The organism is Tritonibacter scottomollicae (genome assembly GCF_003003215.1).
In the GTDB taxonomy this organism is placed as follows: domain Bacteria; phylum Pseudomonadota; class Alphaproteobacteria; order Rhodobacterales; family Rhodobacteraceae; genus Epibacterium; species Epibacterium scottomollicae.
Window position 1 is genome coordinate 1 of the sequence record NZ_PVUF01000001.1, and the last position, 55595, is coordinate 55595.

55 protein-coding genes, 1 tRNA gene and 1 riboswitch (1 of these 57 running past the window's edge) are annotated in these 55595 nt (G+C 61.3%); of the genes, 36 read left to right on the forward strand and 20 right to left on the reverse strand.

Translation table 11 applies throughout. From position 1 onward, the window contains the following. Together CLV89_RS22525 and CLV89_RS00010 are read left to right on the forward strand one after the other, a co-directional pair. On the forward strand, nt 1-791 hold a 791-nt coding region (locus CLV89_RS22525), incomplete at its 5' end, for a bacteriophage T4 gp5 trimerisation domain-containing protein (RefSeq protein ID WP_423837286.1). Nucleotides 792-799: 8 nt separating this feature from the next. Beyond that, nucleotides 800-1450 (forward strand): hypothetical protein, encoded by a 651-nt coding sequence (locus CLV89_RS00010; RefSeq protein ID WP_133166692.1) that lies wholly within the window; start codon nt 800-802, stop codon nt 1448-1450. 222 nt (nt 1451-1672) lie between these two features. Here the strand turns inward: CLV89_RS00010 and CLV89_RS00015 are convergent, their stop codons facing one another. Beyond that, complete coding sequence (locus CLV89_RS00015) at nt 1673-2608, reverse strand: LysR family transcriptional regulator (protein WP_106161296.1); 936 nt, start codon at nt 2606-2608, stop codon at nt 1673-1675. A 110-nt stretch (nt 2609-2718) separates the two neighbouring features. Between CLV89_RS00015 and CLV89_RS00020 the strand changes: the two genes are divergently transcribed. The 8 genes from CLV89_RS00020 (at nt 2719) to CLV89_RS00055 (ending at nt 9499) form a co-directional block, all read left to right on the forward strand. Next, on the forward strand, nt 2719-3189 hold the full coding sequence (locus tag CLV89_RS00020; RefSeq protein WP_106161298.1) for a TRAP transporter small permease: 471 nt from the start codon (nt 2719-2721) through the stop codon (nt 3187-3189). Then, nucleotides 3186-4496, forward strand: coding sequence for a TRAP transporter large permease (locus CLV89_RS00025; RefSeq protein WP_106161300.1), 1311 nt, complete (start codon nt 3186-3188; stop codon nt 4494-4496). Before CLV89_RS00020 ends, CLV89_RS00025 begins: the two co-directional genes overlap by 4 nt. A 53-nt stretch (nt 4497-4549) precedes the next feature. Continuing rightward, complete coding sequence (gene dctP, locus CLV89_RS00030) at nt 4550-5548, forward strand: TRAP transporter substrate-binding protein DctP (RefSeq protein WP_106161302.1); 999 nt, start codon at nt 4550-4552, stop codon at nt 5546-5548. Between the two features lie 116 nt (nt 5549-5664). Then, on the forward strand, nt 5665-6765 hold the full coding sequence (locus CLV89_RS00035) for an NAD(P)/FAD-dependent oxidoreductase (protein ID WP_106161304.1): 1101 nt from the start codon (nt 5665-5667) through the stop codon (nt 6763-6765). After that, nucleotides 6740-7054 (forward strand): (2Fe-2S)-binding protein, encoded by a 315-nt coding sequence (locus tag CLV89_RS00040; protein WP_243394894.1) that lies wholly within the window; start codon nt 6740-6742, stop codon nt 7052-7054. The genes CLV89_RS00035 and CLV89_RS00040 overlap by 26 nt, the downstream gene beginning before the upstream one ends. Next, on the forward strand, nt 7041-8435 hold the full coding sequence (locus CLV89_RS00045) for an FAD/NAD(P)-dependent oxidoreductase (protein ID WP_106161307.1): 1395 nt from the start codon (nt 7041-7043) through the stop codon (nt 8433-8435). The genes CLV89_RS00040 and CLV89_RS00045 overlap by 14 nt, the downstream gene beginning before the upstream one ends. 10 nt (nt 8436-8445) lie before the next feature. Then, nucleotides 8446-8784 carry a RidA family protein gene (locus CLV89_RS00050; protein ID WP_106161309.1) on the forward strand — a complete coding sequence of 113 codons (339 nt, stop codon included), beginning with the start codon at nt 8446-8448 and terminating at the stop codon, nt 8782-8784. 130 nt (nt 8785-8914) lie between these two features. Then, nucleotides 8915-9499: an SH3 domain-containing protein gene (locus CLV89_RS00055; protein WP_106161311.1), complete on the forward strand. Its 585-nt coding sequence runs from the start codon at nt 8915-8917 to the stop codon at nt 9497-9499. A 249-nt stretch (nt 9500-9748) separates the two neighbouring features. Here the strand turns inward: CLV89_RS00055 and tmpB are convergent, their stop codons facing one another. Both tmpB and tmpA read right to left on the reverse strand, forming a co-directional pair. After that, on the reverse strand, nt 9749-10342 hold the full coding sequence (gene tmpB, locus CLV89_RS00060; RefSeq protein WP_106161313.1) for a (R)-1-hydroxy-2-trimethylaminoethylphosphonate oxygenase: 594 nt from the start codon (nt 10340-10342) through the stop codon (nt 9749-9751). Further along, complete coding sequence (tmpA, locus tag CLV89_RS00065) at nt 10339-11484, reverse strand: 2-trimethylaminoethylphosphonate dioxygenase (protein ID WP_106161315.1); 1146 nt, start codon at nt 11482-11484, stop codon at nt 10339-10341. Before tmpA ends, tmpB begins: the two co-directional genes overlap by 4 nt. Nucleotides 11485-11582: 98 nt before the next feature. On the opposite strand from tmpA, the gene CLV89_RS00070 reads away from it, so the two are divergent. After that, complete coding sequence (locus CLV89_RS00070) at nt 11583-12437, forward strand: LysR family transcriptional regulator (protein ID WP_106161317.1); 855 nt, start codon at nt 11583-11585, stop codon at nt 12435-12437. A gap of 352 nt (nt 12438-12789) precedes the next feature. Here CLV89_RS00070 and CLV89_RS00075 read toward each other — a convergent pair. The 7 genes from CLV89_RS00075 to leuC form a co-directional block, all read right to left on the reverse strand. Further along, nucleotides 12790-12866, reverse strand: a tRNA-Pro gene (locus CLV89_RS00075). Between the two features lie 44 nt (nt 12867-12910). After that, nucleotides 12911-13867, reverse strand: coding sequence for a DMT family transporter (locus CLV89_RS00080; protein WP_106161319.1), 957 nt, complete (start codon nt 13865-13867; stop codon nt 12911-12913). Nucleotides 13868-14038: 171 nt separating this feature from the next. Then, nucleotides 14039-15142, reverse strand: a complete 1104-nt coding sequence (leuB, locus tag CLV89_RS00085; RefSeq protein WP_106161321.1) for a 3-isopropylmalate dehydrogenase — start codon at nt 15140-15142, stop codon at nt 14039-14041. 94 nt (nt 15143-15236) lie between these two features. Beyond that, on the reverse strand, nt 15237-16253 hold the full coding sequence (locus tag CLV89_RS00090) for an endonuclease/exonuclease/phosphatase family protein (protein ID WP_106161323.1): 1017 nt from the start codon (nt 16251-16253) through the stop codon (nt 15237-15239). Next, nucleotides 16250-17080 (reverse strand): hypothetical protein, encoded by an 831-nt coding sequence (locus CLV89_RS00095; RefSeq protein WP_106161325.1) that lies wholly within the window; start codon nt 17078-17080, stop codon nt 16250-16252. Before CLV89_RS00095 ends, CLV89_RS00090 begins: the two co-directional genes overlap by 4 nt. A gap of 391 nt (nt 17081-17471) precedes the next feature. Further along, a complete protein-coding gene (leuD, locus tag CLV89_RS00100; RefSeq protein WP_106161327.1) occupies nt 17472-18077 on the reverse strand; it encodes a 3-isopropylmalate dehydratase small subunit in 606 nt (201 codons plus the stop codon). A gap of 12 nt (nt 18078-18089) precedes the next feature. Next, complete coding sequence (leuC, locus tag CLV89_RS00105) at nt 18090-19493, reverse strand: 3-isopropylmalate dehydratase large subunit (RefSeq protein ID WP_106161329.1); 1404 nt, start codon at nt 19491-19493, stop codon at nt 18090-18092. Nucleotides 19494-19779: 286 nt separating this feature from the next. Between leuC and CLV89_RS00115 the strand changes: the two genes are divergently transcribed. The 3 genes from CLV89_RS00115 (at nt 19780) to rlmH (ending at nt 22325) form a co-directional block, all read left to right on the forward strand. Beyond that, nucleotides 19780-21183: a mechanosensitive ion channel family protein gene (locus CLV89_RS00115; RefSeq protein WP_106161331.1), complete on the forward strand. Its 1404-nt coding sequence runs from the start codon at nt 19780-19782 to the stop codon at nt 21181-21183. Nucleotides 21184-21313: 130 nt separating this feature from the next. Next, nucleotides 21314-21673: a ribosome silencing factor gene (rsfS, locus tag CLV89_RS00120; protein WP_106161333.1), complete on the forward strand. Its 360-nt coding sequence runs from the start codon at nt 21314-21316 to the stop codon at nt 21671-21673. A 181-nt stretch (nt 21674-21854) separates the two neighbouring features. After that, nucleotides 21855-22325: a 23S rRNA (pseudouridine(1915)-N(3))-methyltransferase RlmH gene (gene rlmH / locus CLV89_RS00125; protein ID WP_106161335.1), complete on the forward strand. Its 471-nt coding sequence runs from the start codon at nt 21855-21857 to the stop codon at nt 22323-22325. Between the two features lie 25 nt (nt 22326-22350). Here rlmH and CLV89_RS00130 read toward each other — a convergent pair whose 3' ends face one another. Next, nucleotides 22351-22710 (reverse strand): hypothetical protein, encoded by a 360-nt coding sequence (locus CLV89_RS00130; protein ID WP_106161337.1) that lies wholly within the window; start codon nt 22708-22710, stop codon nt 22351-22353. Nucleotides 22711-22745: 35 nt separating this feature from the next. Beyond that, a complete protein-coding gene (locus CLV89_RS00135; RefSeq protein WP_106161339.1) occupies nt 22746-23468 on the reverse strand; it encodes a DUF599 domain-containing protein in 723 nt (240 codons plus the stop codon). 81 nt (nt 23469-23549) lie between these two features. Here CLV89_RS00135 and CLV89_RS00140 point away from each other — a divergent pair, with 81 nt between their 5' ends. The 7 genes from CLV89_RS00140 to CLV89_RS00170 all read left to right on the forward strand — a co-directional run bounded on the left by CLV89_RS00140 (nt 23550) and on the right by CLV89_RS00170 (nt 30134). Then, nucleotides 23550-24998 (forward strand): FAD-linked oxidase C-terminal domain-containing protein, encoded by a 1449-nt coding sequence (locus tag CLV89_RS00140; protein WP_106161341.1) that lies wholly within the window; start codon nt 23550-23552, stop codon nt 24996-24998. A 56-nt stretch (nt 24999-25054) separates the two neighbouring features. After that, nucleotides 25055-26146, forward strand: a complete 1092-nt coding sequence (locus CLV89_RS00145; RefSeq protein ID WP_207796873.1) for an FAD-binding protein — start codon at nt 25055-25057, stop codon at nt 26144-26146. 2 nt (nt 26147-26148) lie between these two features. Continuing rightward, nucleotides 26149-26517: a hypothetical protein gene (locus tag CLV89_RS00150; RefSeq protein ID WP_106161345.1), complete on the forward strand. Its 369-nt coding sequence runs from the start codon at nt 26149-26151 to the stop codon at nt 26515-26517. Between the two features lie 4 nt (nt 26518-26521). Continuing rightward, on the forward strand, nt 26522-27841 hold the full coding sequence (glcF, locus tag CLV89_RS00155) for a glycolate oxidase subunit GlcF (RefSeq protein ID WP_106161347.1): 1320 nt from the start codon (nt 26522-26524) through the stop codon (nt 27839-27841). Nucleotides 27842-27993: 152 nt separating this feature from the next. Beyond that, nucleotides 27994-28788, forward strand: a complete 795-nt coding sequence (locus tag CLV89_RS00160; RefSeq protein ID WP_165798068.1) for a trypsin-like serine peptidase — start codon at nt 27994-27996, stop codon at nt 28786-28788. 142 nt (nt 28789-28930) lie between these two features. Continuing rightward, complete coding sequence (locus CLV89_RS00165; protein WP_106161349.1) at nt 28931-29395, forward strand: Hsp20 family protein; 465 nt, start codon at nt 28931-28933, stop codon at nt 29393-29395. A gap of 133 nt (nt 29396-29528) precedes the next feature. Further along, nucleotides 29529-30134: a TetR/AcrR family transcriptional regulator gene (locus CLV89_RS00170; RefSeq protein ID WP_106161351.1), complete on the forward strand. Its 606-nt coding sequence runs from the start codon at nt 29529-29531 to the stop codon at nt 30132-30134. Here the strand turns inward: CLV89_RS00170 and CLV89_RS00175 are convergent. Next, nucleotides 30114-31007, reverse strand: coding sequence for a DMT family transporter (locus CLV89_RS00175; protein ID WP_106161353.1), 894 nt, complete (start codon nt 31005-31007; stop codon nt 30114-30116). The two genes, CLV89_RS00170 and CLV89_RS00175, sit on opposite strands and share 21 nt — an antisense overlap. A 90-nt stretch (nt 31008-31097) precedes the next feature. Then, nucleotides 31098-31233: riboswitch (FMN riboswitch) on the reverse strand. Nucleotides 31234-31433: 200 nt separating this feature from the next. Continuing rightward, nucleotides 31434-33605 (reverse strand): esterase-like activity of phytase family protein, encoded by a 2172-nt coding sequence (locus CLV89_RS00180; protein ID WP_106161355.1) that lies wholly within the window; start codon nt 33603-33605, stop codon nt 31434-31436. On the opposite strand from CLV89_RS00180, the gene CLV89_RS00185 reads away from it, so the two are divergent. Then, nucleotides 33598-34212, forward strand: a complete 615-nt coding sequence (locus tag CLV89_RS00185) for a globin (protein WP_243394895.1) — start codon at nt 33598-33600, stop codon at nt 34210-34212. The genes CLV89_RS00180 and CLV89_RS00185 overlap by 8 nt on opposite strands. Before the next feature lie 10 nt (nt 34213-34222). On the opposite strand, the gene CLV89_RS00190 is transcribed toward CLV89_RS00185, so the two are convergent. Further along, nucleotides 34223-35695 carry an NAD-dependent succinate-semialdehyde dehydrogenase gene (locus tag CLV89_RS00190; protein ID WP_106161359.1) on the reverse strand — a complete coding sequence of 491 codons (1473 nt, stop codon included), beginning with the start codon at nt 35693-35695 and terminating at the stop codon, nt 34223-34225. A gap of 103 nt (nt 35696-35798) precedes the next feature. Between CLV89_RS00190 and CLV89_RS00195 the strand changes: the two genes are divergently transcribed. The 4 genes from CLV89_RS00195 to CLV89_RS00210 all read left to right on the forward strand — a co-directional run bounded on the left by CLV89_RS00195 (nt 35799) and on the right by CLV89_RS00210 (nt 39718). Next, nucleotides 35799-36584 (forward strand): alpha/beta hydrolase, encoded by a 786-nt coding sequence (locus tag CLV89_RS00195; RefSeq protein ID WP_106161361.1) that lies wholly within the window; start codon nt 35799-35801, stop codon nt 36582-36584. A 191-nt stretch (nt 36585-36775) separates the two neighbouring features. Further along, nucleotides 36776-37984, forward strand: a complete 1209-nt coding sequence (locus CLV89_RS00200; RefSeq protein ID WP_106161363.1) for an aminopeptidase P family protein — start codon at nt 36776-36778, stop codon at nt 37982-37984. Between the two features lie 175 nt (nt 37985-38159). Then, nucleotides 38160-38798, forward strand: a complete 639-nt coding sequence (locus CLV89_RS00205; RefSeq protein WP_106161365.1) for a DUF1523 family protein — start codon at nt 38160-38162, stop codon at nt 38796-38798. A gap of 182 nt (nt 38799-38980) precedes the next feature. Further along, nucleotides 38981-39718 carry a substrate-binding periplasmic protein gene (locus CLV89_RS00210; protein WP_106161367.1) on the forward strand — a complete coding sequence of 246 codons (738 nt, stop codon included), beginning with the start codon at nt 38981-38983 and terminating at the stop codon, nt 39716-39718. 66 nt (nt 39719-39784) lie between these two features. Here CLV89_RS00210 and CLV89_RS00215 read toward each other — a convergent pair whose 3' ends face one another. Further along, nucleotides 39785-41362 (reverse strand): DUF5928 domain-containing protein, encoded by a 1578-nt coding sequence (locus tag CLV89_RS00215; RefSeq protein WP_106161369.1) that lies wholly within the window; start codon nt 41360-41362, stop codon nt 39785-39787. Nucleotides 41363-41499: 137 nt separating this feature from the next. Between CLV89_RS00215 and CLV89_RS00220 the strand changes: the two genes are divergently transcribed. After that, nucleotides 41500-42318, forward strand: coding sequence for a sulfotransferase family protein (locus tag CLV89_RS00220; RefSeq protein WP_106161371.1), 819 nt, complete (start codon nt 41500-41502; stop codon nt 42316-42318). Between the two features lie 311 nt (nt 42319-42629). Here CLV89_RS00220 and ilvD read toward each other — a convergent pair whose 3' ends face one another. Further along, nucleotides 42630-44474 carry a dihydroxy-acid dehydratase gene (gene ilvD / locus CLV89_RS00225; protein ID WP_106161373.1) on the reverse strand — a complete coding sequence of 615 codons (1845 nt, stop codon included), beginning with the start codon at nt 44472-44474 and terminating at the stop codon, nt 42630-42632. A gap of 110 nt (nt 44475-44584) precedes the next feature. Continuing rightward, a complete protein-coding gene (locus CLV89_RS00230) occupies nt 44585-45784 on the reverse strand; it encodes a benzoate/H(+) symporter BenE family transporter (protein ID WP_106161375.1) in 1200 nt (399 codons plus the stop codon). Between the two features lie 141 nt (nt 45785-45925). Here CLV89_RS00230 and CLV89_RS00235 point away from each other — a divergent pair, with 141 nt between their 5' ends. The 3 genes from CLV89_RS00235 (at nt 45926) to smpB (ending at nt 48002) form a co-directional block, all read left to right on the forward strand. Next, nucleotides 45926-46489, forward strand: coding sequence for a helix-turn-helix domain-containing protein (locus CLV89_RS00235; protein ID WP_106161377.1), 564 nt, complete (start codon nt 45926-45928; stop codon nt 46487-46489). Between the two features lie 76 nt (nt 46490-46565). Continuing rightward, entirely contained in the window at nt 46566-47429 is an 864-nt protein-coding gene (locus tag CLV89_RS00240; RefSeq protein WP_106161379.1) for a DMT family transporter, read from the forward strand. Nucleotides 47430-47525: 96 nt separating this feature from the next. Next, complete coding sequence (gene smpB, locus CLV89_RS00245) at nt 47526-48002, forward strand: SsrA-binding protein SmpB (protein ID WP_106161381.1); 477 nt, start codon at nt 47526-47528, stop codon at nt 48000-48002. Nucleotides 48003-48099: 97 nt separating this feature from the next. Here smpB and CLV89_RS00250 read toward each other — a convergent pair whose 3' ends face one another. Together CLV89_RS00250 and CLV89_RS00255 are read right to left on the reverse strand one after the other, a co-directional pair. Continuing rightward, nucleotides 48100-48690 carry an MlaC/ttg2D family ABC transporter substrate-binding protein gene (locus tag CLV89_RS00250; RefSeq protein ID WP_106161383.1) on the reverse strand — a complete coding sequence of 197 codons (591 nt, stop codon included), beginning with the start codon at nt 48688-48690 and terminating at the stop codon, nt 48100-48102. A gap of 3 nt (nt 48691-48693) precedes the next feature. Beyond that, on the reverse strand, nt 48694-49455 hold the full coding sequence (locus tag CLV89_RS00255; protein ID WP_106161385.1) for an MlaA family lipoprotein: 762 nt from the start codon (nt 49453-49455) through the stop codon (nt 48694-48696). A gap of 197 nt (nt 49456-49652) precedes the next feature. Here CLV89_RS00255 and CLV89_RS00260 point away from each other — a divergent pair, with 197 nt between their 5' ends. The 6 genes from CLV89_RS00260 to CLV89_RS00285 all read left to right on the forward strand — a co-directional run. Next, the gene (locus CLV89_RS00260) at nt 49653-51416 is read left to right on the forward strand and encodes a type I secretion system permease/ATPase (protein ID WP_106161387.1); all 1764 of its coding nucleotides are present in this window, start codon (nt 49653-49655) and stop codon (nt 51414-51416) included. Beyond that, nucleotides 51413-52723, forward strand: a complete 1311-nt coding sequence (locus CLV89_RS00265) for an HlyD family type I secretion periplasmic adaptor subunit (protein WP_106161389.1) — start codon at nt 51413-51415, stop codon at nt 52721-52723. The genes CLV89_RS00260 and CLV89_RS00265 overlap by 4 nt, the downstream gene beginning before the upstream one ends. Nucleotides 52724-52834: 111 nt before the next feature. Further along, entirely contained in the window at nt 52835-53296 is a 462-nt protein-coding gene (locus CLV89_RS00270) for a RidA family protein (RefSeq protein ID WP_106161391.1), read from the forward strand. A gap of 4 nt (nt 53297-53300) precedes the next feature. Next, on the forward strand, nt 53301-54077 hold the full coding sequence (locus CLV89_RS00275) for a glycerophosphodiester phosphodiesterase family protein (protein WP_106161393.1): 777 nt from the start codon (nt 53301-53303) through the stop codon (nt 54075-54077). 47 nt (nt 54078-54124) lie between these two features. After that, the gene (locus CLV89_RS00280; RefSeq protein ID WP_106161395.1) at nt 54125-55312 is read left to right on the forward strand and encodes a GNAT family N-acetyltransferase; all 1188 of its coding nucleotides are present in this window, start codon (nt 54125-54127) and stop codon (nt 55310-55312) included. Continuing rightward, nucleotides 55309-55595, forward strand: partial view of a 4a-hydroxytetrahydrobiopterin dehydratase gene (locus CLV89_RS00285; RefSeq protein ID WP_106161397.1) — the 5' portion only. 7 nt of this gene lie beyond the right edge of the window; the window shows 287 of its 294 coding nt (coding positions 1-287); it begins with the start codon at nt 55309-55311; its stop codon lies beyond the right edge, outside the window. Before CLV89_RS00280 ends, CLV89_RS00285 begins: the two co-directional genes overlap by 4 nt.

A 55595-nucleotide genomic window follows, 5' to 3' on the forward strand; every position in this document is an offset into this window, starting at 1 on the left:
AGCACCTTCGCGGCGACCCCGACAAGCCCATTGTCACTGGATGCGTCTATAACGGCAAAAACAAACCGCCTTACGAGCTCCCGGAGCACAAGACACGCTCGACTTTCAAGACGGGTACACACAAAGGAGAAGGTTACAATGTGCTGAGGTTTGAGGACGAAAAGGGGCGGGAAGAGATTCACCTTCACGCACAGCTCGACCACAGCTTAAAAGTTCTGAACCATCAGACGAAACGCGTGGATCGAACCAAGGTTGAAAGTATTGGCGCGGCTAGTCTGCGAGAGGTCAGGTTGGTTGATGTCCACAATATCGGCATGGGCATGACAGTAAGTGTTGGCACCGGGTCGCACGGCGGATTCGTGCGAAAGCCGCTCACAGATAATCCTCAAGGATTCAGGGTAGCGGCTTACAACTTCGAACAGTCTTTCCCGGAAATGACAGGTCGAGGAACATATTCGCTGACGGCTGCCTCTGCTATTGCGCCCACCGAAGGCACCACATTCTACAAGAGCGTGGGAACATCTGCGACGCTGACCTATGGCGTAAAGCTATCACAAACGGTGCAACAAACTGTCCGGGAAACGACGGGTAAGAACCACTCTCAGGTCATAGGAGAGAAGTACCGCCTTGATGCACAAAAAGAAATTCCCCTGCGCTGCGGCGCGTCTGAGTTGATCATGAAAGCGGACGGCACACTCCTGATCAACGGGAAGGATATGACTACAACGCTGACGGGGAATTTGACGAACAAGGCTGCCGGAAGCATAAAAATGAACGCTTCAAAGATTTAGCTGAACTGATGTTTTTCAAACGGAACCGAATAATTTTTGTCCTGCTGCTTCTTGCTCTAGGTGTAGCGGCTTTGTGGTCTTTGGCCGCTAGGTCAGCTGATACAAGGGAAGAAAAGTTGAAAAGCCATGTAACGCTTTATATGGGCGAACCCTTACTCAGCAAAGGCGGCACTGTCATTGTCGGTTCTGTTCCCATACCAGAAGAAGAGTGGCGCGTGCTGGATGGCCTTAATCTGGCTGACGCGGATGATGGCAACGCAAAGCGCAGACAGCTTGGGCCGCAGGACCGGCTTTTCGGGGCCTACGTCTCTGGTCCGGTTTCCTATGTTGAGATGTATTATCCCGAGGGCGGCACCTTCGGCTTCAATCTGGTGCCCGGCCCCAAGATAGAAAACCCTGCACGCCTAAGCACAGAACGTATTTTGGTGGGAAGCGGCGGGTGGATGGACCGCAGCACAGGCGAGCGTCACGTGTGGCCGGATGTCTCGGTGATTCATGTCTTAGGCTCGACGGCAGACAAGGGAAACAGCCGTCTGGCGCGGGTAATGCAGGCAAATATCCTAAATACAGGGCCTGACAAAAAGGGGTATGCGGGAGTTTTGGTATATTCGCCGAGTTTGGCACAGCTGAAAGAAGGTACATTTGGGGGCTATAAATGACAGCCATTAATATTATCACCCGGTCGTTCCACCCAGATGCCAACTTCGGCGTTGGCGGCCTTGGATTTGAAGGCGATGATCGCGACTTCTCATTTGACAAGAATGTGACGGCTCGAATTTACCATATTATGCCCATCATCAGGCCGCAGGCGCAAAGGGGGCGCCGAAACAGAGACTTGGCCGTTCAAGAGGTGCCGCGCTCGCCCGGTGAGTTGATCCGTGTCAGCCGCGCGCCAGGACCTGATCCATATAGGTCATCATCTGCCCGACCTCCTGCTGCAGGTCGCTGATGAAGGCGCGGTTGACCATCGAAGGGGTGGCATAGCCGGGTGTCAGGATCGAAACCCCGGCTGATACCCTTGGCCGGAAACGGCGGATCACCAACTGGTCGGCCTCCGGAGTCTGCAAGATGTGGCTGTATGCGGTGATCATGTCGCAGATCATCCCGCAGGCTCCCGCCGCTACGAAGGTCAACCCCGGCAGAAACGTGCGCAGTTCGAACCGCTTGTTGAAGCGCACGCCCGCCTCGCGGAATACGGTCTCGGTGCGCAGGGCAGTGCCGTGATGGTCGAACAGCGCCGCCATCGGGCGGCCGTCCAGATCCGCTGGTGTGATCACCTCGGCGCTGCGCAAGGGATCATCCGCAGGCAGGATGCAGACGCATTCCAGCTCATAGTCCACCTGGTTGATCGAGGCCCTCGGCGCAGGCGTTTCGGCAAAGCCCATGTCGAACTGCTGCGAGGCGATCAGATCCTCGATCACATCAGACGACCGCATGATGAGCGACACCTGCAGATCGTCCTTGCCAACTAGAAAACGGGTCAGCAGGCGCGGCAGGAACACGCTGGAGGCTGCCGGATGGCAGGCGATCTTCAGTTTGCCGGACTGGAGCGCGCTGACCCGTTCGAGCGTGCGTTCGGTGCGCTCGACCCGGCTCAGGATATCCTCGCATTCCTCCAGAAAAAAATAGGCCTCCGGCGTCGGCGTCAGCTTGCCATGGGTGCGCACAAACAGCGCAAACCCCAACTGGTCTTCCAGCGTCTGCACCATGGTGGAGACCGCCGGCTGGGTGCGCCCGACGGTGCGCGCCGCCTGGCTGATGGAACCGGAGCGCATGACCTCGCGAAACGTCGTCAACTGGCGCAGAGAGAGGGGCATTTGGCATAAACTCAATTGATGGACCTAAAGATATTATCAAATTGATTTTATGCACGCTGTCCAGTGTGATGTCCCGAAACCGCACAGACGGCGCAGCAACCGGGGGACACATGGACACATTTGCCAAATATCTGCTGACCGCATTGATCTGCCTCGTGGCACTGGGGCAATTCGTGCAGGTCATCACCCGCTATGTGTTGCAGGTGCCGGTGATGGGGCTGGAAGAAACCATGCTTTATCCGACCCTGTGGCTCTATATCCTCGGCTCGGTGAACGCCTCGCGCGAGAACACCCATATCCGCGCCAACGTGCTGGAGATCTTTGTCACCTCGCAGCGCGGCCACACCATTCTCGCCATTATCGGCGAGGTGATCAGCCTCATCGTAGGTCTGTGGCTGCTGTCCTGGGCCTGGGAGTACACCCGCTACGCCTGGCGGGTCTGGCGTGAGAGCCCAACCCTCTACATTCCGACCTTCTATTCCGACGTGGCCCTGCTGGCCGGTCTTGCACTGATGATGGTCTACACCGCCTGGCACCTCTGGGGCCACATTTGCAGCCTCAAGTCCGGAGACACCGCATGATCGAGATCGCGCTACTGGCCATTGCCCTTCTGGTGATCACGCTGACCCTGGGGGTGCCGCTGCCCTATTGTTTCGGCGCGGCGCTGATGGTGATGTATCTGATCGGCGACGTCACCATGAAGGGCATGATGCTCTGGGGGTTCCAGCAGATGGGCAATCCGGTGCTACTCGCGATCCCGCTCTTCGTGCTGGCCGGAACGATCATGTCCGAAAGCGGCATTGCCGCCTCGCTGCTGCGTTTCGTCAATGCGTTCATCGGCCATGTGCGCGGCGGCCTCGGTGTGGTGGCGGCGGTGTCCTGCGCCGTCATCGGGGCAATCTCCGGCTCCGGCCTTACCGGGATTGCGGCGATCGGCCCACTGCTGATCCCGGAGATGGAGAAACGCGGCTACCCGCGGGCCTATGCCACCGCCCTGATTGCCAATTCCTCCATTCTCGGTCTGCTCATCCCGCCCTCGGTCACGATGATCGTCTACGGTTGGGTCACCGATACGTCGATCCTGGCCTGCTTCCTCGCCACGCTTGGTCCCGGCCTGCTGATCATGACCGCTTTCTCGATCATCAACCTGGTGATGTCGCGCAACTTCGATCTGGTGCTGGATGACAAGCCGAGCTTTACCGAACTCTCCGGCGAGGTCGCCCGGCGCGGGTTTCACGCCTTCCCGGCGCTGTTGATGCCGGTGATCATCCTTGGTGGCATCTACGGCGGCATCATGACCCCGACAGAAGCCGCCGCCGTGGCCGTGATCTATGCGGTACCGGTGGGCTTTCTGATCTATAAAGGCCTGCGCTGGGACAATTTCTTCTCTGCCGGCAAGGAAGCTGCCACCGCTGTGGGCGCGATCATGATGATGATCCTGTTCTCGATGATCCTGAGTCAGATGTTTGTCTACGAAAGCATCCCGCAACAGCTGGTGCAGGGCATCTTTGCGATCACCGAAAACAAGGTGCTGCTTCTGATCCTCATCAACATCCTGCTGTTCCTGGTGGGCATGGTAGTGAATGACGTGACCGCCATCATCCTGATCGCACCGCTGCTGTTGCCGCTGATGCAGGCGATCGGCATCAGCCCGGTGCAGTTCGCCGCCATCATGGGCGTCAACACCGCCATGGGCGGGGTTACGCCGCCCTATGCCTCGATCCTCTATCTCGGGGCGCGCATCGGCAAGGTGAAGGTCACAAAGGTGATCCCCCCGGCGATGAAGCTGATCCTGTTCGGCTATGTTCCGGTGGTCTTCCTGACCTCGCTCTGGCCCGATCTGTCACTCTTTCTGCCGCGCCTGTTCGGCTACGACATCACCCCCTGATCCGTCAAACCGCACGCAACCAGACATCTAGAAATCAACACGGAGGACACCCCATGAAACATGCATTCCTGACCACCGCCGCGGCAGCGCTGATGGCGATCGGCACCCACACGAGCGCCGAAACCCTCAAGATGAGCCATGTGCGCCCGCAGGACACCACCATCGACACCGAATTGCGCGCCTTTTCCGCTGCCGTTTCAGACGCCACCGGCGGTGATCTGAGCGTCAAGCTGTTCCCCGCCTCCGCCCTGGGGGACTACACCACCGTGCAGGAGCGCATCAGCGTCGGTGCCATCGACATGGCGACGCAGCCAGCTGCCACCGCCGCCGACCGCCGCATGCAGATCTCCTCCTTCCCCTATCTTGCGGGTAACTGGGAACAGGCACGCGCGGTCTATGGCCCCGGTGGGGCCGTGCGCGAGGTGATGGCGGAGCTTTACGCCGAGCAGGAGATTACCATGCTCGCCGCCTATCCGGTCTATTTTGGCGGCATTTCCCTCAACGTCGAAAACCCCGCCGCCGGCTCAGTCGATCCCAACGGCATCAAGGTGCGCGTGCCGGGCATCAAAAGCTTTCAGCTGACCGGCGAGGCGCTTGGCTACATCCCCGCGCCGATCCCCTTCTCCGAGGCCTTCACCGCGGTGCAGACCGGGGTTGTGGACGGGGTCATCGGCTCCGGCGCCGAAGGCTATTACGCCTCCTTCCGCGATGTGACCAAGACCTACATCCCCGCCAATACCCATTTCGAGGTCTGGTACATGATCATCTCAAACGAGAGCCTCGCCGGCCTGTCGGATGAAGATCAGTCCGCGTTGATCAAGCAGGCTCAGGCCTTTGAGGCGACCCGCTGGGATGTGGCCGAGGCCGACCAGCAGCGCAGCGAACAGCGCCTCGTGGACGAGCTGGGTGCCACCGTGGTCAGCCTCAGCGACGCGGAGCTGGCGGCAATGGCGGCCAAGGTGCGTAGCGATGTTTGGCCGGCAGTGCTGGAGGATGTGGGCGCCGACTGGGGCCGCGCGATCCTCGACAAGGTGGCCGCGGCCGCCGAGTGATCTGCGCTGCCCGCGCCTGACCCGCAGCGGACAGGAGACGCAGAGCCACAGTTCGGGCGGGGAGAGAGCGTCCCCGCCCGGCCTCCCCCTTTGACCCCAAGACCTGGAAAACGAGCATGGACAGCGATTACGCGATCATCGGCGGCGGCATTGTCGGCCTTGCGGTGGCCTGGGGCCTGTTGCGGCGCGGGCTGACGGTCACGGTGCTGGACGGCGATGACGGTTCATTTCGGGCCAGTCGCGGCAATTTTGGTCTGGTCTGGGTTCAGTCGAAGGGGATGAAACAACCCCGCTACGCCCGCTGGTCGCAGAGTTCGGCGCGGCTTTGGGCCGAGTTTGCCGCCGAGCTGGAACAGAACACCGGCGACGCGGTGCCGCTAGAGCAGAACGGCGGGTATGACCTGCATTTTTCCGAAGACACGCTGCAGGCGACTGTGGAGAAATACGAAATCCTGAAGGCGGAGCTGGATGGCGACTACCCCTATGATGTGCTTGGCCACAACGCCCTGCGCAAGGAAGAGCCGCATATCGGACCCAAGGTGGTCGGCGCGATCCTGCATCACCAGGACGGCCACGCCAATCCGCTGAAGCTGCTGCTGGCCCTCGCTCGCGACGTGCGGCGCCGAGGCGGGCGGGTCCTGACCGGCAAGACCGTGACCGAGGTGACCCAGCCGGATGGCTTTGAACTTGCCTGCGCCGATGGCACGCGTGTCCGCGCTGCCAAGGTCGTGCTGGCTGCGGGGCTTGGGGCCGCGCGCCTTGGGCCGCAGATGGGGTTCAAGGCACCGATCCGCCCGCAACGCGGGCAGGTGCTGATCACCGAGAAGCTGCCAAAGCTGATCAACCGCCCCTCCCTGATTGCCCGGCAGGTCGATGAGGGCGGCATCCAGATCGGCGCCACCAACGAGGAGGTCGGCCACGACGATGGCGTCACCCAGTCCGGCCTCTCCGGCCTTGCAGCCGAGGCGATCGCTGCATACCCGGCGCTGGCGCGGGCACAGTTGGTGCGCAGCTGGGGCGCGCTGCGGGTGCTGTCACCCGACGGGCTGCCGATCTACCAGCGCAGTGCCGAAATGCCCGGCGCCAGCCTCGTCACCTGCCACAGTGGCATCACCCTTGCTGCCGCCCATGCGATGCTCCTGCCGGACTGGCTGGAGGGCACCGCGGCGGCTCCCGACCTGGAGGTGTTCAGTGAATCCCGTTTTGCCATTTCTTGAGATCGAGGCCAGCAGCGCCCCTCGGGTGGAGGTCCGGTTCGACGGCGCCCCCTTGCTGTTGCCGCTGGGGGCAAACCTGGCCGCTGCACTGCTGGCCGCCGGAATTGAGCGCTTTCGTGACACGCCGGTGTCCGGCGCCCCTCGTGCGCCCTTTTGCATGATGGGCGCCTGTTTCGACTGTCTGGTGGAGATCGACGGCATGCAGCGACAGGCCTGTATGATCGAGGTTGCCGAAGGACTTCAGATTACCCGACCCGGTAGCCCGGAGGTCCGTCATGTCGCATCGTGATCTTGTCATCGTCGGGGCCGGTCCCGCCGGCATGGCCGCCGCTACCGAGGCCGCCAACGCGGGCCTCAGCGTGACATTGCTGGATGAGCAGCCCCGCGCCGGGGGGCAGATCTACCGCGATGTGGATCATGTGCCGGATCACCGGGCCGCGCTGCTTGGGCCCGACTATACAGCCGGTCGCGGCCTCACTGTCGCGCTTCGGCGCAGCCCGGTCGAACATGTAACCGGAGCAGTGGTCTGGTCGATCGAGCCGGGATTTTGCCTGTCCTACTCGCGGGACGGGCGCGGTGCGCAGCTGACGGCCGACCGGGTGCTTCTGGCCACCGGCGCGCTGGAACGACCCATGCCGCTGCCGGGCTGGACCCTGCCCGGAGTGATGACGGCCGGGGCGGGGCAAATCCTGTTGAAGCAATCCGGCGTGCTGGCCCGTTCCGCGGTGCTGGTAGGGGCGGGGCCACTGTTGTACCTGATCGCGGTTCAGATGCTGCGCGCCGGCCAGCCACCCCTCGCGCTTGTCGAGACCCAGACCGGCCGCAACCGCCGTGCCGCCCTGCGCCATCTGGGCGGCGCCCTGCGCGGCTGGCCCTACATGGCCAAGGGGCTGCGGATGTTGGCGGAGCTGAAACGCGGAGGCGTGCCACGCTACACCGGCGCTCAGGACATCCGGATCGAAGGCGACACCCGCGCCGAGGTGCTGTGTTTCAGCCATCGTGGCCGGACCCGGCGTCTGGCGTGCGAGACCGTATTCCTGCATCACGGAGTGGTACCAAATACGCAGGCTGCGCGCGCACTTGGGGTCGCCCATCACTGGAGTACGCAGCAGCAATGTTTCGTCCCGACGCTGGATTGTTGGGGGCGCAGCGATGTGCCCGGAGTCTTTGTCGCCGGGGACGGCGCGGGCATCGGCGGGGCCAAGGCCGCCGCCCTGTCGGGCCGTCTTGCCGCGCTGGCCATCGCCTGCGACGCGGCGCGCCTTACGCCGGATGAGCGGGACCGGCGGGCCAGACCGCTCAGATCTGCGCGCGCCCGCGAACAGGCCCCGCGCCCCTTTCTGGATACCGCCTATCCGCCCTGCGCGCAGGCACTGTCGCCCCGGGATGAGACGTTGGTCTGCCGGTGCGAAGAGGTGACCGCCGGTACGGTCCGCGACCATGCGCGCGCCGGATGCCTCGGCCCCAATCAGACCAAGGCCTTTGGTCGCGTCGGCATGGGGCCATGCCAAGGGCGCTATTGCGGATTGACAGTCACCGCCCTTCTGGCCGAGGCAACTGGGCAGACGCCGGACCAGACCGGCTACTATCGCATTCGCCCGCCACTGAAGCCCGTGACCCTGGGTGAGTTGGCATCACTGAAGACCCCACCCGCCACCGGGAAAAACTGAGGACAGACCAATGATCGAACGTATCGAAACCGGCCAGCGCATGAGCAAGATCGTCAAGCACAATGGTGTTGCCTATCTCTGCGGACAGGTGGGCGATGGTGCTACCGTCGCGGAACAGACTCGCGAGTGCCTGTCGCGGGTCGAGGCACTGCTGAAGACCGCGGGCTCCTCACCCGAACAGATCTTGCAGGCTATCATCTGGGTCGCCGACATGGCGGATTTTGCGGAGATGAACGCAGTCTGGGATGCTTGGGTGCCAGAGGGTCACGCCCCCGCCCGCGCCTGCGGCGAAGCAAAACTGGCCCGTCCGGAGCTGAAGGTGGAGATCCTCGTCACCGCCGCCTGTTGAGCCCCGGTTGAACTCGCTGTGCCCGCCGAATGGCACCGGCGGGCCTCCGCCATCGCCCGTGCCACCCCGTTGCCAGACCGGCGCGCTCCGCTACGGTAGACCCTAGCCCTCGCCACCGGAGACCTTCGTCATGCCCCGTTCAGCCCTGTGTCCGACCCTCGCATTGATTGCGATGATTGCCTTGCCCCTCGCGCCCGCAGCGGCGGAGGAGGCCGGGCACGGGCCGGACTGGCTCGAGGTTACGGATATCACCACCCGGCTGCATGTTCGCACTGCGCCTTCGGCCACGGCATCCCATCTGGGCGCGGTTGAAAATGGCACCGTGCTGCGCAACCTCGGCTGCCGCAGCGATTGGTGTCAGGTGGAACTTCCCGACGGCAGCGCGGGCTGGGCCGCCGCGCGGTACCTGCGCGAGGGCATGGGCCCGGATGCGATCCCCGCCCCAGAGCCGAACTATGACGCCACCGGCCGACTTCCCTGCTCTTTGCGCTACGGCCAGCCCACGTTCCAGTGCGATTTCGGCGTCACGCGGATGGGCGGAGGCGACGCCGACATCACGATTTTCTGGCCCGGAGGCAGCGGGCGGCAACTGGCGTTTCGCGAAGGCATCCCAGCGGTTGGCGGGATCGAGTTTGAACGCCGTGGCGACCTCACCGTGATCGAGCTGGATGAGGAGCGCTATGAGATTCCCGATGCCGTCGTGTTCGGAGGCTGATGGTCATGACCCGAGTTGCGTTTCGCGTCGTTGATGAGCTTTGTTGATGGCGTAACCTTCCACCGTTTCAGCTGCAATTTTATGTGGGTCAGAGTGTTCCAAGCTGATAGCTCTCAAAAGAGGCTTTGCAGCTATGACTGTCGGCAGCCGAATGCGGCCAAACTATTCCGTTGGCCGCAATTCAAATTTCTGAGATGCTCTGGTACCACATGAATTTATTTAGCGTACAAGAGTTTCAGGCTGGTCCGACTAAGTCTGGGTCGTGCAATGCCTGTCGACCATTCGCTGAACCATAGGCGCAAAATGCCAAAAATCTGGTGTTACCATATCCGGTCGCTTTCCTGCGTCATCTAGATAGCGGACGGCAATGATCTGCTCCAAATTCTCATTCTGCTCGAATACAGCGACTTCTTTGGCATCCATCGGGCCGCCCTGAAGGTTGAGCGAATGAACGGAGGCATCTGACAGGCGGCGGAAATACTCAGGCCGTGTCGCACAAAGGTATCGTTTGGCGGCGACATGATAGCGTACGCAATCTGTAATCACGCTGGGGAAAAATCGCTCCAGTACCTCTGCGCCCGCGTCTTCGTGGTGGCGGTCTTCGGTGTCATCCATTGTGAATGTCCCGAATTCACTGGTGAAATGCCCAATGTCATGCAGCAGCGCACCGACGATGATCTCCTCGGGCTGGTCGTTCTGTTCGGCAATCGTTGCCCCCTGCAACATGTGCTGCCCCATGTTCACCGGTTCGCCCAGATACTCTTCATCCCCGCGCCGATCAAAAATGGACCCGATGAATTCCACGATGGTGTCACGGCTCAGGTTGTTGATGTCCGGCTTCATTCTGCGGCCTCCAGGTCGGGTTTGCGGCACAGTGCGTCATAGGTCGACCTCAACCCGTCCTTGTCTGCGTAACACCCCTGCAGCCAGCGCGTACCCTCGCCGGAATAGCCCTTGCGGGCATGGAGAACCCGGGTGTTGTCGACAATGAATGCCTCACCGGGGTTCAGGCGGAAGGTGACTTCCATCGCGGTGTCGTCGATGATTTCGCCAAGGCGGCGATATGCAGCGTAGTAGGTGTCCATCTTCTCAAAGGGGACATCTGTTACGGCAGCAAGGGACCGGTTGTTGAACCGCACTCCGATCAGCTCTCCATCGGGGGCAAGTTCGATCATTGGACGGCGTGATGTCAGGCAAACGCCTGCTTCACCGGCATACTCGAAACGGGCGCAGTGATCTGCCAGTACGTTGAAATATGCCTCGTTTTCATCCCGCAGGCGCTGTGCGGCGGCAAAGCCATCCACCACCATGTTCTCTCCGCCCGCAGCCGAGCTTTCGAGACAATAAAGCACCTGCACCGTGGGAACTGGATCACGGTAGGGGTTGTCGGTATGCGCTTGCAGCCCAAGCCCGGTAAAGGCGAGGTTGGTCGGATTGACTTCAGTGCGAACCTCGAAGTGCCGTCCGTAATTGGTTTCCCGCACAAACCCGAACAAAGCGACCAAATCGAACAGGGCGCCGTCTTTCGCCGGGCCATTCACCACTTTGCCAAACCCAAACCTGCTCACCAGCCCTAACCAGTCGCGCAGGGCGGCATCATTCTGAGACAACTGCTCAAAATCCCCGGTGGGAACATTCCCCATCAAGCCTGAATCCCAGGTTTCAGTTGTGGGGGGCGTCCATCCGCGCTCATGACTTTGTTCGACGTCATAGGCATGGGCATCGAGCCAGCCAAGGTCGTAAGCGACCTCTTTGTTTTCGGGGGCAAACGTGACCTGCAGGGTCTGACCCTGCAGGTCGGCAGAGCGAATGGTGGTATCCGCAGGAATGTCCCGCAGCGAAATCAGGCGCTGGCCATTGGCGGCGGCGCGCGTCTCAGCGTCACTTGCGTTATCGCGCAGCCAGATCGCGTGAAAGCGTTTTTCAGACTGGCCAGAGGTGAGTGTTAGGTGAGTGCCCGCTGAGGCGACAGTGACTGACATTATGGGGCTGTCCTTGTGATGGCGTATTTATGGCGACACCATCGCGTCTGCATGGCATAAGATCAAATTAACAATAATAGCCCTGAGGTGGCGATCTCCTAATGTCAGTTAGCCCTTTCAAAACACCCCCACTGGAGTGGATACGTGCATTCGAAGCGGCTGCTCGCTGCGGCAGCTTTACGGCGGCGGCGGCTGAAAGCGGATTAACCCAATCCGCCATCAGTCAGCGAATTGGTCAGCTTGAAAAGCAACTTGGCACCAGCCTGTTCTTCAGGCGCGCACGCGCCATCGAACTGACGGTGGATGGCGAGGCCTGGTTACCCCATGTGCGATTGGCGCTCACAACGCTGCGCGATAGTTCAGAAGCGTTGTTTGGCTCGGGGCGCGGGCAGATGGCCATCTCGGCGAGCCAATCGATCATTGAGCTGTGGCTTCTGCCACGTCTTGAGAGGTTGGGCCGTATTGCTGAGGGGCAATTGAGCATCCAAACCATGGTGCTGGGAGCCCATGAAGCGGATGTCGACGATGTCATCCGCATAAGGTACGGCGCAGGCGGCTGGCCGCATGATCACAAGTTGAAATTGTTCTCGGAGAAGATAGCCCCGCTCGCCTCGCCTGAATTGGCGGGGCGCGAGGGCCATTGGACGGACTGGCCCCGCATCGCCTGTTCTGGATCACGCCCAGGCTGGAACAGCTGGGCCACGCGCTTTGGTATTGCAACAACCCCGGTGCCGCATCTGCGGTTCGACACATTCCTGTCTGCCCTTGGTGCCGCACGAGCCGGTATGGGAGTTATTCTTGCATCATTGCCACTTTGTGAAAGGGACATTCGGGAGGGGCGGCTCGTTCGGCTAAGCGACGACACGATGGATCATCACGAAAGCTATTGGGCAATCGCAGGGTCGGATGCAATCGCCCGGTCCCAATGGAGTGAGCTTGTCAAAGTGCTTGCCTGAAATTCAGCTTCATCTGCATACCGAAGCTGGAGGGTTCGAACGATAAAGTAACCAGCCGCACGAAAAAATGCCGTTCACTCATCGGATGATCTGATTGGAAGAGGCGCAGACTTTATCTTGGTATGAGGCGAAACGTTCGGAGTACGACATTTGACCCCGCGACAGGCTGCCATGGCCGCGCAATTTCTGGGACGCTCGGATGCGCGGATCACAGGTTCAGTCTATGCTCGATACAGCCCGGAACCCTTGCAGGCAGCAGCAGACGCTTTGAAGTTTGACTAGCCTTAGGTTCAACGAACCTCAGAGTACTGTGTGAAAAACAACAAAGGCGCCCGAAGGCGCCTTGTTTTATTGGTCGGAGCGAGAGGATTCGAACCTCCGGCCCCTGCCTCCCGAAGACAGTGCTCTACCAGGCTGAGCTACGCTCCGACCGTGGCGCGTGGATTATACTTGGTCCCGGGCTTTTGCAAGCCCTATTCGGGCGTATTGTCGCCAGATGTTCGCTTCATGAAAAATGAAACATTGAGACCGCTGCTCAGGACTGCGCGGCTGCGCGTTTGCAAAACCGGTGTGTTGGAGGACCGACCGCCACGGGCCTCGCGCAGGACAATGAAAACGCCGCTTGCAATGATGATACCAGCACCAACCAAGGTAAGAAGATCCATGTTCTCGTCAAAGAGCATGACGCCAAAGATCGTCGCCCAGATGATCTGTGAATACTGCATCGGAGCAACAACGGCCGCTTCGCCAAAGGAATACGCGTAGACCAGCAAGAGCGTCGCGCAAAATCCAAAAACAGAAATGACGGCAAGCCCGGCCAACTCAGCACCGCTGAGCGGGACATATACAAATGGCAATGTCAGCCCCATGATGACCACTGTCGTCAGCATGGGGAACAGCATCAGCACAACACGCCGTTCCACGTTGCTCAGTTTGCGCAGGATCACCGACTGAAAGGCGTTGCCAAATGCCGCCAGCAATGCGGCGGCATGTCCGAAGCCAAGTTCCGTTTCTCCGGGGCGCAATACGACCATAACGCCAGCAAACCCCACAACGACGGCTGCCATGCGTGGCAGACCGACCTTTTCGCCCAGGATGGGAATGGAGAGAATGGTGATGAGCAATGGGGTCGCGAATAGCAATGCATAGGTTTGTGCCAAGGGCAGCACCGAGAACGCGTAAAAGGCTGCGGCAGGCACCACTGACATCGATAGCGACCGCAGCGCAATCCAGCCTGGGTGCTTTGGGCGCAAGGTGCCAGGGGTGGCGTCGCGGACCATCATCATGGTCAGCAGAGGAAAGGACAGAAGGCTCGAGAAAAAAACAATCTGAAAGGCAGATATTTCAGCGCTGACGTATTTTACGATCACGTCGTGAGTGGAGAAAATCACGTAGGCCAGCAGGGCCAAGATAGCTGCTTTTATATTCATTCTGTCACCGAGATGGCTGAAAGCGGCGTCAAAGCGCCATTCCTATAGCGCTAACGCCGAGGAGGGGCATCTTGCAAGGGGCTTGCGCGGGGCCGACCGGGTTTTGTGAACGGCTGAAAATGCATCAGGCCGGGAAAGATCCCGGCCTGATGAAGTAAAATAGCTAGATAATCAGAGGCTTGCGTCGAGGGCGCTCAGAATTGCGTCGCCCATTTCCGAGGTGGTGACCGGGGTCACGCCCTCTTCGCCCAGAAGGTCCGCGGTGCGCACGCCATCGGCGAGAACTTTCTCGACGGCTTTTTCCAGGCGGTCAGCCTCTTCGCCCAGATCAAAGCTGTAGCGCAGCGCCATCGCAAACGACAGCACGCAGGCGATGGGGTTGGCCTTGCCCTGACCGGCAATGTCCGGTGCGGAGCCGTGTACGGGTTCATACAGTGCCTTCGGGCGGCCATTCCCCATCGGTGCGCCAAGCGAGGCCGAGGGCAGCATGCCAAGCGAGCCGGTCAGCATTGCGGCGGCGTCGGACAACAGGTCGCCGAACAGGTTGTCGGTGACGATCACGTCGAACTGCTTGGGCCAGCGGCAGAGCTGCATGGCGCCGGCGTCGGCATACATGTGCGACAGCTCGACCTCGGGGTAGTCCTTGGCCACCTCGGTGACGACTTCGCGCCACAGGATGCCGGACTCCATCACGTTTGCTTTTTCCATCGAGCACAGTTTCTTGCCGCGACGCATCGCCAGTTCAAAGGCGGAGCGCGCCACACGGTCGATCTCGCTCTCGGTGTAGCGCTGGGTGTTGATGCCGACGCGTTCGTTGCCTTCCTCGATGATGCCGCGCGGCTCGCCGAAGTAGATGCCGGAGGTTAGCTCGCGCACGATCATGATGTCGAGGCCGGCGACCACGTCCTTTTTCAGCGAGGAGAAATCCGCCAGCGCGTCAAAACACTGGGCCGGGCGCAGGTTGGAAAACAGATCCATTTCCTTGCGCAGGCGCAGCAGGCCGCGTTCGGGTTTCACCGAAAAATCGAGCGCGTCGTATTTCGGGCCACCGACGGCGCCCAGCAGGACAGCGTCGACTTCTTGAGCCTTGGCCATGGTGTCGTCATGCAGCGGGGTGCCGTGGGCGTCATAGGCCGCGCCGCCGACCAGATCGTCGCTCACATCGAACTGAAGGTCGCGCTTTGCGCCATACCAGGTGATGACTTTCTTGACCTCGGCCATGACCTCGGGGCCGATCCCGTCACCAGGCAAAATCAGAATCGATGGGTTGGACATCTCAAAACTCCTTTGACGTATCGCCAAAGGGCGTAGCGGGCTGCTGTCGCCGGGTCAATAATCCGGGCGCAATTATGCTGGGTATCAGGGTGGATCAGCGGCGGATGTCGATCCAGACCAACCCGTGGCGACTGCCTTTGCCGCGTATGACGCCAGACGCGGCCACCTGAAGCTCTGCCGACGGCAGCGCATAATCGACCCGCATCGGGCCGGTGCTTTCCCAGGTGACAGTGTGCTGCAGGCCGTTCTCGTCGGCGGGAAGCGTGTCCCGTAGGCGCGGATCGGTCAGGAGGCGGGACAGGGCGTCCTTGTGCCCCTCGCCGCGCGCCGGGTCGTTGTTGGCATCGCCCAGCAGAACAAAGGGCGGGGTGAGACGGGCGCCCAAGGTGCCATCCAGAAGGTGCAGCCAGATCAGAAGCTCATCGGCGTTGCGTCGGCCGTTGCGGTCCTCTGGTCCATCAAAGACCGGTGGTGCGGCGTGAAAGCTCATGACCCAGAGAGGCATGTCATCAGGCAGCATGACAGGCACGGCCCAGTGGTTTGTTGATGAAAGGCGCAACATTTTTGCCGTTTCCGCATCAGGGTAGGGCAGCCCGTCTTTGGTCACCGGCATGCGATGATCGGGCACCTCGTGCCACAGCAGCCCTGTGAGGTCGATCGCGTGTTCGGTCGTGATCGGGTATTTCGACAGCAGCGCGATGCCGCTTTGCCCGGTGAAGCGTCCCCAGCCCCAGGCATCTTCCGGCTCTCCCAGGCGACCATCACCGTCTAGGTCGTGGTCAGAGGCGATCCCTGCATTGGGTTTTGGTGCAAAGCGATATGGGTAGTGCTGGCCAGCCGCGGCCAGCCGGAGTTGCAGGGCCGCAAGCGCCGCGGTGTCATAATCCCAGTCGATGCTCTGCAGGGCCAGTATGTCGGCGTCTGCCCTGCGGATCGTGTCGATGACCGCATCAATCTGTGCATTGTCGCGTTGCAGATCCCGCAGCAGCAGCCCCGGCCCCTTGCGGCTCAGGTCTGTATTGAAGGTGGCAAGGCGGATGGTCTCGGCGGTGAGAGCTCCGGGTAGACCCGAGAGCAGAAGCAGCAGCAAGAGGGCTGCCGACCATCTCATACGGCTTGTAGATTCTTGTCGTGATCAAAGGATCTGCGCTTCTGCTCGATCAGATCTGCCACGCGCAGGCGGGCCATGCCGCGCGTTATCATGCTGGCCGGGATCATGGCCCAGCCGGTCACGCACCAGATCAGCAGCTGCGGATTACCAAGGAGGGCGGGGTCAAACACGCTTGCCCCCATCTGAATGAGCGCCGGAAGCAGGAAGGGCAGGAGCACCCCACCTATGATGTGTAGCTTTGCATCACGTTGCAATCGCGTGACCACATCGCCGCCGGTGGTCGGGTCAAACAGCGGCAGATTGACCCAAACGTTAAAGGCGCCGCTGGACAGTGGCCAGTTCAGCAAGCGGATCACGATCGCGAAATAGGCAACGCAAAGCAGAGAGATCAGATGCGCAAGCCCAGCCGCGGCCCGCACCAGATCTACCGTATATTGCGGCACATCAGAGGGCATCATCAGCCGGGTCAGCTGCACAGGCGAATAGGCGAAATCCAGAGCGTCGCCGACCGTGAATGCAAGCTTGTGTACCAGCGCGCTAAAGCCGGTAGGCTGGAACGGATGGCCAGCCAGAATGCTCAACAGGATCATGCAGAGCGCTGCGAAGACAAAGCGGCTGCGGTTCAGTGGAGGCGCATCGCGGAACTCTACAATGCTGGGGCTGTGTGAAGAGTACTCGGCAAAAATCAGGCCACCAGCCAGCAGGGCCATGAACGCCACGATTTCCGGAGATTGCGTCGCTGTGACCGGCAACAGCAATGACGGCAACGCCACGAGAAGCGCCACCAATAATCCGCGAATTGCCGCGCTTGTCATGCGTGCAAGCACTGTTCGTTCCCTTCACCCTGGGGTCTTCCGGTTTTTTGGTGGAATGACCCGGTATGAAGCACCCCAGAATCTGCCAGGTTGCTCTGCCTCATTTTTGCCCCAATCCTGCACGGCGTCGCCTGTTTTCTCAAGCGCAGGGTTAAGGAAATGCATCAAATTTGAATGACCAGCACTCAAGTGGTGCTGACATGCATCAATCTTAATTCGTCAAATCATCGACTTATCGGCGCGCAGGGGGCGGGAGCCTGCTCGCATGGAGCGTAAAAAATGCGCAAGGTCGCGTGTTAGGCAATTGGGCGGAAATGTGCACCGGGTCTCTGCGGCGCGCTCATGAAAGTCAAAAAAGGCCGCCCGAAGGCGACCTTTGAACATGTTGAGGCTGGTCCGGCGATCAGACCCAGGGACGTTCCTGCGCAGCCTTGGCCTCGAAAGACTGGATCGAATCCGCCTTTTCCAGCGTGAGGCCGATGTCGTCGAGACCGTTCAGCAGGCAATGCTTGCGGAAGGGGTCGACGTCGAACTTGATCACGTCGCCATCGGAGGTGGTGATCTCCTGCGCTTCGAGGTCGACGGTCATGCGGGCGTTTTCGCCGCGCTCAGAGTCCGACATCAGCAGATCGACCTGCTCCTGCGGCAGCACGATGGGCAGCATGCCGTTCTTGAAGCAGTTGTTGAAGAAGATGTCGGCAAAGGAGGTGGAGACCACCACCTTGATGCCGAAATCTGCCAGTGCCCACGGCGCGTGCTCGCGCGAGGAGCCGCAACCGAAGTTGTCGCCTGCCACCAGGATCGAGGTTTCGCGGTACTTGGGCAGGTTCAGTACGAACTCTGGGTTTTCGTTGCCCTGACGGTCGTAGCGCATCTCGTCAAAGGCGTGCACGCCAAGGCCGGAGCGTTTGATGGTCTTCAGGAACTGCTTGGGGATGATCATATCGGTGTCGATGTTGACCAGCGGCATCGGCGCCGCAATCCCGGTGAAGGTTTCGAACTTGTTCATGTGTGTTGTCCTTCAGAGCTCGCGGATGTCGGTCAGCTTGCCGGTGACAGCAGCGGCTGCGGCCATGGCAGGGGACACCAGATGGGTGCGGCCCTTGTAGCCCTGACGGCCCTCGAAGTTGCGGTTGGATGTGGAGGCGCAGCGTTCGCCTTCGCTCAGCTGGTCCGGGTTCATCGCCAGGCACATGGAGCAGCCTGCCAGACGCCACTCAAAGCCGGCTTCGGTAAAGATCTCGGCAAGGCCTTCTTCCTCGGCCTGGGCGCGGACGAGACCGGAGCCCGGAACCACCATGGCACGCATGCCGTCCTTGACTTTCTTGCCCTTCAGCACATCGGCCGCGGCACGGAGATCCTCGATGCGGCCATTGGTGCAGGAGCCGATGAAGACCGTGTCGATCTCGATATCGGTCAGCTTCATGCCCGGGGTCAGACCCATGTAGTCCAGCGCGCGTTTTGCGGCCTCGACCTTGCCACCGGCAAAATCTTCGGGTGCGGGCACATTTGCGGTGATCGGCAGCGCATCCTCGGGCGAGGTGCCCCAGGTGACGGTTGGCGCGATGTCTTCGCCGCGGATGGTCAGCACCTTGTCGAAATGGGCGTCATCGTCGGAATAGAGCGTCTTCCACCAGGCGAGAGCGGCTTCCCACTGGGCGCCTTTGGGAGCGTGTGGGCGGCCCTTGACGTAGTTGAACGTGGTCTCGTCCGGGGCGATCAGACCGGCGCGTGCGCCGCCCTCGATGGCCATGTTGCAGATGGTCATCCGGCCTTCCATCGACAGTTCGCGGATCGCGTCACCACAATATTCGATCACATAGCCAGTGCCGCCACCGGTGCCGGTCTCGCCGATGATGGTCAGAACGATGTCCTTGGCGGTCACGCCGGGGCTGAGGGTGCCGGTGATCTCGACCTTCATGTTCTTGGATTTCTTCTGGATCAGCGTCTGGGTGGCCAGCACGTGCTCCACCTCAGAGGTGCCGATGCCATGCGCCAGCGCGCCGAATGCGCCATGGGTCGCGGTGTGGCTGTCGCCGCAGACCACGGTCATGCCCGGAAGAGTCCAGCCCTGCTCAGGGCCGACGATATGCACGATGCCCTGACGGATGTCGCTGACCGGGTAGTAATGCACGCCGAATTCGCGGGCGTTGGTGTCCAGTGCCGCGACCTGGATGCGGCTGTCTTCGGGCATCTGATCGGGATTGTCGCGCCCGGCGGTGGTGGGGACGTTGTGGTCCGGCACCGCGATGGTCTTGTCTGGCGCGTGCACCTTGCGGCCGGCCAGGCGCAGACCCTCAAAGGCCTGTGGGCTGGTCACTTCGTGCACCAGATGGCGGTCGATATAGAGCAGGCTGGTGCCGTCCTCGGCTTCATGCGCCACATGCGCATCCCAGATCTTGTCATAGAGTGTTTTGGGGGACATGAGGTCCTCTCCCGTATGTTCGGTAAATGTGCTGGCGTAACTGGTCTGGCAACGCAGCCTTATAGGCGCGCGAGAACCGTGCGGGCGGCACCGAAGAACCGTTCGCGCAAGCGCGCGCGGTCCTGAAGGGCAATTGTCTGAGCCAATACGTGAGTCATGGTGAGTTGAATATAGACGCACCTTCCGACAATCAAGATTCGTTCGCATGCACGCGGGACGTGGCGGGGTGCTTTTCCTTGCATCAAGCCGCGCGCGCGGGACATGCTGGCCGGGAAGGAGGGTCGGAATGGACCAAGACGTACTGCCCGAGGCGATTCAAGGCACGCTGCAATATCTGATCGCGCAGGCGCAGGCATACTGGGAATTGGCGGTGACCCCGGGGTGGCGCCAGAATCAGGTGCTGATTGTTCTGGGGCTCATTGTTGCCGCGATGCTGCTGCGTGGCGTGACCCATGCCCGTTGGGAAAGCTGGGCGCGGTCACGGGAAGGCTGGCCGAAGTGGCGTTTGCGGCTTCTGGTTCAGGTTCTGCGGCGATTGTCGTTGATCTATTTCACGGTCATGTCCTGGGGTGTCTACACCGTGATGCGAGAGGTAACCTGGCCATCGCGCAGTTACCTGATCGGAGCCGCGGCGAAACTTGCGGCCGCCTGGTTGGTCATCGCCTTGGTCTCGCGTTTTATTGCCAACCCAACCTTGCGCAGGCTCGCCACCTGGCTGCTTTGGATCTACGCAACTTTGGCTGTCTTCAATCTTGTGGACGACGCGGCGCAGGTGCTCGATTCCATCGCGTTCGAGCTGGGCTCCGTGCATCTGTCGCTGCTTGTTGTGCTGAAAGCGATCGTGTTGGCGACTGTGATGCTGATGATGGCGCGCATGGGCTCTGGTTTGGCGGAGCGAGGGTTGCGCGGCAATGATGACATCTCTCCGTCGATGCAGGTTCTGGCAGGGAAGGCCGTGCAGGTCCTGCTGTACGGGGTCGCCTTTGTCATCGTGATCCGCTCCATCGGTTTTGACCTGACGGGGCTTGCGGTTCTGTCCGGTGCGGTTGGTGTCGGCATTGGCTTTGGCCTGCAGAAAGTGGTCTCCAACCTCGTGTCCGGGATCATCATCCTGATGGATCGCTCCATCAAGCCGGGCGATGTGATCTCGCTGGGGGAAACCTTCGGTTGGATCAACTCGTTGGGCGCTCGTTACGTGTCGGTCGTGACCCGCGATGGCAAGGAATACCTGATTCCTAACGAGGATCTGATTACTTCGCAGGTGGTGAACTGGTCACATTCAAACCGCTTCGTGCGGCTCGATATCAATTTCGGCACCAGCTATGACGATGATCCGCATTTGGTCCGCAAGGTGGCCATTGCTGCCACAATGACCGTTGACCGGGTGCTGGCACGCGACGGGATGAAGCCTGTGTGCCATATCGTCGGCTTCGGCGACAGCAGCGTGGATTATGTCCTGCGGTTCTGGATTACCGATCCGACAGGGGGGCTGACCAACATTCGTGGCAATGTGTTTCTGGCGCTCTGGGATGCATTCAAGGCCGAAGACATTTCGATCCCCTTCCCGCAGCGCGAACTGCGTCTGCTCAATGATCGTTTGCCGGTGCAAATGGACGAAGCCCCCCCCGAAGACATGGGCGCGACGGGCGCAGAGTCACGGTCGCGCGGCGATGCGGCGAAGCTTGATTGAAAAGCCGCTGCACAGTTGCTACATTTAAGGGGACCCCAGCGCCGGGGGTCTGTCGGCGCGCAGCAAGGAGGACAATGTCCTGGCACCCCAACCTCAGGCGGCAGTTGCCGCCCCGTCCGGAGCAGCCGTGATGGCCGCGTCCGCACCGCAATATTCCAGCGAAGATCTGCTGGAACGCATCCTTTCCTCGCTTGATGAAGACAAGGCCGAAGATGTCACGAAGATTGATCTTCGCGGCAAGACGTCAATTGGCGACTATATGATCGTGGCCTCTGGCCGATCAACGCGTCAGGTCGCCTCCATGTCGGCAAAGCTGGCAGACAAGCTGAAGCATGAATTCGGCATTGGCTGCAAGGTCGAGGGCAAGGATACAGGTGACTGGGTTCTGATCGATACCGGTGATGTGATCGTGCATATCTTCCGTCCGGAAGTGCGCGAGTTCTACCAGATCGAGAAGATGTGGCTGCCCGCAGGTGCAGTCGCCAGTTAAGACGGTCGACACCGAGGCCCGTTGCGGGTCGGGCATTGCCTGATCCCTATCGGGCTTTTGGTTGCCGGTTTTGCCGCAACTGCCCCTGTTCGCGGGGCAGGTCGGGCAAAGCCCGGTATTCCGATAGCCTAAAGCCCCGGCATCCTGCCTTTCCAGTTTTCCAACGTCAGGACATATCTGCATGCGCGTGCACATCTGCGCGGTCGGGCGTTTGCGCGCTGGGCCGGAAAAGACGCTGATCGAAGACTACCTGCAGCGCTTTGACCGCAGCGGGCGGGCATTGGGCCTTGGCCCTGCGCGGGTGATCGAGGTCGAGGACAAGAAGAACGCCGGCATGAGCGCCGAGGCGGACCTGCTGCGCAAGGCGCTGCCCAAGGGGGCGCTGATCTGCACGCTGGACGAGCGCGGCAAGGTGATCTCCTCGCCTGATTTTGCCGACCGACTGGCGGGCTGGCGCGACATGGGACGGCAGGATCTGGCGCTGATCATTGGCGGTGCGGACGGCATCGACCCCAGTCTGCGGGCAGAGGCGGATTTTGCGCTGTCCTTCGGCAAGATGGTCTGGCCGCATATGATGGTGCGGCTGATGCTGGCCGAACAGATCTATCGCGCGGCCACCATTCTCTCCGGAAGCCCGTATCACCGGGTCTAAACCGCTGGAACCTGACCGCTTCTGTTCAAGGCAGATCGAATACCACTGCCTCCGCGGCCCAACCATCCAGATTGCAGCGAGCCTGGATCTGCACCTGCTTGGTGCCGTCCGGAAGGGCGACGCCGCTCAGGGCGCGGGTGAAGGGCTGCTCATCAACATGTGGATGCGCCAGGACCCGAAGACCCAGCTCGTTGCCGTCCATGTCCAGCACCCGCCAGCCATCGGCATAATGGTCCCAGCCGCTGTCGGGATGCGACAGGGTGACGGAGAAGCTCCAGCTGCCACCGTTCTGGCGGGCGGTAACGTCTTCGATGACGGGGTCATCTGCGAATGCAGCCTGCGGCAGGACCAGGCACAACAGCGGGATCAGGGCATATCTCAACATGCGGCAACCTTAGCCGGAGTTTCCGGTGGCCGTCGTCACAATTTGGTGGGGGCGACGGTCTTGGGCTCTGACTGCATCAGGATGCGTCGAGAGCGCGAGATGAACTCCCGCCGGTAGAGCACGCCGAGCGTGACGATGGTGGCGATTATGAGCGCCTCTGCTCCAACCAGCCAGGCCAGGGCAGCCAGCGAGAAATACGTCGCGCGCAATCCGCGATTGAAGCTGCGCGCGGCGGTAATATTGATCTCGGCAGCCTGCCGCGAGCGCGGATAGGCACGCGGGTCGCTTGCTTCGTTTGGCACCGCTGCCATCAAGACGGAGCAATAGCCAAACAGGCGGTGTGACCAGACAAAGGCGAGGAAGGCATTTGTCAGGCTGGCCAGCACCAGAATGATCTTGATCTCCCAGACAAACACCGGCGTTTGCTCCAGCGCCAGATCTTGCGCCACGCCCGCGAGCTGTTCGGTGTTGCCAATCAACGCAAGCCCGGCGCCAAGAGCCAGCATCGTCGCGGAGGCAAAGAATGCGGTGGCCTGTCTCAGCGACGAAATCACCTGAGAATCAAATATCCGTGGCGAGCGGGTGACCATCTCTTTCATCCACTCTCGTCGGAAGTCCGCCATGAGAGCAGAGACAGATGGCCGCTTGGGATTGGGGTTTTCGATCCGCCAGCCAATCCAGAACCAACCTGCCGCAAAACAGGTCAGGGCTATGAAATCCCACGTTGAAAACAACTCGAGGCGGTCTAACCATATCATGCTGAGACCCTAGCCCAGTCAGTTCGTCCTTGCCAGCGGTCAAGAATTGGTAATATTATATTACCAAAGAGGAGAGCCCGCATGGAGATGCCATCCCCCAATGTCGCCATCCTGGCCCGCAAGGACGAGCTGTTGCGCCAGTTGCAGCGCGTGCTGCCCGCCGATGCCATCATCTCGGATGTGGCGGAGACCCGTGCGTATGAGTGTGACGCGCTGACGGCCTACAAATGCCCGCCGATGCTGGCGGTTTTGCCGCGCTCCACACAAGAGGTCGCGGAAGTCTTGCGCATCTGTCACGCGATGGGGGTGCCGGTGGTGCCGCGCGGCGCGGGCACGTCGCTGGCCGGTGGCGCGCTGCCAACGGCCGATTGCGTGATCCTCGGGGTGGCCCGGATGAACGAGGTGCTGGAGACCGACTACGACAACCGCATCATCCGGGTGCAGAGCGGCCGGACCAACCTCAGCGTCTCCGGCGCGGTGGAGGAGGAGGATTTCTTCTATGCGCCTGACCCCTCGTCGCAGTTGGCCTGTGCGATCGCTGGCAATATCGCCATGAACTCCGGCGGGGCGCATTGTCTGAAATATGGCGTCACCACCAACAACCTGCTGGGCGTCACACTGGTGATGATGGACGGCACCGTGGTGGAGATCGGCGGTGCGCATCTGGATGCGGGCGGGCTGGATCTTCTTGGCGTGATCTGCGGCAGCGAGGGACAGTTGGGTGTGGTGACCGAGGCCACCCTGCGCATCCTGCGCAAACCCGAAGGCGCGCGCCCCGTTCTGATTGCCTTTGACAGCAACGAGGTGGCGGGCGCATGTGTCTCCGACATCATCAAGGCAGGTGTCCTGCCCGTCGCCATTGAGTTCATGGACCGCCCCTGCATTGAGGCCTGCGAGGCCTTTGCCAAGGCGGGCTATCCCATGTGCGAGGCGCTTTTGATCGTGGAGGTCGAAGGCTCCGAGGCCGAGATTACCCATCAGCTGGGATTGATCACCGAGATTGCCCGGCGCCACAATCCGGTGGAGCTGCGCGAGGCAGGTGATGCCGATGAGGCCGCGCGGATCTGGCTGGGGCGCAAATCCGCCTTTGGCGCCATGGGACAGATCAACGACTACATGTGCCTCGACGGGACGATCCCGGTGTCTGCCCTGCCGCAGGTCTTGCGCCGTATCGAGGAGATGAGCGCAGAATTTGGCCTGAAAGTTGCGAACGTCTTTCATGCGGGGGATGGCAATATGCACCCGCTCATCCTGTTTGACGCCAACAAACCCGGCGATCTGGAGCTGTGCGAGGCGCTTGGGGCCGAGATCCTGAAGCTCTGCGTCGAGGTGGGCGGATGCCTGACCGGCGAACATGGCGTGGGCATCGAGAAACGCGACCTGATGCTGCATCAGTATGAGGCCGCGGACATCGAGGCGCAGCTTTGGGTCAAGGACGTGTTCGATCCCAAGTGGCTGCTCAACCCGGCGAAGGTTTTTCCTCTGTCGAGCACAGAGAGCCGCCGCACCGTTTGTCTTGCCGCAGAGTGACACGCCATGGGGGCTTTGCCCCCAGACCCCAAGGATATTTGGAAGAAGATGAAATGATGACACCGCAAAGTGAGGCTGAACTGGCCGACATCATTGCCGGGGCAAATGGGCCTCTTTGCATCGAGGGCGGCGGTACGCGGGGTATTGAGGTGCCCGGTGAGCGGCTGAGGACGGGTGGTCTGTCGGGCGTGACCCTTTATGAGCCGGGGGCGCTGACGCTGGTGGTACAGGCGGGCACGCCGGTGGCCGAGATTGAGGCGCTGCTGGCGACGGAAAACCAGCGTCTGGCGTTCGAGCCTGTGGATTTTCGGAGCTCGCTGGGGACTGGAGGGGAGCCGACAATAGGTGGCGTTGTTGCCACCAATGCCTCCGGCCCGCGGCGCATCCAGGGGGGCGCGGCGCGGGACTTTCTGCTTGGCGTGCGGTTTGTCAATGGGCGCGGAGAGGTGCTGCGCAATGGTGGCAGGGTGATGAAAAATGTCACCGGCTATGATCTGGTCAAGCTGATGGCGGGATCACATGGCACACTTGGGGTGTTGACGGAGGTCGCCCTCAAGGTGCTGCCACGTTCTGAGACCGAGGCCACTCTGGCGGTTGAAGAGATTGATCTTGCCGCCGGGATTGCCTGTTTGTCGGCGGCTCTGGGCTCGCCGTTCGATGTGACCGGGGCCGCATATGACCCGAATGCGCAACGGGCCTATGTGCGGCTCGAGGGGTTTGAGGCTTCTGTGGCCTATCGCGCCAAGGCATTGCGAGAGCAGCTTGGGCGCTATGGCGCGGTGACAGAGGTGTCTGGCTCGGGTGAACTGTGGCGCGGTCTCCGCGATCTGCATGATTTTGCGGGGCTGGAGGGCGACATCTGGCGGGTGTCTGTCAAACCCACGGATGCGGTTGAGTTGATCCCGACATTGGGGGCAACGAGGTGTCTCTGTGATTGGGGGGGCGGTCTGGTCTGGGCGTTGATGCCCGAAGGCGTGGACTTGCGGCAGCGCATGACGGTGCCCGGTCATGCAACATTGATCCGATCCGTCGCGGGCACATCGGTGCCGCGCCACCATCCGGAGTCCGCACCACTGGCGGCGATCTCCGCGGGATTGCGTCGGCAATTTGATCCGCGACACATTTTGAATACAGGATTGATGGGGTAGCGATGGATGTGATCTTTATCTTTGTGGCGGGGGTTCCCGTCTTTGTGGTGCTGTCGGTTATTCCGGTGGCGAGATTGGGCGTGGTCGCGAGCCTCATTGTCGGGGCCGGGATCATTGTCTATAGCTTTGGCCTAGAGCCGATCACGGGCAGCGATCCGGCGGGGAACGCGATGTCCAATGGCTACCGGGGGATATTGCATATCTCGGCAGCCGGTGGGGCAGGGGTAGCCGTGCTCTATCATCTGACCCGCATGTATATCCCGAGCTTTCCCGAGCCAGCGCTCAATATCCTCCGGTACATTGTGTTCCTGCTGCTGAGCTTGCCCGGCGGGATGATGGGAGCTTGGATCGTGGCAGAGGTGTTGGTGTAGGACAATGCAGACCAATTTTACCAATGAACAACTTCAGAACCCCGGAACGCAGCGCGCGAATGAGAGCCTGCGCTCCTGCGTGCATTGCGGTTTCTGCACCGCCACCTGTCCGACCTATCAGGTGCTGGGGGATGAGTTGGACAGTCCGCGCGGGCGCATTTACCTGATCAAGGACATGCTGGAAAACGAGCGGGTGCCGGACGAAAAGACGGTCAAGCATATCGACCGCTGCCTGTCTTGCCTGGCCTGCATGACCACCTGTCCGTCGGGTGTGCACTACATGCATCTGGTGGATCATGCGCGCGCGTATATCGACAAACACTACAAGCGACCTTTCAGTGACCGTGCGCTGCGCTGGGTACTCGCGCGCATCCTGCCTTATCCGGGGCGCTTCCGGCTGGCCTTGCTGGGGGCGAAACTGGCGCGCCCCTTCAAGGGGCTCATGCCGGATGCCCGTCTGCGGGCGATGCTGGAGATGGCGCCAAAAGTGATCCCGCCGGTCAGTCGCAACGATGATCCGCAGAGCTTTGCCGCCGAAGGCAAGCCGATAAAGCGCGTGGCGCTGATGACGGGCTGCGCGCAAAAGGCGCTCAACACCGATATCAACGACGCCACCATCCGCCTGCTGCGCCGATTGGGCTGTGAGGTGGTGGTGGCAGAAGGCGCGGGCTGTTGCGGCGCGCTCACCCATCACATGGGGCGCGAGGAGGAAAGCCACGCGACGGCGGCAAAGAACATTCACGCCTGGATGGCGGAGAAAACGGGCAAGGGGCTGGATGCGATCGTCATCAACACCTCCGGCTGCGGCACCACGGTGAAGGACTACGGTCATATGTTCCGCAACGATGCGCTGGCGGCGGACGCCGCGACCGTCTCGGATCTTGCGATGGATATCTCAGAACTTCTGATGCAGCTCGACCTGCCGGAAGGCGCGGACCAAGAGCTCACGGTCGCCTATCACGCGGCCTGTTCGCTGCAACACGGCCAGCAGATCAAGACCCACCCAAAAACCTTGCTGAAGCGTGCCGGTTTTACGGTGGTCGAACCCGCCGACAGCCATCTGTGCTGTGGCTCCGCCGGCATCTACAACCTGCTGCAACCCGAAATCTCGGCCCAGTTGAAGGCCCGCAAGGTGCGCACGCTTGAGGCCAAATCGCCCGATCTCATCGCGGCGGGCAACATCGGCTGCATGATGCAGATCGGCTCCGGCACCTCACTGCCAATCGTGCATACGGTGGAGCTTTTGGACTGGGCGACCGGTGGCCCGAAACCGCCGGCGCTGCAGGCGGATCGCAGCGCGCCTTCGGTTCCGATCTTGCGCTGAGCTGCCGCAACCGGCATCACAAAGGGGCGCATGGAATCGCCGCCGCGCGCCCAAATTTTGCCCCAGGTGCTGGCTACTCTGCTGCATGTGGGATGTGGAGTGTGCCTGTGCTGCCTTTCAAGCAATTGATTACAAGCGCTTTGTTTTGCGCGATGTCCGGCCTTGCGCAAGCCGGACCGGATCTGCGCGCCGATGACAGCCGTCTCAAAAGCCTGGAGACCACAGATGCGGGCCGCGACTGGGAGGCGGTCGGACGGCTGGATCGCCGTGGCGAGGGGTTTTGCACCGGGGCGTTGATCGCGCCCGATCTGGTGCTGACGGCGGCGCATTGTCTCTATGATCGCGACACGTTGGAGCAGATCGACGCGACTTCGATCGAGTTTCTGGCCGGCTGGCGCAACGGGCGGGCCTCGGCCTATCGCTCCGTCAAACGGGCGGTGCTGCATCCTTCCTACGTTTACGATGGCACGCTTTCCGCGACGCGGGTGCGCAACGATATCGCCTTGCTGCAACTGCAGCGTCCGATCCGCAACACCACTGTGACCCCGTTTGAAACCGATGTGCGCCCCCGCAAGGGCGCGCGGGTCGGGGTCGTGTCTTACGCGCAGGACCGATCCGAAGCGCCGTCGTTGCAGGAGGTCTGCACCGTGATGGCGCGGCAGGACGGGGTGCTGGTGATGTCCTGCGATGTGGATTTCGGCTCTTCCGGCGCGCCCGTTTTCTCTTTCGATGGCGAGCGGCCGCGCATTGTTTCCGTGGTGTCGGCCAAGGCGAGGGTGGAGGGCAATCCGGTCTCGCTCGGCGCGTCACTGGCCGATGAACTGGCACTGCTGGAAGCCCAGCTGACTGGCACCCATGTTGGCAGCCAATTGCCGCAAGGGGTCAGCCGGGTGCAGGTGGGTGAACCCCGCCGCCGTGACATGGGCGCAAAATTCATCTCAAACTGAGGGGGCAGCCTCTTGAAACTGCGGAGCCCCTTCATAAATCGGAGGGTGTCCGGGGCGCCACTGTTTGGGCCCCGGCGCAGAACCGCCCGTCCCATGTTGGGAGGGCTTCATAGCAGTTATCGCTCAAAGATGAGGATGAACCATGCGTACGTTTGATTTTGCTCCGCTGCACCGCGCAACCGTTGGTTTCGACCAGATTGCCGACCTGATGGACCGGGTCATGAGCTCGGATATCCAGCAGCCCAGCTACCCCCCTTACAACATCGAAAAGACCGCCGATGATGCCTATCGCATCTCCATCGCCGTGGCCGGATTCTCGGAAGAGGAACTGAATGTCGAGGTGAAGGAACACGCGCTGATCGTCTCCGCCCGCAAGGGTGAGGAGAGCGAAGCGCGCAGCTATCTTCACCGTGGCATCGCGACCCGCGCATTCGAGCGCCGCTTTACCCTCGCCGATCACGTGCGCGTCGAAGGCGCCAGCCACGCCGATGGCATGCTGCACATCGATCTGGTGCGTGAAGTGCCCGAAGCCCTGAAACCACGCCGGATCGAGATCGCCTCGGCCAATGGATCGCGGCCGAAGGAAATCGCCTCGACCGTGAACTGATCCCTCCCCGGGGCGCTTGCGCCCTGTTGTCCCGCCCCCGGCGCCTTTGCCGGGGGCGATTTTATTGTTGGGTTTGCGCGTCCTTACCACGCGGTAGGTTGTGCGGCGGCACGACGCCTGCCTTAATGGCGGCATGAACACATCTCCCCCTCAGACCACCCGGTTCCAGTTGATCCGCAGCGCCTGTCGCCTGTTTGCCGCGCATGGCTATGCCGGGGCGTCGATTTCGGCGATCGCGCGCGAGCTGGGCCTGAGCAAACAGGCGCTGCTGCATCATTTCGGCAGCAAGGACGCGCTTTATGCATTGGCGGTGGAGCAGACGGCGGCGGAGATGGTGCAACTTCTGTTCGACGCGATGCAGGATGACCGCCCGCCCGAGGATCAGCTGGAGGCGTTCTTTGCCGCCTTCATGGCGCAGATGCAGGCCGACCCGGCGCCGACCCGCCTGCTGATCCGCGCGATGCTGGATCACGCCGCGCTGCCAACCGCCAAGGCGGGCCCATCGCTTCATACGCTGTTCGAGGGGCTGGTGGCGACGGTGCAGGCCACGCAACGCTGGCAGGACGCGGGCATGCCGCGCGCGCTGGTCGTGGTGACGCAGCTTCTGGGGGCCGCCTCGCTAATGGAGACCACCGGCACCTCGCTGGAGGTAATGTTTGGCCGCGCCGCCCATGATGGCGCGCGCGACCGAAATGCGGTGATGCTGGCTGAGCTTGTCTCAGGCACCCTGCGCGGTTGAACCGGGCCTCGTCCGCACCTCATGCGACAGCAGATAGGCGCTGGCTACCAGGATCAGCGCGGTGCCGAGCCACATGTTGCCGTCCGGCAGGAAGCCAAACACAAGCGCGCCAAGGCCGACGTTGAACAGAAGTTTCAGATGGTCGTAGGGCTGAAGGAAGGCCGCATCCGCCAGCGTATAGGCCCGCACCAACGTATGCTGCGCCAGCGCCGTCAGCAACCCGGCCCCGATCACCAGCCAGAGCGTGCCCTCGGGCAGAGCAAAGCCGCTGCCGACCGCAAGCAGCGCGTTGGCGGGGCTCAGCAGCAGCAGCAGGTAGATCGTCACTGTCTCGGTGCTGTCGCGATGGGTCAACTGCTTGGTCACCACCGAACTGGCAGCCCAGAGGGCCGCTGCCGCCACCGGCAAAAGTGCCGCGATCTGAAAATGATCCGACCAGGGCGACAGGATCACCATGCCGCCGATGATGCCGACAATCACCGCGCCCCAGCGCTGAAGCGAGACCTCCTCGCGCAGGACCAGCCCCGCGCCGATGGTGACAAAGAAGGGCGACAGCAGGATCAGGGCGATGGCCTGCCAGATCGGCACATGCGCGAGCCCCAGTGTCCAGAGCTGCACGCCGCCAACCGCCAGCGCCACACGCAGGACATGGGCAAGGATTTGCCGCGTGGTCAGAACAGCCAGCCGGTTGCGCCAGATCCACGGGATGTAGAACAGCAGCGCGATCAGATATTGCCAGAAGGTCACCGTGGGGGCCGATGCGCCATGCAGCATGGTGGCCGATTGCAGCCCAATGTTGACCAGTGCAAAACAGGCTCCGGCGAGGACCATCAGGCCAGCCGCCTTGAGCGGGGTGGGGAGGGTTTGAGTCATCTGCGTTTCGTCTTTTCCTCAGCACGCATGTGACCCAAGGCAGACGAACAGACCCAGACTCCCCCTGTTCACAGGCGGCGGCACGGGTCTCTCCATTCTCTTCCATCCGGACTGTGTCCGTCGGCCCCGGAATTGCGCCGGGTCTGCTGACACCTTCGCCATGGGCAAAGGCCGCTCGTGGGCTGTAACCACCGGTAGGGAGTTTCACCCTGCCCTGAGAATAGGGCTTCGTACCCTTGCCAGCGTCCAAAACAAAGCCCCTTCGCGCCCGTTCGCCGGTGTTTTTCGACCGATCCTTCTTCTAACCGGCAATATCCTGGGGTGAATGGACCGCAAGGCAAGAGAGGCAAGGCCCTTGAGGAACACGTTTGACACAAAAAGAGGGGCCCGTCCGGGCCCCTCCAATGTCAGATCGTGATCGATGTGCTATTCGACCTTGAAGGACCAGAACATGGTTTCGCCAGAGCTGTCGTCGACGCCGTCGTTGTCGGTGGAGACCCAGGCTGTGCCGTCTTCCAGGATCGCGAGACCTTCGACCTTGTCGAGCACATAACCGCCGGTGGATTTCAGATCCGGCAGCAGGTCGCGAACCTCTTCCTTGGTCACAATCGGCAGCTCGCCGCCGAGCGGAGCAGGCACCATCTCGGAGAGGGCGACGCGGTAGATCTTCTTGGTGACCGCACGGTGATCGTTCTGGTTGTCGCGTTCGATGATGTAGACGTAGTCACCATGGGCGGTAATTTCCGACAGACCCACCCAGCCGGTGTCCGGCTCGGCCTTGGGGTAGTGCACCGCGCCCCATTCCTTGGTCTCGATATTGTAGGAGACCAGTTTCACGAGGTTCTTGGGATCGTCCTTCCATTCGCGCTGAACGGCCATCCACAGGGTGTCGCCCACCTTGGTGATGCCTTCAAAGCCAAACCGCTTCTCGACGTTCATCAGGGCCGGCGGGATGGTGATCTCGCCCTTGTTGGTCTTGATCAGACCGTCCTTGGTGACGTGGTAGATCGCATGCGGAATGGCGCGCTCGGTGCGTCCTTCGGAGGCGACGTAGAAGCCGCCGTTGCCGTCCAGCGTGATGCCTTCTAGGTCCAGTTTCTGCGCCGCGTCACCGTTGGCGCGGTGGATGCGGATCACATCGATGATACGGGCAGGGGTCTGCGACGGGTCGATCTTGAAGATCGAGGGCTGGAAGCCATAAAAACTGTCGTTCACCGCATAGATCATGCCGTCAGCATCCGCCACCATGCCGGAGATCGCGCCCCAGCCGGTCAGCTCGTCCATGCCTTCGGAGGTCAGGTGCGGGTAGATCGCGGGCGTGTCCTGCTGTTCAAACAACATGACATGGGCGCGGGCGCCACCGTCCTCGATCAGGTCTTTTTCATTGGCAGAGACCAACAGACCCCGTTCTGGGATGGTCACATAGCCTTCGGGACCGGTGCCGGAGGGCAGCAACTGGGTCAGGATCGGGTTGGCCGGATCGGTGACATCATAGACCCCAACAACCGACGCGCGCTCGGCGCCGACAAAGACATAGGGCGTGCCGCCAAACTCGCCAAAGGTCACCGATTCCGGCTCGACACCCTTGGCGTCGGAGCGTTTGTCCGGGTAGTGGCCGATCTGGATGATCGCGTGTTCGAAATCGACGCCGGAGTCATAGACCACGGTGCCATCCTTGTTGAAGATCGTCCAACCGCGCGACCCGCCGTTGTAGTCCCCTTCGTTGGCGGTGGCGAAATGCATGTCGTCGATCCAGGTCACCGCATCGGGCTCGCGCAGGCGGCCTTTCTGGCTCTCGGTGAAGATCATCGCGCCGCGCTCGTCGGTGGCGTCAATCCCGTCCAGATCAACAGCCCCCGCGGAGAAGTGGTTGAGCACTTCGCCTTCCTTGGAGACCACAACCATGTGGTTGTTTTCCTGCAGGGTGATGACGGTTTCGCCAAGGCCATTGATGGAGACATATTCCGGCTCGGGATCAGACCCGGCGATCTCGGCCAGACCGGTCAGGTCGACCATCTTCATCGATGCACAGTCGAGACCGCCGTCCGTTGTGTTGACCATCACGAGGTTGCCGGCGGGCAGTTGTGGAATCACGCCGTCGTTCAGGTCTTCGTCACGCTCGTTCTCGATCGCTACCGAGAGGAAAGCGCCGTCCTTGGATTTGGCAAGCGAGTCGGGCTGGCCGCCGATGTCGCAGGCGCCGACCTCTGCGCCGGTGGCCGTGTCAAAGGCCATCAAACGGCCGGAGGGCTGGGTGTAGCTCTCCGAGGTGTTGACGCCAACATAGGCGATGGCGCCGATGACCGCGACAGAGGTCGGCTCACCGGGCAGCGCGATGTTGCCCTTGGGGGCCGGGTTGGTCGCGTCGGAGATGTCGATCAGGCCAAGCGCGCCCAGTGGGCTGTCGGTATAGACCAGCGTCATGCCATCGGCGGTGACGTCGATGATCTCGGGTGAGCTTTCGCGTGTGGTGTCTTCGCCCTCGGCCATGTTCTTGACGACGGGGAAGGAGGCAATGCGATTGAAGGATTGATCTGCCTGCGCAAAACCGGCGGTCAGCGCGAGAGCAGATGTGAGGCACACAAGGCGCATGGACATCGGCAGCTCCTGGAATTTGAATATCAGTGCCTTGGCATTGCCGACGAGTCACAAAACATTTGTGACAGATTTTTATAGATTTGGTGATCTCCCGGTAAGGAGCGCTTCACCAGTTGCGCCTAGACTATGTCCAGTATTCCGCATGAAATCCGCGTATCGGCAAGGGGGCGCCGCGATGGGCATGGCGATTTTGCACCAGATCGACGGCCAGCTCGTAAAAGGCAGCTTTGGCACGGTTTTCGCCCGAAAAGCGGCGTTGATGGACAAGTTCTACGAGTGTCTTTTTCTGGAGATACCGGATGCACGCGCCCTGTTCACCAAGGATTTCTCGCATCAAAAGGACATGTTCGCACAGGTGCTGGCCTCTGCTATGAAAAGCCTCGGCGACGGCAGTGATCTGGCTTCATTGGTGGACAGGCTACTGCTGCAACACAGGCATCTCGGCCTGACCGCCGGTCACATGTACATGGCGCAGCGGGCCTTGTTGCTGGCTTTTCGCGAGGTGCTGCGCGATGAGCTGACGGCGGCGGAGCTCTCGGCCTGGAATGCGGCCCTGCGACGCCTGTGCCAGAGTTTGGCGGCGGGGATCGAGACCCCCGCCACCTGAGCAGGCGTCCTCAGACCGCCATGCAGAGGTATTTCATCTCGAGATAATCCTCGATGCCATGGTGGCTGCCTTCGCGGCCCAGACCGGATTGTTTCACACCACCAAAGGGCGCAACCTCGGTGGAGATGATGCCGGTGTTGATGCCGACGATGCCATATTCCAGCGCCTCGGCCACCTTGTAGACGCGGCTCAGATCCTTGGCATAGAAGTATGACGCAAGGCCAAAAATGGTGTCATTGGCCATCTCGATCACCTCGTCCTCGCTCTCGAACTTGAACAAAGGCGCCAGAGGGCCAAAGGTCTCGTCCTGGGCAAAGGCCATCTCGCGTGTCGCGCCGGTGACGATTGTGGGCTCAAAGAAGGTGCCGCCCAGCTCCGACGGATTGCCGCCGAGGATGACCTCCGCGCCCTTGTCTTTGGCGTCGGCGATATGGTCCTCGACCTTTTTCACTGCCGCGGTGCTGATCAGCGGGCCGAACTGGGTGCCGTTGTCCAGACCGTCGCCCACCTTCATCGCCGCAACCGCCTCTTTCAGCTTGGCGGCGAAGGCGTCGTAGATGCCGGCCTGCACGTAGATCCGGTTGGCGCAAACGCAGGTCTGGCCGTTGTTGCGGAATTTGCACATGATCGCGCCTTCGACCGCTGCGTCGAGATCGGCGTCATCAAACACGATGAAAGGCGCGTTGCCGCCCAGCTCCATGGAGCATTTCATCACCTGATCCGCCGCCTGCCGCAGCAGGACGCGTCCGACGTTTGTGGAGCCGGTGAAGGTCAGTTTCTTCACGATGGGGTTCTCGCAGAACTCCTTGCCGATGCCCGCCGCATCCGAGGCCGGAAGGACGCTGAACACGCCTGCGGGCAGGCCAGCGCGCTCGGCCAGAACCGCCAATGCGGTGGCCGACAGCGGTGTTTCGGAAGCCGGGCGCGCCACAAAGGCACAGCCTGCCGCCAGCGCGGGGCCCGCCTTGCGGGTGATCATCGCATTGGGGAAGTTCCACGGCGTGATCGAGGCGGCAACGCCGATCGGTTGCTTGATCACGGTGATCCGCTTGTCCCGCTGATGGCCGGGAATGGTCTCGCCATAGATGCGCTTGGCCTCCTCGGCGAAGAACTCGATGAAGGACGCACCATAGGCGATCTCGCCGCGCGATTCCGCCAGGGGTTTGCCCATTTCGGCGGTCAGGATGACTGCCAGATCCTCCTGGTTCGCCATCATCAGGTCGAACCATTTGCGCATCACGCCCGCGCGCTCCTTGCCGGTCCACTTGGCCCAGTCCTTCTGCGCGGTATTGGCCGCCTTGATTGCCTCGCGCGCCTGCATGCGGCTGACGTCTGCGACCTGGGCGATCACATCGCCGCGCGCCGGGTTGGTCACCTCAAACGTGCCCTCGCCATCGACAAAGGCGCCGTTCACATAGGCGCGGGTTTCCAGAAGGGAGGGATCCTTCAGGAGCGATTTCAGGTCCGTCGTTGCATCGAGCATCTTATCCTCCGCAAATTCGTGTCTCGCAAATGCAAAGCACTTGCGCCTAATGTTGTCCAGTGACAGCGATAAGTCCAGAAACTTAACACATTAAGAGATTAACATGGAACTCGACGATGCCTACGCAAACGGAGCCTATATCGAAGGGGCTTCAGATTACCCGCCGCGCTGGGCGGCTTCTGCCGAGGACTTCCGCAACAGCCTGCACGAGCGCGCCCGTCTGGACCTGCCATATGGCGATGGAACGCGGCATCGCTTTGATTTGTTCCTGCCGGAAGAGCCTCCCAAAGGCGTGTTTGTCTTTGTGCACGGGGGCTACTGGCTGAACTTCGATAAATCGAGCTGGTCACATCTCGCTGTGGGGGCGCTGGCCAAGGGGTGGGCGGTCGCGATGCCGTCTTATGACCTTTGTCCGGATGCCACGATTGCCGAGATCACGCAGCAGGTGGCGCAGGCGGTGCAGGCCATTGCGCAGGAGGTCGAGGGCCCCATCGCACTGGCCGGTCATTCCGCCGGCGGCCATCTGGTGGCGCGGATGCTCGACAGGTCGGTGCTGCCCGATGAGATCGGCGCACGCATCCGGACCGTGGTGCCGATCTCACCCCTGTCGGATCTGCGCCCCTTGCTGCGGACCTCGATGAACCAGAAATTCGGCATGACGGCCGAGGAGGCCGCAGCCGAAAGCCCGGTGGAAATGCAGGACCGTCACGCGGCCGAAGTAACGGTCTGGGTCGGCGGATCGGAGCGTCCGGCCTTTCTCGATCAGGCGATCTGGTTGGTGGAAGCCTGGGAGGCGGATCACGTCATCGCCTTTGATAAGCACCATTTCAACGTGATCGAGCCGCTGGCCGATCCCGACAGCGATCTGGTCTCGGTGATCACCGGCTAAGTCGCGCGCCGCGCGGTGTCGGAGGGCGGCTCCGCGCGGAATACCGACAAAATATGCTTGCCTCAGCGCTGATTCCGCCTCATCTTCCGGGCGGAACCTGCGATGGCGTCGCGCGTGGGAACACCCATGGGTTCCACATCCCAAAACATCCTGAACGCCGGGATCTTCTTTTTTGAAAAGGAGGGTCCAGCATGACTGCTCGTCCTGAATTCTATCGCTTTCACAACGGTGAGAAGGCGCCGCTGCAATTTGCCGTGGCCGAATATGAGGCTCGCATCGCCGGGCTGCGTCGCATCATGTCTGATCTTGGGGTGGGGGCCGCGGTCTTCACCTCCATGCACAACATCTCTTACTACTCCGGCTTCACCTATTGCGCCTTTGGCCGACCCTATGGGTTGGTGGTGACAGCGGACCAGGCGGTCACCATCAGCGCTGGCATCGACGCGGGCCAGCCCTGGCGCCGTTCCTTCTGCGACAACATTACCTATACCGACTGGCAGCGCGACAATTTCTGGCGCGCGATCCTGTCGGTGACCGGTGCCGGGGCCACCATCGGCTACGAGAGCGACCATCTGACCCTGCTGCAAAAGGGCAAGCTCGAGCATTTCCTCGCGCCGTCATTCGTGGTGGATCTTTATGAGCCCACCATGGTGCAGCGGATGCACAAATCCGCCGCCGAACTGGAGCTGATCCGTGCCGGCGCGGCGGTGGCGGATGTCGGCGGCTATGCCATCCGTGATGCGGTCAAGGCGGGCGCGCGCGAGATCGACGTGGCCATGGCGGGCCGGGATGCGATGGAGCTGGACATCGCCACGCGCTTTCCGGATGCGGAATACCGAGACAGCTGGGTCTGGTTCCAGTCCGGTCTCAACACCGATGGTGCTCACAACCCGGTAACGGCGCGCCAGCTGCAGCGCGGCGATATCCTGTCGCTCAACACATTTCCGATGATCTCGGGCTATTACACCGCGCTCGAGCGGACGATGTTTGTCGAGGAGGTCGATGCCGAGAGCCTGAAGATATGGCAGGCCAACGTCGCCGCGCATGAATATGGCATGTCGCTGCTGCAACCGGGGGCCAGCTGCGCCGAGATCACCAACAAGATCAACGACTTCTTTGAGGAGCGCGACCTTCTGCAATATCGCACCTTCGGCTATGGTCACTCCTTTGGCGTGCTGTCGCACTATTATGGGCGCGAGGCCGGGCTGGAACTGCGCGAGGATATCGACACGGTGCTGGAGCCGGGCATGGTGATCTCTATGGAGCCGATGCTGACCCTCGCAGAGGGCCAGCCGGGTGCCGGAGGCTACCGCGAGCATGACATTCTGATCGTCACTGAGGATGGCAACGAGAACATTACAAAGTACCCCTACGGGCCGGAGTTCAACGTGGTCGGCTGACGTCGCGGCTCCTGAAACAGCTTGACCGGCACGCGCGGGACCTGCATCCAACGCGTGCCGGTGCTTGGAGCTGTGACGCTCCTCGGGTCGCGTTGGAATCTTGGCCTAGGTCATTGTTTTTGGGCGCAAGACGTCCGACATTGTGCTCAGGTGTACGGAGTGTGAAGGGGGCGACATGGCCTATGTGAAGTGGATTTTCTTTCTGACCTTCTGGCTTTTTGTCGGTGGTTTCCTGCACTACACCCTGCCGCAAAATGACGTGGTGCGCATCGTCAACACCTATGAGGAGCGCAAGGAGCTCGGCGATTGGACCCGCATGTTCTGGTCGACGCCCGATACGCAGAGCGCCGGCCTGTCGAACCGGGATGTGCAGTTTATTCAGGCGGTGCGCCCGAATGGTCGCGCGATCGTCTATCGGAATGAGGATACGGGGTGGAGCTGGCCGCCCTATTTTAAATTCGATACGGCCAATCTCTACACCGAGGCAAACGACGCGATCTCAACGAAGGATAAACCCGAGTGGGTGCGTATCATGCACTACGGGTGGCGCAGTGAGCTTTTGTCCTCCTTTCCCAACGCAGTTTCAATTTCGCCAGCGGCAGGGCCTGATGACAAGCCGGTCAATTGGATCTCCATCATCATACTGGTGCTGCTGGCGGCGATCTTCTGGGCAATTTTTGTGCGCCTGCGCAGGTTCAAGCGGAACCGTCTCGATCCCCTTTTCGACAACGTCGAGGACGGGTTCTACGCGGCCGGAGATGCCATCGACGACCGCACGCGTGGCGTGCGTCGCTGGTTCCGGCGTAAACCCTGACACGGCGACGACAGCGCACCCAAAATGCGGATGCTGCAGTACGATTTGCTCAAAATTATTGAAGGTCCAACCGAATTTTATTGAGGACTTATCGGCTGGAAACCTGCGTGACATAAACCTCTGGTAAGGGCAGGGGGCTACACTCCGTCGGTGTGAAACGCACCTAATTTCGGAGAGAAACCATGAAGACGCTGCTGGCCACTCTTGGCCTCGTAACTCTGTCCTGGACACCTATGGCTCAGGCGGCGGAACCGCTTGTGGTCGGTGTGGAAGACACCGAATATCTGCCGCACTACAATTGGGATGGAGAGGCTTATTCCGGCTTTGGCGCGGATATTCTGAACCGATTTGCCGCGGATGAGGGGTACGAACTGACCTTCCGCGCACTGCCAGTTTCGCGCCTGATGCAGGCGGTGATAAACGGTGATGTGGACCTGAAATACCCTGACAATGCCTATTGGTCGGCTGACCTTAAGGAGGGCACCGACTTGGTTTACTCCGAGCCTGTGGTCGAAGCGATCGACGGTGTGATGGTCGAACCCGCAAACAAGGGAGCGGGGGTCGAGCAGATCAAACGCTTGGGTATCGTTTTGGGGTTCACCGCCTTTGCTTGGTTGGATCGGATCGAAAGCGGTAGCGTCGCTCTGACGAAAAATTCCAGCCTCACCGGAATGGTGCGTCAGGCGCTCGCGGGTCGTATTGATGGTGCCTATGCCAATCTTGACGTCGTGCGTCACGTGCTTGTGGAGCTGGGGCACGAACCCGATGCTCTCGTCTTTGACGAAAGCCTGCCGCATTCCGTTTCGAACTATCACCTCTCCACAAGCACGCATTCAGATGTCGTCGCTGCCTTTGATGCTTGGATGGATGCCAACCCCGAGGTTATCGCGGAGCTGAAGGCGAAACACGGGCTGAACTGAGGCCTGCCGCTCTGCGGCGGCGTGATGCTGCACGGGAGCGTTGGCGAGACACTACGTGCCTTTGCCTCAGTCCGCGAACAGGTGCGGCGTGCGTGCGACTTCCAGCGCGGTCTCATAAGGCACGTCGAGGAAATGCGCCACTGCGGTGGCATTTTCACTCTCAGACGCGCGCTCCATGACCGCCCAATGTCGCGCGAACCCTGCATCGCGGATCTGATCGATTTCGCTGGCGATGTCATTGCGTATTGTCGGTAGCAGCCGCTCCAACATCGCCTTTGGGGCGTGCTGTCCAGCGAGGCCGACCCGATGGGCGTGGCCGATCAGATAGTCATCGGAAAAACTGCAGTCTATTCTGAGTAGCCGCGCATGAGACCGGTCTGAAAAGAAGTCATGCATGAGATCCAACGCTGATGGATCCATGCAGATGATCAGGCGATCCGTCTCGTAGTAGTCAAAGAGCATCCGCGTGAGCGCCCGGCGATGGCGCGTGCGCTTCTCCAGCGTGCGTTGTATCCCGCCCAGATCCGGCAACGGCGTGGTCTCTTCGTGAAACAGATACTCGATCGCCGGTGTATTGGTCAGTTTGCGGATCTGGTCCAGCATGCGCTTGGCCACATGCCATTTTTTGCAGGTCAGGATCAACAGCTCTCGCTCGCGGCCCAGGCTGCTTTCGGTTTCCCAGAAACGGGGCGCAAACCGTTGTCCGGTGCGGCCCCGTGCCGACAGGAACTTGTAGAGGTTTGCGCCTTCGTTTGAGATCTGAAATTCTACATCTCGGGCCGCATACAGCCGTCCCAAGCGGGTTTTCAACTCCTGCGCATCTGAACTGATCTTGCGGGCGAACAAAAAGTCCTGACGCAGCAGAAGGTCGTAGTGGTCGTTGTGAAAGTTCACGGGCATGCCGTAGTCGCTGAACATTAGAAATGTCAGGGTGCGGCATTCGATTTCATCTTCGGGGATCAAGTGACGCACGAGCGTCTGAAAAAAAGTCTCGTCGGGGATCCAGGTTGAGGCGAAGAAGCGCGTTACGTCACGTCGCTTGCGCACCATTTTCAGGATCGCTTCGACGGTGCGGCGGCGCAGGCACCACCATTGGCTGCCAATCTGGACCTCGATGTCGGCAGGCACGTCTCGGGTCAGCCCGAGCTTTTTTTGCAGTTCATAGGCAAGGTAGAACAGGCGCGGCTGGCTGCGCTCGTTGAAATAGTGTCGATAGATCAACCGGTCATCTTTCATGCCGGTTTTGATCCAGTCGCTTTCGAAAAAATCAAAGCTCTCCACGAAATCCTTGTCATTGCGGTCCAGAAAGTCACGCGCATATTCGGCGGTCTTGATCGCCATGCAGTCGCCGGAGAGCATGTAGAAATGAGTGGCGCGCGGGAACGTCTCGACCGCGGCCTGCAGGGTGTTCAGTGTGGCGCGCACCAGCGACCATTCCCCCCAGCCGCATTTGACCCTGCGTCGGGCAAAGGTGACGTTGGGGTTGTCCGCCAGCGCGGTTTGGATGGCGCTATAGTCCTGCGTTCGGGCGCGCGCGTCGAAATGAATTGCCATGTAGTCGCCGGTCGCAGTGAGCCGCTCGGCCTGCTCGATGATCGCAGCCGGGTCTTTGTGGCAGAGCAGAATATAGGCGATTTTTGCCATCTTCGGGATGCAATACCCTGTTTTATAGGATTGTTTCCTTGATAAAGAGGAAACTGGCGTGAATAAACCAGATTGTTTTGCAATTGCGGCCAGAGCGGGCATTCTGGCCCCGAATGAAGAGCGAAGGACAGCGAAAGATGGGATTTCCCGGCACCTGGATGACGGAGAGCGAAAGCGTGGTCTATCGCGTGGTGCCCAAATGCGCCTGCTCTACCATTGGCCAGATCATGTTCTATTCCGATCACGGGCGCTTTTTTGACGGCGATATCCACGATTCCACCGCCGGGCTGCACAAATGGGCGCAGGAGGACAGCAAGCCGCTGATTGAGGCCAATGTGACATCGCACGGCGCTTATGCCTTCACTTGCGTGCGTAACCCCTACACTCGAATACTCAGTTCGTTTTTCGACAAGATCTGCGGCATCCAGCGCAACGGACGGCGCTACCGTGGCAACCTGGTGCCCAAGCTGATGTATGAATATGGCATCGAGGTCGGCGGCGAGGATGGCAAGCAGGAGTTTGACCAGATCAAGAGCTTCCGGCGGTTTCTGCTATTTGCCCGCGACACCATCCGCTGGCGGCGTCCGATGGATCCGGACATTCACTGGTCGGCGGCTTCGGGGCATGTGTCGACCTTCATCGTGAACGGCGGGCGCTACGACAAGGTGGTCTGGACTGAAAAATTCAACGACGGCATGCAGGAGGTGCTGGATGCCATCGAGACACCGCATCAGGTGGATCTGGCCTCGATCCCGCGCTTCAACGAGAGCGAAGGTCATGGCCCGAAGCGCGCGCATCCGGTCGAGGACTATTTCGACGATCTGTCGATGCATCTGGTCTACGAGATCTACAAACGCGATTTCGAATTGTTCAAATATGACGTCGAGAACCCGGGCAACAAGCTGCCCATCGGCGAGATTGATCTCGACGAGATCCACGCCAAGCTTGGCGACTGACGGAACTATGAGATCAGGGTGCGGGGGACGCTCCCGCCCGGCTTGCGATCATTGGAAATGATCTGACCCGGTTGGGCCGGGCGCCGGGCTGGCGCCCGGCGCGGTGCTTGAGGCATCTGTTGCGGTGCCAGTGTAGAGGCCTGCGTTTGGGGCAGGCGGAAAGAGCGGGATCTGTTGAGAAGCGGTGCAGGGGCAGGTCTGCCCTTGACACGGGTCGCTGCTGTTGCGGCTCCCAAGGTATCGATGGCAAGACGTCGGACACAAAAAGGCCCCTGCGACAAGACAGGGGCCTTTGATCTTTTTGGTCGGGGTTATTCGTCCTCGGGCACCTGACGCACCGCGCCCTTGGCCGCCGAAGTGGCGAGCATGGCATAGGCCTTCAAGGCGGTGGAGACCTTGCGCTTGCGTTTGGCGACCGGTTTCCAACCCTTCTCGTCCATCGCGGCGCGGCGGGCGGCCAGGGTCGCCTCATCCACTGCCAGGTTGATCGTGCGGTTGGGGATGTCGATCTCGATGGTGTCGCCCTGTTCCACCAGGCCGATGGTGCCGCCCTCGGCAGCCTCGGGCGAGACATGGCCAATCGACAGACCGGATGTGCCGCCCGAGAAACGGCCATCGGTCAGGAGCGCGCAGTCTTTGCCCAGACCTTTGGATTTCAGGTAGGAGGTCGGGTAGAGCATTTCCTGCATGCCGGGACCGCCACGCGGGCCTTCGTAGCGGATCACCACCACGTCGCCGGCGCTGACCTTGCCGGTCAGGATGTCATTCACCGCCTGATCCTGGCTTTCGCAGACGTAGGCTTTGCCGGTGAACTTCAGGATCGAGGCATCCACACCGGCCGTTTTCACGATGCAGCCATCGAGCGCGATATTGCCGAACAGCACCGCAAGGCCGCCGTCCTGACTGAAGGCGTGTTCCTTGGCGCGGATCACGCCGCCGGCGCGGTCGGTGTCCAGCTCCTTGAACCGGTTCTCGGTCGAGAAGGCCTGGGTGGTGCGCACGCCGCCGGGGGCGGCCTTGAACAGGGAGACCGCGTCGGGGTTGTTGGCGACGGTGATGTCCCATTTGGCGATCGCCTCGCCCATCGACGCGGTGTGGACCGTCGGCACATCGGTGTGTAGCAGGTCGGCGCGGGACAGCTCGCCCAGGATCGAGAAGATGCCGCCGGCGCGGTGCACGTCCTCCATGTGGACGTTCTCAGTATTGGGCGCGACCTTGCACAGGCAGGGCACCCTGCGGCTGAGGCGGTCGATGTCCTGCATGGTGAAATCGATCTTGCCCTCATGGGCGATCGCCAGCAGGTGCAGCACCGTGTTGGTGGAGCCACCCATGGCGATGTCGAGGCTCATGGCGTTTTCAAACGCTTCGAAGGTGGCGACTTCGCGCGGCAGCAGGCCTTTTTCCTCGCCCTCGTAATGGCGCTTGGTGATCTCGACGATCTTGCGCCCGGCCTCAAGGAACAGGTGCTTGCGGTCCGCGTGGGTTGCCAGTGTGGAGCCATTGCCCGGCAGCGCCAGACCCAGCGCCTCCGCGAGGCAGTTCATCGAGTTGGCGGTGAACATGCCCGAACACGACCCGCAGGTGGGGCAGGCGTTTTCCTCGATGTGCAACACTTCCTCGTCGGTCAGCTTGTCGCTGGCCGCGGCCACCATCGCATCGACCAGATCGACCTTTTTGGCATCAAGGGATTCGATGTCGATTTTGCCCGCTTCCATCGGTCCGCCGGAGACGAAGATCACTGGGATGTTGAGCCGCATGGCGGCCATCATCATGCCGGGAGTGATCTTGTCGCAGTTGGAGATGCAGACCATCGCGTCGGCGCAATGGGCGTTGACCATATATTCGACGCTGTCGGCAATCACCTCGCGCGAGGGCAGGGAGTAGAGCATGCCGTCATGGCCCATGGCGATGCCATCATCCACCGCGATGGTGTTGAATTCCTTGGCCACACCGCCAGCGTTTTCCACCTCGCGGGCCACCATCTGGCCCAGATCCTTGAGGTGGACGTGGCCGGGCACAAATTGGGTGAAGGAGTTGACGATGGCGATGATCGGTTTGCCGAAATCGCTTTCGGTCATGCCGGTGGCGCGCCACAGGCCGCGGGCGCCGGCCATGTTGCGACCGTGGGTGGAGGTTCTGGATCGGTACATCGGCATTATGCTGGTTCCCTATATTTTTGCCCACAGGGACACTATTCGCGCAGTAAAGGCAACATGTCGGGGCGGTTCGAGGTCACGAAATTACTCTTGCGGCGGGTCTCGCGTGGTTATTGCGAAACCGGGTGTGGATCGGGCTCTGCGGCCCTTGGCGCCGCTGGGCGCAGCAGGTGGGTCACGGCCAGTCCCATCAAGAGCGCCCAGAAGGGGGCGCCGATACCAAGGAAGGTGACACCGGAGACGGTCATCATGAAGGTGATCAGCGCCGCCTCGCGTCCCCGGCTGTCGGCCAACGCGGCGGAGAGGCTGTTGCCGATGGTTGACAGCAGCGCCAGCCCGGCCACGGTAGCAATCAGCGCCTTGGGCGCGATCAGGAACAGGCTGATCACCGTCGCGCCGCCAAGTCCCACCAGACAGTATAGCACACCCGCAACCACGCTGGAGAGATAGCGGCTCTTGGGGTCCTCGTCCGCCTCTGGTCCGGCGCAGATGGCGGCGGTGATGGCGGCGAGGTTGAAGGCAAAGCCACCAAAGGGCGCGAGGATCAGCGAGGCAAGGCCGGTGACGGTCAGGCTGGCGGAGACAGGCGGCGTGTAGCCCGCCCCGCGCAGGGTGACGACGCCGGGCATGTTCTGCGAGCACATGGTCACGATATAGAGCGGCAGGCCAACGCCGATCAGAACCGGCAGCGAGAACGCGGGCGCCACGAACTCTGGCAGGGAAAGGCTCAGGTTCAGCGCTTCGAGATCGCCAAACGATCCGGCCCAGGCGGCCCAGAGGCAGCCGACCAGCAGCACTGCGGGAATGGTGTAGCGCGCAAACCAGATCCGCCCGGCCAGGAAGGTCGCCCCCATGAGACCCACCAGGGCCACATCGCTGCCAAGCGCGGTGAAAGCCGAAAGACCGAACTGGAACAGGATCCCGGCCAGCAGCGCATTGGCCAGCGCATCCGGGATCAACCGGGCCAGCCTTGCAAACCAGCCGGTGAGGCCAGTGAGGGTCAGGAGCGCGCCGCAAAACAGGAAGGCACCGACGGCCTGCGACAGCGGCACGCCGTTGAGGCCCGTGGCCAGCAGCGCGGCCCCCGGCGTGGACCAGGCGGTGAGGATCGGCATGCGGAACCACAGTGATAGGATCAGGCTTGTGAGCCCCATGCCCAAACCCAGCACCACCAGCCAGCTGTTGGCCTGCGCCTGCGTCGCGCCCACCGCCTTGATGGCCTGAAAAATGATGGCGACAGAGCTGGTATAGCCCACCAGCACCACGATCGCGCCCGCCGCCAGATGGGAGAGTTTCAGTCGGCTCAGCATGCGGGTTTTCCTCGGGCGATGGCTGGGATAGGTGTTGTGCGTTATAGCGTACGATACAGGTTGTGCGCTATAACGCACAAGCCCTCATTTTGGGGATGCCCAGCGGGCAGCAAAGGTTCGGGAAGACGGGATGGCTACGGTATGAGCGACGACAGTATCACCTTGAACTTGCGGGAAATCCGCGCGGCCTCGGGGTTGAGCCTGTCGCGCGCCGCCGAGGTTACCGGCGTCAGTAAGGCCATGCTGGGTCAGATCGAACGGGGCGAATCAAGCCCGACGATTGCTACCCTGTGGAAGATCGCCAAGGGGTTTCACCTGCCGCTCACTGCGCTGATCGACGAAGGCTCCCGTCCCTCTGGCATCGGGGGCGAGGTCTATCGGACCGTGCAGTTTCCCGGCAGCATCACCGTGAAGATCGTCTTTCCCTTTGACCCCAACTTGGGGGCGGAGACCTTTCACGTCAGCCTGAAGCCAGGGCAAAGCCACGAATCGCAGCCACATGACAGCGGCGTCACCGAAGAGGTCTTTGTGCTGGAGGGGGCGATGGAGGTGCTGCGTGACGGTGATTGGGTGGCGCTGGAGCCGGGGCAGGGGCTGCGCTTTGCCGCCGACCAGCCACATGGCTATCGCAGCCTGCACAGCGGCGCGGCGTTCCTGAACATGCACCACTATCGCCACGCGGCAGGGTTGCGCGCGGCCGATTGACGCCACCGGCTTGTCCTGCCCCTACCGCAGAGCGTACCACTGGCGGCAAGGCAATTTGATCCGGGACATTTGCAATATGGATAAAGACACCCTGCGCGGCAGCCTGCTGATGGCTCTGGCCATGGCCGCTTTTGCGATCGAGGACATGATCATCAAATCGGTAGCGGGCGCGATGCCCACGGGGCAGGTGCTGATCGTCTTTGGCCTGGGCGGCATGGCGATCTTTGCCGTCATGGCGCGTGCGCAGGGGTCTTCCTTGTGGCACCCGGGCTTTTGCACGCGCCCGCTGCTGTGGCGCTGCGTCGCGGAGGTGTCGGGGCGGCTGTTCTTCACCCTGGCGATCGTTTTGGCACCGCTGTCGCTGGCCTCGGCCATTCTGCAGGCCACGCCGCTGGTGGTGACCGCAGGCGCAGTAGTGTTCTTTGGTGAAAAGGTTGGCTGGCGGCGCTGGCTGGCGATCTGCGTCGGCTTTGTCGGTGTGCTGATGATCCTGCGTCCGGGCATGAGCGGCTTCGAGGCGACCTCGCTTCTGGCGGTGGCGGGCATGCTGGGCTTTGCCGGGCGCGACCTGGCCACCCGGGCGGCGCCCAAAACCATGAGCAACGCCCAGCTTGGGATCTTTGGCTTTGCCATGCTGGTGATCGCGGGCGTCATCCTGCTGGCCTGGACGGGGGGCGCGGTTTGGCCCACGGGCCAGCAAAGCGGCGCGCTGGCAGTTGCGATCGCGGTGGGTGTGCTGGCCTATATGGCGCTCACCGGGGCGATGCGCACCGGCGAGATCTCTGTCGTGGCGCCGTTTCGCTACTCGCGGTTGGTCTTCGCGATGGCGCTGGGGGTTCTGGTCTTTGGCGAACAACCCGACCTGATGACCATCCTCGGGTCGGTGGTCGTCGTGGCAAGCGGCATTTTCACCCTGTTGCGCAGCCAGAAAACGGCCTGAGAGGGCAGCTGGGAGGGGCGCAGGCGGCACAGGTCCCGTGATTTGTGTCGCAGGTGATCTTGCGCCCGCCTGCATGGCGACTTACATCTGCGCCCCATGGCCCAAGCAAAGACAGACCCGAACTACAAAGTTATTGCCGAAAACCGCCGTGCGCGGTTTGATTACGCGATCGAGGAAGACCTCGAATGCGGCATCATGCTTGAAGGGTCGGAAGTCAAATCCCTGCGGGCCGGTGGCTCCAATATCGCCGAATCCTATGCGGCGGTGGAGGAGGGCGAACTGTGGCTGGTGAACTCCTACATCGCCCCCTACGCGCAGGCGAAATCCTTCAAGCATGAGGAACGCCGCCGTCGCAAGCTCCTGGTCTCGCGCAAGGAAATGGCGAACCTGTGGAATGCGACCCAGCGCAAGGGCATGACGCTGGTGCCGCTGGTGCTGTATTTCAACCACCGCGGCATGGCGAAGATCAAGATCGGTATCGCCAAGGGCAAGAAGAACCACGACAAGCGCGAAGCGGCAGCCAAGCGCGACTGGTCGCGGCAGAAGCAACGCCTGCTGAAGGATCACGGCTGAGGCCGATCCGCGAAGTTTGGGACACTGTTGACGAAGAAAAGGCCCCGTTTGGGGCCTTTGTTCTGTTTGAAACCGATCTTTCCGACGCGGAGACCGTTCAGGTCATCGCCCGCAAATCCGCGATCATCTTGTCGATATCTCCGCCGTTGCGGTCGATAATTGCACCGATTTCCGTGCGCTCTGTCAGCAGCAGGTTCACGCCTTCGATGAACATGTTGAAGAACAGGTCCTTGCCGGAGCGGTTCGACACATGGAACGTCACCTCGAAGGGCGATTGTCCCCGCAGATAGGCGACGCAGGAAACCTCGTACCACTTCTTAACTTTTTTCACGCCGGTCACTTCCAGGCGGCCACCGATGAACTCACGGAACCGGCTGCCATATTTCTTGGCGATGTAGCCCTGGAAAGCATCGGAGAAGGCGCGTTTTTGGGCCGAGCTTGCCCGGCGCGCGTCGACGCCCATGGCGTAGGCCGCAATGTAGGAGGTGTCGCTGTAGCGCTGGAAAATGCGCTCGAAGTCGCCATACATCGACCGCTCGCTTTTGCCGGATGCGATCACCTTGTTGATGTCGGTGACGAGGCGCGTGATCAGATTGGATGCGGAGCTTTCATTGAGCGCAAAGGCCGGAAGCGCAGCAAAGGACGCCCCTATGGCACCCAGCGAAGCAAGGAATTTACGGCGAAGCATGGTTTAGAACCCTCCGGTATCTAGTTCGAACGGATCGATTTCAGAGCCGGCATCTTCCTGGCCCAGCTCGAACCGCCGGTTTTGCAGGTAGATCTGGCGACCCTGCGCATAACTGTCAGCGCTCTCGTAGAGAATCGAGTCGATCGTGTCGGAATATGTACCGCGATTGCCCAGCTGGTCCACGACCTCTGCCGGAATTTGCAGGTCTTCGGCGGGATTGTTCTCAAGCTGGCTGAGCGGATTGGTGAAAAAATCAACAACAATGCCGACGGCATCGCGGGTGGTGGAGGGCCCATAGGCGGGCAATTCCACATATGCGCCTTCGCCGGCACCCCAGACATGCAGGGTTTCTCCAAAGTCGGTGCGAGCTTCCGCCATCTTGAAGTCAGACGCCGGGTCGCCAAGGCCCCCGATGCCCAGCACCGTATTCACCGCAAACCGACCAAGCGCCTGCCCCGCGCCCTTGATGTTGCCTTGCAGCAGGTAATTCACTGCATCGCCGGGCTTTGACAGGTTTTCCGCGAAATTTCCGAAGGCCGTCACCATGTCCGGAGGGACGACCGCGACATACCCTTTTGACGCCGGACGGAATGCATATCGGTCCAGCCCCTTGTTGAACTGGTGAACCGAACGATTGGTATTTTCGTAGGGATCGAAGATCTCTCCAGCAGCTTTCGCGGCCGGATCCTGCGTGGCGCAGGCGGAGGTCAGTACCGCAGTGGAAAGGACCAACGCAGTTGCGGATTTTTTCAACAAAGCAATCATGTCTACCAATTCTTCAGTTGCGGTCGGCGCACGGCCCCCCGTCACCTAGGGGTCACTTAGCAATCTCTGCGGTTCTTCCCAGCCCATAACCACAGCAAGACCAAATTATGTGACAGATTTGGAACATATGCCAGTCACTCTTTGAAAAGGGCTTCGGGGCTTTATAAGGGGATCAGGGCACGCTCTACTAGGACGATATGAAGAATACATTTGCAAATGCTGGCCGGGACGAACTTCTGGCGATCCGTCGCCGGAGCCGAGGCCTTTTTGGGGCGGTCGCGCTGCTGAGCGCTTTCGTGAACATGCTGATGCTCACGGGGCCGCTCTATATGATGCAGGTCTATGACAGGGTATTGGGCAGCCGGTCCGAAGCCACATTGCTGGCGCTGACTCTGTTGGTGGTCTTTCTCTACGGCATGATGGGGCTGCTGGACGCGGTGCGCGGTCGGATCATGCGGCGGGTTGCGGCCCGGTTTCAGGCTGGTCTGGACCGTCGCGTCTTTGATGCAATGATCCGACGTTCGGCGGTGTCCGGTGATCCCGAGGCGCAGACCGGGCTCAGTGATCTTGAAAGTATCCAGAAGCTGATTGCCTCCCCAGTCGTCATGGCGGGGTTCGATTTGCCCTGGACGCCGATCTTTCTGGCGGGCATCGCACTTTTTCACCCCTGGCTTGGGATATTGGCGATTTGTGGCGGTGGCGTGCTGATTGCGATTGCGGTGATCAATCAGATTCTCAGCACGGCGCCTGGCAAGGCTGCCATGGTCAGCGGACATCAAGCCATGGTGCAGTCCGAGGAAATCCGCACCGAAGCCGAAATGATCCAGGCCATGGGAATGCGGCAGGCGGCCTTTCAACGCTGGCGCGTGGCACGCGACAAGGCGTTGGCCGACAGTGTATCCGCGTCCGATGTCACCGGCACCTTTGGCACTTTGACAAAAACGCTGCGCCTGTTCCTGCAATCCGCGATGCTCGGTTTGGGGGCCTATCTGACACTGCAGGGCGAGGTCAGCCCCGGTGCCATGATCGCTGGGTCTATCCTTCTGGGGCGCGCGCTGTCCCCGATCGAGGTTGGGCTGGGGCAATGGCCGCTGGTACAACGAGCCCGGAAGGGCTGGCAGAACCTCGAAGAGCTTCTGGGCAAGACACCGCCCGAAGCCGCGCGCACAGCCCTGCCGGAACCGCGCGCACTGCTCGAAGTGGAGGCGATTGCCGCTACGGCGCCGGGCGAGTCGCGCCCCTTGCTGCGCAATGTCACCTTTCGGGTCGAACCCGGCGAAGCGATCGGGGTGATCGGCCCGTCGGGCTCCGGCAAATCCACTCTGGCGCGGGTTCTCACAGGGGCCTGGCGCACCGCGGCTGGAACCGTGCGCCTCGATGGTGCGGCGCTGTCGCAATACGATCCCGCAGTGCTGGGCGATCACATTGGATACCTGCCGCAGCGGGTGCAGCTCTTTGACGGTACGATTGCGCAAAATATCGCGCGCCTTGCCGAAACGCCCGATGCGGCCGCGGTGGTGGAGGCGGCCAAATCTGCGGCTGCGCATGATATGATCGTCAAGTTGCCAGACGGCTACGACACCCGTGTGCGCGCTGGTGGCGGACGTCTCTCTGGCGGTCAGATGCAGCGTATCGGTCTTGCGCGGGCCTTGTTTGGTAAACCGGCCATCGTGATTCTGGATGAACCCAACTCTAACCTCGACAATGAAGGGTCCGTCGCGCTCAACAATGCAATCAAACGGCTGAAGGCGCAGGGGAAATCGGTGCTTATCATGGCGCACCGTCCAGCGGCCATCCAAGAGTGCGACAAGCTATTGGTTATCGATCAGGGCACCATGACCGCCTTTGGCCCCAAGGATGAGATCCTGCGCAAGATGGTGACCAATCACCGCGACATTCAGCAGGGCGGCACGGCCCGCCCGCCTCAGGGTGCAGCCGGTGGCGGAGGAGCGACGCGATGAACGAGGCGAAAGACAGTAGTTGGCCGGTGCGCGGCGCTCTGTTGGTTGGAGTACTGGGGATCGCTGTGCTTCTCGGCGGGTTTGGCACCTGGGCGGCGTTTTCCAACATTGCCGGTGCGGTTGTGGCCTCCGGCCAGATCGAGGTGGATCGCAATCGACAGGTTGTTCAGCACATCGACGGCGGTGTGGTGGCTGACATTCTGGTGGATGAGGGCGATCTGGTGGCAGAGGGGCAGACCTTGTTGCGTTTGGATCCTGCCGATTTGCGGTCGGAACTGACCATCACGGAAGGTCAGCTGTTTGAGCTGATGGCCCGTCGCGGGCGGTTGGAGGCGGAGCGTGACGAAGTAGACGACATCACGTTCTCAGAGGAACTGTTGCAGCTGGCCCAGACCCGGCCAGAGGTCGCGGAGCTGGTGGAGGGGCAAAGCCGCCTGTTCGAGGCCCGGCGCGAATCGGTACGTCGGGAAGTCGAGCAGCTTGAAAAACGCGCCTCGCAGATCGAAAATCAGATTGTCGGGATTAAGGCGCAACAGGCTGCCACCCGCGAGCAATTGCAGCTGATCAAAGAGGAGCTGGGCAACCAGCAATCGTTGTTCGATCGCGGGTTGGCACAGGCTTCGGTCGTCTTGAACTTGCGCCGCAACGAAGCCAATCTGCAGGGAACGCTGGGCGAGCTGATTGCGTCGGAGGCGCAGGCCGAAGGGCGGATCACAGAGCTGGAGATCGAAACCCTGAAGCTGAACACCCAGCGCCGCGAAGAGGCCATCACCCGCGTGCGCGATCTGCGCTACCAGGAACTGGAACTGATCGAGACGCGGCGCTCTTTGCGGGATCGGCTCAGTCGTCTTGAGATCACCGCGCCGGTGTCCGGCATTGTCTATGGCATGACGGTTCGAACGCCGCGATCCGTGATCCGGCCGGCCGACCCTGTGCTCTACCTCGTGCCGCAGGATCGCCCGCTGGTGATCGCGGCGCAGGTGGCCCCCACGGACATCGACCAGCTCCATGTGGGGCAATCCGTGTCCATCCGACTGCCCGCACTCGATCAGCGGCAGACGCCGGAACTCTTCGGCGCGGTCACTCTGTTTTCGGCGGATGCGTTCCGTGATGAGGCGACGGGACGGTCCTACTACCGTGCTGAAATCGAACTGAACGAAGGCGAAATGGACCGTCTGCCCGGCGGCACAGTCCTGATCCCGGGCATGCCGGTCGAGAGCTATATCCGCACTGCAGACCGTTCGCCGCTGGCCTATCTGGTGAAGCCGCTGGCCGACTATTTCGTCAAGGCCTTCCGCGAGCGCTAAGGGCGGCGCGCAAACCATGGCCGAGCCGCCGCAATTGCCTCTTTCCCGAAGGAACCTTCCGCTGTAGCGTCCGCCGCAAAGACAGACGGACACTGGCAAAGGAGCCCGACCATGAGCGTTGACGCGAAACTTCAATCCCTCGGCCTGACACTTCCCGACGCCCCGGCGCCTGCGGCAAATTATGTGCCCTTCGTGGTCTCGGGCAACATGGTCTATGTCTCCGGTCAGATCTCGGCGGACGAGAATGGTCTGATCACCGGCACCTTGGGCGATGATCTTGACGTGGACGCGGGGCAGGCGGCGGCCAAGCGCTGTGCTTTGTCTTTGCTGGCTCAGGTCAAAGCCGCCTGTGGTGGCGACCTAGGCAAGCTGAAGCGGGTGGTCAAACTGGGGGCCTTCGTGAATTCCACAGCCGATTTCACCCAGCAGCCGCAGGTCGTGAATGGGGCCTCTGATGTTCTGGTTGAAATCCTCGGTGACGCTGGACGTCATGCACGCTCGGCTGTCAGCGCGCCTTCGCTTCCGATGGGAGTCGCGGTCGAGATCGACGGTATTTTCGAAATCGAGAGCTGATCTGATGTCGACACCGGCTCTGCCTGCAGCATTTCTGCAGCGCCCAATCGCTCACCGTGCGTTGCATGGACAACAGGAACACTGCCCCGAGAACAGCCGCGCTGCGATCCGCGCGGCGGTCGAGGCAGGCTATGGGATTGAGATTGACCTTCAGCTTTCGGCGGACGGTCGGGCGATGGTTTTTCATGACGAACAACTGGAGCGTTTGACCGACGCGGCGGGGCCGGTGCGCGCGCGCACGTCAACTGAGTTAGAGGCGATCCCGCTCAAGAACGGCGATGGCGAGTGCATTCCAACGTTTCGCGAAGTGCTGGATATTGTCGCCGGGCGTGTCGCGCTCTTGGTGGAAATCAAGGATCAAGACGGTGGGTTGGGGCTCAATGTTGGCCCGTTGGAGGCCGCCGCCGTTGCCGATCTGGCCGGTTATGACGGGCCGGTGGCCCTGATGTCGTTCAACCCGCACAGCATCGCAGAGGTTGCCCGGCTTGCGCCTCATTTGCCGCGCGGTCTTACCACCTGCGCCTATGATCCGCAGGAGTGGGCACCGCTTGCTGCTGAAGAGTGTGACGCCCTGCGCGCGATCTCCGATTTCGACCGTGTCGGCGCCTGTTTCATCAGCCACGAGGCGCGCGATATCACCCGTGCCCGGGTGCAGGCCCTGCGGGCAGATGACGTGCCGATCCTCAGCTGGACCATCCGCTCACCCGGCGAAGAGGCTGAAGTGCGCCGCTTCGCCGACAACGTGACGTTTGAAAATTATCTTTCTGCTCTAGGCGCTTGATCAGGCGTAACCTGCGCCCAAATAAGGGAGAGGCAGTGAGAGGCGGAATGGATCAGGCGCAAATTGAAATTCAGGTGCTTGGCAGCCTGACGCAAATCGATGCGTCGGACTGGGACGCCTGCGCCTGCCCCGAAGCTGCTGAGGGCAGACGCCCCGATGATCCCTTTACCACCCACCGGTTTCTGAGCGCGCTGGAGGTGAGTGGCTCTGTCGGGCCGGGCACCGGCTGGCAGCCACAATACCTGGTCTGTTACCTCGACGGGCAGATGATTGCCTGTGCGCCGCTCTATGCGAAGGGCAACAGTCAGGGCGAATATATCTTCGACCACAACTGGGCGCATGCCTATGAGCGGGCAGGCGGCCGTTACTATCCAAAGCTGCAGATTGCTGTGCCCTTCACTCCGGCGACGGGGCGGCGCTTTCTTGTGCGACCGGGCTACGAGGAAATCGGCGTGTCGGCCCTGGTGCAGGGAGCGGTGCAATTGGCGACGGATAATCAGTTGTCCTCGATGCACGTGACCTTTTGCACCAAACGGGAGGCAGAGATCGGCCGCGCGCTTGGCCTGATGCCGCGCAGCACCCAGCAGTTTCACTGGCTGAATGACAGCTATGAGAGATTTGACGATTTTCTTGCGGCGCTTTCCTCGCGCAAGCGTAAGAACATCCGCAAGGAACGACGCCAGGCGCAGGGTTTTGGCGGGACCATCGAAACCTATACGGGCGCGGATTTGCGGCCGGAGCATTGGGATGCCTTCTGGCGGTTCTATCAGGATACGGGCAGCCGCAAATGGGGCACGCCCTATCTGACCCGTGAGTTCTTCGACATCGTACATCACACCATGGCGGATGATATGGCTCTGGTGTTGGCTGAAGGCGACGGTGCTCCGGTGGCCGGGGCGCTGAACTTCATCGGACATTCTGCGCTTTATGGCCGATACTGGGGGTGCACCGAGCATCACCCCTGTCTGCATTTTGAGCTGTGCTACTATCAGGCGATCGACCTCGCCATCGAGATGGGGCTCGCGCGTGTCGAGGCAGGCGCGCAGGGCGAACACAAGCTGGCCCGGGGCTATCTGCCGACCGAGACTTCGAGTCTGCACTGGGTGGCAGACCCAGGATTTCGCACTGCGATCGAACAGTATCTGGACGCGGAAGGCGCCGCCGTGGACGAGGAAATCGAAATCCTCACCAGCTATGGCCCTTTCAAGAAAACCCAAGTGGAGGAACAAGAATGACAGAAAAGCTCTCCGAAGAGACCCGTGGACCACTTCTGAAGCCGTTGTTTGATACGGGATGGGAGATGGAGGACGGACGGGACGCGATCCGCAAGACGTTCAAGTTCTCCAACTTTGTCGAAGCCTTTGCCTTCATGACCAAGGCGGCGATCTGGGCCGAGAAATGGGACCATCACCCGGAATGGAGCAACGTCTACAATACTGTGACGGTGGTGCTGACCACTCATGACGTGGACGGGCTGAGCACCTTGGACGCCAAACTTGCCCGTAAGATGGATGGTCT

Bases quoted from the DNA above. Each gene is read 5' to 3' on its own strand.
- CLV89_RS00010 (WP_133166692.1), top strand. From the start codon at position 800: ATGTTTTTCAAACGGAACCGAATAATTTTTGTCCTGCTGCTTCTTGCT.
- CLV89_RS00015 (WP_106161296.1), bottom strand. From the start codon at position 2,608: ATGCCCCTCTCTCTGCGCCAGTTGACGACGTTTCGCGAGGTCATGCGC.
- CLV89_RS00020 (WP_106161298.1), top strand. From the start codon at position 2,719: ATGGACACATTTGCCAAATATCTGCTGACCGCATTGATCTGCCTCGTG.
- CLV89_RS00025 (WP_106161300.1), top strand. From the start codon at position 3,186: ATGATCGAGATCGCGCTACTGGCCATTGCCCTTCTGGTGATCACGCTG.
- dctP (WP_106161302.1), top strand. From the start codon at position 4,550: ATGAAACATGCATTCCTGACCACCGCCGCGGCAGCGCTGATGGCGATC.
- CLV89_RS00035 (WP_106161304.1), top strand. From the start codon at position 5,665: ATGGACAGCGATTACGCGATCATCGGCGGCGGCATTGTCGGCCTTGCG.
- CLV89_RS00045 (WP_106161307.1), top strand. From the start codon at position 7,041: ATGTCGCATCGTGATCTTGTCATCGTCGGGGCCGGTCCCGCCGGCATG.
- CLV89_RS00050 (WP_106161309.1), top strand. From the start codon at position 8,446: ATGATCGAACGTATCGAAACCGGCCAGCGCATGAGCAAGATCGTCAAG.
- CLV89_RS00055 (WP_106161311.1), top strand. From the start codon at position 8,915: ATGCCCCGTTCAGCCCTGTGTCCGACCCTCGCATTGATTGCGATGATT.
- tmpB (WP_106161313.1), bottom strand. From the start codon at position 10,342: ATGAAGCCGGACATCAACAACCTGAGCCGTGACACCATCGTGGAATTC.
- CLV89_RS00070 (WP_106161317.1), top strand. From the start codon at position 11,583: ATGTCAGTTAGCCCTTTCAAAACACCCCCACTGGAGTGGATACGTGCA.
- CLV89_RS00080 (WP_106161319.1), bottom strand. From the start codon at position 13,867: ATGAATATAAAAGCAGCTATCTTGGCCCTGCTGGCCTACGTGATTTTC.
- leuB (WP_106161321.1), bottom strand. From the start codon at position 15,142: ATGTCCAACCCATCGATTCTGATTTTGCCTGGTGACGGGATCGGCCCC.
- CLV89_RS00090 (WP_106161323.1), bottom strand. From the start codon at position 16,253: ATGAGATGGTCGGCAGCCCTCTTGCTGCTGCTTCTGCTCTCGGGTCTA.
- leuD (WP_106161327.1), bottom strand. From the start codon at position 18,077: ATGAACAAGTTCGAAACCTTCACCGGGATTGCGGCGCCGATGCCGCTG.
- leuC (WP_106161329.1), bottom strand. From the start codon at position 19,493: ATGTCCCCCAAAACACTCTATGACAAGATCTGGGATGCGCATGTGGCG.
- CLV89_RS00115 (WP_106161331.1), top strand. From the start codon at position 19,780: ATGGACCAAGACGTACTGCCCGAGGCGATTCAAGGCACGCTGCAATAT.
- rsfS (WP_106161333.1), top strand. From the start codon at position 21,314: ATGGCCGCGTCCGCACCGCAATATTCCAGCGAAGATCTGCTGGAACGC.
- rlmH (WP_106161335.1), top strand. From the start codon at position 21,855: ATGCGCGTGCACATCTGCGCGGTCGGGCGTTTGCGCGCTGGGCCGGAA.
- CLV89_RS00130 (WP_106161337.1), bottom strand. From the start codon at position 22,710: ATGTTGAGATATGCCCTGATCCCGCTGTTGTGCCTGGTCCTGCCGCAG.
- CLV89_RS00135 (WP_106161339.1), bottom strand. From the start codon at position 23,468: ATGATATGGTTAGACCGCCTCGAGTTGTTTTCAACGTGGGATTTCATA.
- CLV89_RS00140 (WP_106161341.1), top strand. From the start codon at position 23,550: ATGGAGATGCCATCCCCCAATGTCGCCATCCTGGCCCGCAAGGACGAG.
- CLV89_RS00145 (WP_207796873.1), top strand. From the start codon at position 25,055: ATGACACCGCAAAGTGAGGCTGAACTGGCCGACATCATTGCCGGGGCA.
- CLV89_RS00150 (WP_106161345.1), top strand. From the start codon at position 26,149: ATGGATGTGATCTTTATCTTTGTGGCGGGGGTTCCCGTCTTTGTGGTG.
- glcF (WP_106161347.1), top strand. From the start codon at position 26,522: ATGCAGACCAATTTTACCAATGAACAACTTCAGAACCCCGGAACGCAG.
- CLV89_RS00160 (WP_165798068.1), top strand. From the start codon at position 27,994: ATGTCCGGCCTTGCGCAAGCCGGACCGGATCTGCGCGCCGATGACAGC.
- CLV89_RS00165 (WP_106161349.1), top strand. From the start codon at position 28,931: ATGCGTACGTTTGATTTTGCTCCGCTGCACCGCGCAACCGTTGGTTTC.
- CLV89_RS00170 (WP_106161351.1), top strand. From the start codon at position 29,529: ATGAACACATCTCCCCCTCAGACCACCCGGTTCCAGTTGATCCGCAGC.
- CLV89_RS00175 (WP_106161353.1), bottom strand. From the start codon at position 31,007: ATGACTCAAACCCTCCCCACCCCGCTCAAGGCGGCTGGCCTGATGGTC.
- CLV89_RS00185 (WP_243394895.1), top strand. From the start codon at position 33,598: ATGGACATCGGCAGCTCCTGGAATTTGAATATCAGTGCCTTGGCATTG.
- CLV89_RS00180 (WP_106161355.1), bottom strand. From the start codon at position 33,605: ATGTCCATGCGCCTTGTGTGCCTCACATCTGCTCTCGCGCTGACCGCC.
- CLV89_RS00190 (WP_106161359.1), bottom strand. From the start codon at position 35,695: ATGCTCGATGCAACGACGGACCTGAAATCGCTCCTGAAGGATCCCTCC.
- CLV89_RS00195 (WP_106161361.1), top strand. From the start codon at position 35,799: ATGGAACTCGACGATGCCTACGCAAACGGAGCCTATATCGAAGGGGCT.
- CLV89_RS00200 (WP_106161363.1), top strand. From the start codon at position 36,776: ATGACTGCTCGTCCTGAATTCTATCGCTTTCACAACGGTGAGAAGGCG.
- CLV89_RS00205 (WP_106161365.1), top strand. From the start codon at position 38,160: ATGGCCTATGTGAAGTGGATTTTCTTTCTGACCTTCTGGCTTTTTGTC.
- CLV89_RS00210 (WP_106161367.1), top strand. From the start codon at position 38,981: ATGAAGACGCTGCTGGCCACTCTTGGCCTCGTAACTCTGTCCTGGACA.
- CLV89_RS00215 (WP_106161369.1), bottom strand. From the start codon at position 41,362: ATGGCAAAAATCGCCTATATTCTGCTCTGCCACAAAGACCCGGCTGCG.
- CLV89_RS00220 (WP_106161371.1), top strand. From the start codon at position 41,500: ATGGGATTTCCCGGCACCTGGATGACGGAGAGCGAAAGCGTGGTCTAT.
- ilvD (WP_106161373.1), bottom strand. From the start codon at position 44,474: ATGCCGATGTACCGATCCAGAACCTCCACCCACGGTCGCAACATGGCC.
- CLV89_RS00230 (WP_106161375.1), bottom strand. From the start codon at position 45,784: ATGCTGAGCCGACTGAAACTCTCCCATCTGGCGGCGGGCGCGATCGTG.
- CLV89_RS00235 (WP_106161377.1), top strand. From the start codon at position 45,926: ATGAGCGACGACAGTATCACCTTGAACTTGCGGGAAATCCGCGCGGCC.
- CLV89_RS00240 (WP_106161379.1), top strand. From the start codon at position 46,566: ATGGATAAAGACACCCTGCGCGGCAGCCTGCTGATGGCTCTGGCCATG.
- smpB (WP_106161381.1), top strand. From the start codon at position 47,526: ATGGCCCAAGCAAAGACAGACCCGAACTACAAAGTTATTGCCGAAAAC.
- CLV89_RS00250 (WP_106161383.1), bottom strand. From the start codon at position 48,690: ATGCTTCGCCGTAAATTCCTTGCTTCGCTGGGTGCCATAGGGGCGTCC.
- CLV89_RS00255 (WP_106161385.1), bottom strand. From the start codon at position 49,455: ATGATTGCTTTGTTGAAAAAATCCGCAACTGCGTTGGTCCTTTCCACT.
- CLV89_RS00260 (WP_106161387.1), top strand. From the start codon at position 49,653: ATGAAGAATACATTTGCAAATGCTGGCCGGGACGAACTTCTGGCGATC.
- CLV89_RS00265 (WP_106161389.1), top strand. From the start codon at position 51,413: ATGAACGAGGCGAAAGACAGTAGTTGGCCGGTGCGCGGCGCTCTGTTG.
- CLV89_RS00270 (WP_106161391.1), top strand. From the start codon at position 52,835: ATGAGCGTTGACGCGAAACTTCAATCCCTCGGCCTGACACTTCCCGAC.
- CLV89_RS00275 (WP_106161393.1), top strand. From the start codon at position 53,301: ATGTCGACACCGGCTCTGCCTGCAGCATTTCTGCAGCGCCCAATCGCT.
- CLV89_RS00280 (WP_106161395.1), top strand. From the start codon at position 54,125: ATGGATCAGGCGCAAATTGAAATTCAGGTGCTTGGCAGCCTGACGCAA.